The sequence below is a fragment of the Arthrobacter sp. MDT1-48-3 genome, assembly GCF_054511015.1.
This window is the reverse complement of sequence record NZ_JBTNDL010000002.1, coordinates 457194-514607: the sequence shown is the minus strand read 5'-3', so window position 1 is coordinate 514607 and position 57414 is coordinate 457194. Positions and strand designations below refer to the sequence as shown.

The window sequence follows — 57414 nt, the reverse complement described above, 5'->3', positions numbered from 1 at the left end:
CTGGCTGGTGGCGCGCCGGCTGCTCGACCGGCCGTCGGGGCCGAACGGCGGACGGCTCATCAGTGTCGGATCTCGAGGCGCCTACCGGGGTGAGCCCGCCACGCCGGCCTACGGTGCGAGCAAGGCGGCCCTGCACTCGATGACGCAGTCCCTCGCCGTCGCGCTTGCGCCGCACGGCATCCTCGCTGCAGCGGTGGCGCCCGGCTTCGTCGAGACGGACATGGGACGGACTGTGCTCGACGGCCCCGGGGGAGATGCCGTGCGTGCCCAGAGTCCGTTCGATCGCGTGGCGACCCCGGAGGAGGTGGCGCAGGCCGTGGCCTGGCTCGCCACCGATGCGCCGCTGTGGGTCAGCGGCACCGTCGTGGATGCCAACGGGGCGTCCTACTTGCGCTGACATCGCGCCGCGTGAGATCGCGGGTTTCGAGCGTCGAGCCAGGGACCGCGATCCGGGACCGAGGACAGCTGTGCGAGGCCCACCCTGATGAAACGACGACGCACGGTTCCGGCGCCGGGTTCCACCGTGCGCCAGGGAAGGCATGCTGATCGTGACGCTCTGTGACAGGTGCGTCTGGACGGTGATGCAGGCGGGCCTCTACGCTCGTCAGCAGAATCAAGAGTTCCAACGCAAAACCCTGGTTTGTTGGACGGCAACCCTCTCGCTGTAGTGGGGTGCCCCAGGTGAGGATTCGGCCCGGGCTGCACCAGCCGGGCAAGTATGGCGCTTCCCCACGGCAGTGCCCCGACGTGAGGACCTCCCATGCCCGTATCACCGCGCCGTATCCGCTTCAACGCCTTCGACATGAACTGCGTGGGCCACCAGTCACCCGGTCTCTGGCGCCATCCGGAGGACCAGTCGTGGCGCTACAAGGACCTGCGCTACTGGGCCGATCTGGCGAAGACGCTGGAGAAGGGCCTGTTCGACGGCATCTTCATCGCCGACGTCCTCGGCACCTACGACGTCTACGGCGGATCCAACGAAGCGACCCTGCGGCAGGGTACGCAGACCCCGGTCAACGATCCGTTCCTGCTCGTGTCCGCCATGGCACTCGTCACCGAACACCTCGGGTTCGGCGTCACCGCCGGCACCGCCTACGAGCACCCGTATCCGTTCGCGCGCAGGCTCTCCACGCTGGACCACCTCACCAACGGCAGGGTCGGCTGGAACGTGGTGACCGGCTACCTGCCCTCCGCTGCGCGCAACATGGGCAACGAGGACCAGCTCGAGCACGACGAGCGCTACAACCACGCGGATGAATACCTCGAGGTCCTCTACAAGCTGCTCGAGGGATCCTGGGAGGACGACGCCGTCGTGCGTGACCGCGAAACCGGTGTCTTCACGGACCCGGCCAAGGTGCACGACATCAACCACGACGGCACCTACTTCACCGTCCCGGGCATCCACCTCAGCGAGCCCTCGCCGCAGCGCACCCCCGTCATCTTCCAGGCCGGAGCGTCCTCGCGAGGGATCGCCTTCGCGGCGGGCAACGCCGAGGCGGTCTTCGTGGGTGCACCGACCAAGGAGATCCTGAAGGACGTGGTGAAGAAGATCCGCGACGCCGTCGAGGCCGAGGGTCGCGACCGCTACTCGGTGCGGATCTACACGCTGCTCACCGTGATCACGGACGAGACGGAGGAGAAGGCCAAGGCGAAGCACGCCGAATACCAGAAGTACGTCAGCTACGAGGGAGCGCTCGTGCTCGTCTCCGGCTGGTTCGGTGTGGACCTGTCCGTCTACGGCCCCGACGAACCGCTCGGCGCCGTGAAGTCGAACGCCATCCACTCCGCTGTGGCCACCTTCCAGAAGGTGAACGACGACGGCGCGCCGTGGACCGTGCGGGACATCGCCGAGTGGGCGGGAATCGGTGGACTGGGTCCGCGGATCGTGGGGTCGGGCAAGCAGGTCGCGGACGAGCTCCAGGCGTGGGTGGAGGAGACCGACGTGGACGGATTCAACCTCGCATACGCGATCACACCCGGATCCTTCGAGGACGTCATCACGCATGTGGTCCCGGAGCTGCAGAAGCGCGGAGCGTATCCGACGGAATATGCCGAGGGGACGCTGCGCCAGAAGCTGTTCGGCAAGGGCGACCGGTTGCCTGAGGAGCACCGCGGCGCGAGCTTCCGCCTTCAGCCCGTCCGTCCCTGACGCACTGCGTAACCGCGCCGTCGGGGTTCGTTCTTTGACTGAGTACAAGCTGGGCCGGCATCTGCCCGGCATTTCGACCGGCATGCGGGAATAGGCGTGCGCTGGGGGCTGAACACTTTCGTATGGGTGGCCAGCCCCCACAACCGGGGACTAGCGTCGGAACCAAGACATCCGACGACCAGAAGGAGTTCCCATGTCACGCGTAGCCATCATCGGTGGGCACGGAAAAGTAGCGCTGCACCTCACGAAGATCCTCACGGGCCAGGGTCATCAGGTCAGTTCGATCTTCCGCACCCAGGACCATGCTTCCGACGTCGAGCAGGCGGGCGGCACGCCCGTGGTGGCCGACGTGTCCGAGCTGTCGGTGGCGCAGATGGCCGACGTCTTCCGCGGGCACGACGCCGTCGTGTGGTCTGCCGGTGCCGGTGGCAGCAGCCCCGAGGCCACGTACGCCGTGGACCGGGATGCAGCAATCCGTTCGATGGATGCAGCACAGGAAGCCTCGGTCGGACGGTACGTCATGGTGTCCTACCTCGGCGCGAGCAAGAATCACGGTGTGCCCGAGGACAACGGGTTCTTCCACTATGCGGAGGCGAAGGCTGCTGCGGACGAGCACCTGCGCAACTCCGAACTCGCCTGGACGATCCTGGGCCCCGGTGCCCTCACCACCGATCCTGGTACGGGGAAGATCGAGGTCTCGGACAAGCCGCAGCAGGATTCAGTGCCGCGTGAGGACGTTGCGCATGTTGCCGCAGTCGTCCTCGGCAACCTCGGCACGGTGGACAAGACCATCCAGTTCAACAGCGGCGAGACGCCGATCGCGGACGCCATCGAGGCTGCTCTCTAGGACTGTGCCGGCACTATGCGGACGGCCCGCGGGGTGAGCGCGCCGTCCGCAGGGTATTCCTGTGCTGTTCAATACCGCTGTTCAATACCGCTGCCCAGTACTGCTGGGTCAGTGCCGCCGTGTTGGGCCAGTGATTCAGCGCCGCGGGTCCGGGTCGGTGCGGGTGTAGCTGATTGCCTGGTCCGGTTGCTTGTCGTAAAGCATTCTTCCGGCTTGCCGGTAGGTGTTCTGTCGGGGCGTGCCCGCCCGGCCGGGGTTGCCGGGGGCGTGGAACCAGGGGATGCCGTTGCGCGGTTCGACGGTCCAGAGGCCCTGGTGGATGACGTGGTGGTGCCGGGTGCAGAGCAGGACGCCGTTGCTGATATTGGTCTCTCCGCCACGGGACCACGGGGTCATATGGTGTGCTTCGCACCAGCTGGCGGGGATGGTGCAGTCCGGGAAGGCGCAGCCCTTGTCCCGGGCGACCAGGGCCCGTCGAAGGTGGGGTGGAAAGAGCCGTTGAGCTCGTCCGATGTCGAGGACCTGACTACTGCTCCCCAGGACGAGAGGGATGAGGTCGGCATCGCACGCCAATGTCCTGATGGTCCTGGCGCTGATTTGTTCGCTGAACACTCCATAACCGGCATGACCCGTGTGACCGGCCTGACTGATCTGACCCGCACGACCTGCGTGCCCGCCCTGACTGATCTCACCCGGATGACCTGCGTGACCGGCCTGGCTTGAATCACCGGCCTGGCTTGAATCACCGGCATGGCCGGGGCGCTTCACGTGCTGGAGGTCGCCGATCAGGTCTTTGTAGTCGATGGTGACCATGACCTGAGCACGGTGTCCGCCGGTCGCGGGGAGTCCCGTGGTGGTGAGGGCGATCTTGCAGGCCGTGACGAGCCCATCGAGAAGTGCCTGGGCCCTCGTCGGTCCGCCGAGACGACCGTGCAAACCGGCACCAGGATCCGAGCCGTGATCCGAGCCGGAATCGGCACCAGGATCGGCACCAGGATCGGAGGCTGGACTGGCATTCGGGCCAGGTCTGCCTCCGGCACATGTGCCGTCCGCTGCACCGGTAGATCCGGTGACTCCTGCGTCACCGCTCTGGCTCTGGAGCACCCGCGGATCGGTGGTGGTGTTCATGACGGTGGAGAGGTGTTCGTATTGTTCGTCCGTGGCGCCGATCTCGAGCACGTGCAGTCCGTGGCGTCGGCCTTTGAGGAAGACGCCCTGGCGTGCGTGCAGTACTTTGTCCGAGGGTTCTGATCCGTCCTGGTCGAGCGTGTCCTCCCAGCGGCGTGCCAGGACGCGGAGGATGTCCTCGTCGGATTCGATGGCCTGCTGGGTGAGGTGGTGTTCCATCGCGTCGAGCTGGTGGGGTGCTGCGAACGATTCCACCCGCTGCAGCGCCTGGCACACGATCGTGGCGGCCCGGGCGCTGACAAGGCACGCACCTGTGGCGGCGCCCACGATCTCCCGACGGGGTGGCAGTGGCGCTCCGGTCGGCGAGATCCCGGGAAGCAGTACCTCGGCCAGCCAGAGCCGGCGTCGGGCTTCGGCGCGGCTGATCCCGAGGGTCGCGCGCAGGAAGTCCGCGCAATTGCGGAACCCACCGTCCATGATCGCAGCCCACCCGGCACCCCTCGAGCCGACCGGCGCTGCACCGGAAAGCGACGCTGCAGCGGAGGACGCGGTGGTGGGCAAAGCTTCACGGGCCGACTCGGCCACGGACGAAGCGTCACCCGGCGACGTCGTGTCGAAGGAGCGGGCATCCGAGGGGGGCGTATCGGCCCGCTGGGGAGAGCCGGTATCCATCCGGACGGCCTGTTCCGCACGCGCCAGCAGGGACGCCGTCCCGGACGAGGGATGGGACGAGGGGTGGGATTCGAACTCCGCGGCTGCGGCGTAGTGTTCACCTGCCAGGCGGGCGGCAAGGATCTGCAGATGGTCCACGACCCGTGAGGCGTGCTCGACGTCGATGATGACCTGCAGCGCTTCCGGCCCGGACAAGATCCGGTCGTGTAGGTCCAGGTCACGGGCCCAATCGGTGAGCGCTGCGCAGGCCGAGTCCGCCGGACGGGGGGTCCGCGCAAAGTGCTCGATCGGGGCGATGGCCATACCCCAATTTTATCGAACGTGCGTACTATTCATGGTGGCGGGGAGCGATTGTGGAGGAATAGTCGACCCGCGTTATCCACATAAATCTTGGTGCTCCGTCTCCCATGAGGAGATGCGGCACCCGACAAATCCGGCGGGGCCCGAGGAGCAATCGCCGGATTCGCGGAGCTTGGCCTCCCGTCCGAGCCCCCGCCGGAGCGAACACTCGTCGGATCCGGCGGAGCCTGAGCTCCTGTCCGGGCATTCGCCTGCCGCACCTGATGGAGCCTGAGCGCCCGCCCGAGCGAACAATCGCCGAATCCGGCGGAGCCTGAGCCCCGGCCGAGCCTGAGCTCCCGCCCGAGCGAACAATCGCCGGACCCGGCGGAGCCTGAGCTCCTGTCCGGGCATTCGCCTGCCGCACCTGATGGAGCCTGAGCGCCCGCCCGAGGGAACAATCGCCGAATCCAACGGAGCCCGAGCCCCGCCCGAGCCACGCCCAAGCACCCACCCTCTAAATCTGGAGAGCCCGTGCGCCACCGCCCCGTCCGGGAGGCCTAGCCGATGGGCTCGGGCATCGGCACGACGTCGTAGTCCACGCCGATGGTGAGGCCGGTGACCGGATCGGCCATCTCGACGCGCCAGGCCGCGGCGAACTGGTCGACCCCGTGGATCATGGGGACGGTGCCCGAGATGAGGACCGTCCCGGAGTCGCGCAAGCCCATGTCCGCCAGGACCTCGAGCCAGTAGTCGGGTGACAGCAGCGCACCCAGCGAGCTGTCCTGGATGAGCTCCTCGCCGGACTCGGTGCGTACCCAGGCACGCAGGGTGATGTCGTCGAGGTGGTCGCGGACGTCGTCGAGCCGCCACGCAGTACGTCCCAGCACGTCCGGGCTCGCGTTCTTGCTCCAGGCCACGCCGTGGACCTCGAGGGCTCGGTCGGTGTGGTCGCATGCGACGGTGAGGAGGACGCCGTCGTCGGTGATGACGAGGGCCCACTCCGCTTCACCGGAGGTCTTGCCGTGCTGCACGCTCACCTCCCGCGTCTGCTGCGCCAGGTAGGGGGAGACGGGGTAGAGCGCGGGCGTCGTCGTCGGACCCGGAACGCCGAGCTCGGCCAGTTCGGCGATGTGCGCCTGCACCTCGTCCTGCTCGCGTCCCGCATAGCCCGCATTGAGCAGCCGGGTCACCTCGACGTCCTGCAGGGTGCCGTCCGGCAGCTCGAAAGAGAGGGTGGTCATGGTGGTTCCTTCCGTCGGGGCGAACAAGCTTTTACATTCCGGAAACCGAAGTGGTCGCTAATCTACAACATGTATGCGTAATGTATACATCTATCGCCGGTGTGGCGGGCATCACCTCTAGTCTGGAGAATCTCGATGGCACACAGTCCTGGATCGGCAGGCGCAGGCGCGCCCGACGCCGGTACGTCCCCTCGTCCGCCCGGCCTCTACAAGGCCTTCGCCGCCAGCCTCACCGGCACCGCCCTGGAGTGGTACGACTTCGCCGTCTACTCGGCAGCGGCAGCAGTGGTCTTCCCGATCATCTTCTTCCCGGCCTCCGATCCGCTGACCGGAACCATCCTCGCTTTCTCGACCTACGCCGTCGGCTACATCTCGCGGCCGGTGGGCGGGATCGTCTTCGGACGGCTCGGCGACAGGATCGGACGCAAGAAAATCCTGGTCATCACCCTCATGATCATCGGCATAGCGACGGTCCTGATCGGCGTCCTGCCGGGATATGCCAGCATCGGCATCGCAGCTCCGATCATCCTGGTGCTCCTCCGCTTCGCGCAGGGCGTCGGCGTCGGCGGCGAATGGGGCGGTGCGGTTCTGCTGTCCAGTGAGTACGGGGATCCGAAGAAGCGCGGCTTCTGGGCCTCCGCCGCCCAGGTCGGTCCGCCGGCCGGCAACCTGCTCGCCAATGGCGCCCTCGCACTCCTGACGGTGCTGCTCTCGGAGGAGCAGTTCCTCGACTTCGGCTGGCGCATCGCCTTCCTCGCGTCCGCACTCCTCGTCGGGTTCGGCCTGTGGATCCGGTTGAGGCTGGAGGACACCCCGATCTTCAAGGCCATCGAGGCGCACGGGGAACGGCCTGCTGCGCCCATCAAGGAGGTCTTCGCCAACGAACTCCGCCCACTGATCGCAGCGATCCTCTCCCGGGTGGGGCCGGACGTGCTCTACGCGCTGTTCACCGTGTTCACCCTCACCTACGGCATCCAGGTGCTCGGGTTCGAACGCAACGAGGTGCTCACCGCGGTGCTCATCGGCTCGGGCTTCCAGCTCTTCCTGATCCCACTGGCCGGTGCGGTGTCCGACCGCGTCAACCGACGCCTGGTGTACGGGATCGCAGCCATCCTCGGGGCGCTGTGGACCTTCACGTTCTTCGCACTGCTGGACGGTGACAACCAGTTCCTGCTCATCATCGGCATCGTCCTGGGCCTCGCCTGCCATTCGTTCATGTACGGGCCGCAGGCGGCATTCATCGTCGAGCAGTTCTCGCCTCGCCTCCGCGCGACGGGCAGCTCACTCGCCTACACCTTCGCCGGCGTGATCGGCGGCGCCATCGCACCCCTGATGTTCACGGTGCTGCTGAGCAACTTCGACAGCTGGGTGCCGGTCGCCGTCTACGTCGCGGTCGCGGGGATCGTCACGCTGATCGGCCTGTCGCTCGGACGCAATCCGCACGCCACCGAGGACGACGAGTACCGCCTGCTGCTCGAGGGCTCGAAGGTCTGACGTGCGTGCCGCTCCGCGCCGGCGCGCGGAGCGGCGCACCCGGACAGTCCTAGGTGCGCAGCAGGATGTTGCGTGTCACGGCGAGGTGGTCGTGGATGGCGGCCTCGGCGTCGCCCTCCGCAAGGGCGTCGATGATGCGTTGGTGCTCGTCGCAGACCTGCCGGCGCCGGCCGTCCACCTTGATCAGCGCTTCGACGCCGACGAGGACCTGGCGGACCTGCAGCTTCCGGTAGGTCTGGGACATGAGCTCGTTCCCCGCTGCGTCCACGAGGTGCTGATGGAACAGGGCGTCGAGCCGGATGAACTCCTTCACCGATGCGCCGGTGAGCGGTTCGGGAAGGGCGGCCTGCTGGCCGAGGATGTCTTGCATCCCTGCGACGGGCGGGGCGCCCGTCGCGATCGTCACCCGCGCGGCGTGGCTCTCGAGGACGCCGCGGAGGTCCATCAGGTCCGAGATCTGTCGGGCCGTCACGATGGGGATGTAGGCTCCGCGCTGCGGGATGAGCTCGACGAGGCCATCGGCGACCAGGAGGAGGAATGCTTCCCGGACGGGCGTGCGCGAGACACCGATCCGCTCCGCCAGCTCCTGCTCGTTCAGGAACCGGCCCTGCATCGATCCGTCCGTCAGGACGTTCTCCCGCAGGTACGAGTACGCCCTGTCGCGACCCGAGACCGCTGCGCCGACTGTTCTTCCCATACATTAGGTATACAACGAAAAGGAGCTCCCCATGCGCGTAGCCGTCGCACAGCTGACTAGTGGATCCGATCCGGTGGCGAACCTCGCACTCGTCGAGCAACTCGCCGGCGAGGCAGCGGAGGGCGGAGCCGACCTCGTGGTCTTCCCCGAAGCGACAATGTGCGCCTTCGGCAACGACCTCTCCGCCGTCGTCGAGCCCCTGGACGGGCCGTGGGCGTCGCAGGTCCGGACGATCGCCGAGCGCCTGAAGATCGTGGTGGTCGCCGGGATGTTCACGCCCGGCAGCGAGGGACGTGTCCGCAACACGCTGCTCGCCGTCGGGCCCGGCGTCGACACCAGCTACGACAAGGTGCACCTGTTCGACGCGTTCGGGTACCGGGAATCGGAGAGCGTGGAGCCGGGCACCCGGCCGGTGGTCTTCACGCTCGACGACGTCACGGTGGGCCTCGCGACCTGCTACGACATCCGCTTCCCCGCTCTGTTCACCGCGACGGCGGCGGAAGGCGCCCGGGTGAACATCGTGTGCGCATCCTGGGGAGCCGGGGAGGGCAAGGTCGACCAGTGGTCGCTGCTGGCCCGGGCACGAGCCCTGGACAGCACCACCTTCGTGGTGGCGTGCGGCCAGGCCGACCCCGCCAGCATCGGTGTGCCGCTGACCGGGACGGCCCCGACGGGAGTGGGGCACAGCGCCGTGGTCTCCCCGCTCGGCCGCGTCCTCGTGGAGTTCGGCCCCGAGCCGGCACTCGAGTTCGTCGACATCGACCCGGCGGAGGTCGACGACGCCCGCGGCAAGCTGCCCGTCCTCGCCAACGCGCGTCGCTTCTAGGTCCAGACCGCGCGGGGCGTCGCGGCGCCTGCCGACGGGCAGGCGCCGTCGTGCGCCCTAGGCGCCCGCCGACGTCGTCCCCGGGGCGTCGCCCGCCCGCCACACGAACTCCGGCACCGTCCCGTTGATCTCCCAGTCGCCGACGATGCGCGACTTGTAGATCACGGGGTTGTGCGACGAGATGGTGCGGGCGTTGCGCCAGTGCCGGTCGAGCTGGAGGCCCCTGCGGGTCGATGATGCGCCGAGAGCATTGAAGATCGTCGACGCGGCATGCTGGACCTGCTCCGTCACCACGATCTGCGCCTGCGAGGACGCGAATTCCACCGCTACTGCGGCGGCGTCCGCCTCGTCCCGCGAAAGGTCGAGGTGGGCCTCGTAGGCCTCCTGCACCAGCTCGGCCACCCGGAGTGCAGCAGCCTCCGACGCGAAGGCGAGCGCCGACACCTCCCCGACCACCTGCTGCACCTGGATGTCCTCGCTGGGTCTCGTGCCGTTCCCGTGGCTGAAGGTGCGGGTCCTCCCGCGCACCTCCGCAGCGACGTCCCGGACGGCCGCACGGGCGATTCCCGCGAGCGTCGCGACATGGATGAGCTGGTAGACCCCCGTGTCGTACGGTGGGTGGTCCGCCTCGACGAGAACGTCCTCGGCCGGCACGTGGACGTTCCGGAACACGGATGTGCCGCTCGCGGTCAGGCGCTGGCCGAACCCGTCCCAGTCGTCGACGACCTCGACGCCGGTCGCATCCCGCCGCACGAGGGCGATCACGTCCACGCCGTCGTCCGTGCGCGCACCCGTCTGGATCCAGTCGGCGTAGAGGCTGCCTGTCGTGTAGTACTTCGTGCCGTCCACGCGGTAGTCGTCGCCGTCGCGCGTGATGGTGGTGCTGACGCCGCCGACGGCGACGGGCCCCGTCTCGGTCCACGCGTTGCCCAGCACTGCCCCTTCGGCGACGCGACGCAGCCAGACGGTGTCGTTCGCGTAGAGCCGGTCCTCGACGAACGCGATGTGGGACCGGAGGGCCTGCGCGAGATTGGACTCCGCGGCGGCGAGCTCGATGAGCAGCCGGAAGAACTGCGGGGCGCTGATGCCGCCACCGCCGAGCTCGACGGGTACGCGCAGCGCGGTGAAGCCGGCATCGGCGAGCTGGCGCACCTGGCGGTGCAGCAGGATCCGCTCGTCCTCGCGCTCGGCGGCGCCGGCGGCGATCTCCTCGAACAGCGGACGGAAACGTTGTGCGAGCCCTCCGTAGGTGACGGGTGCGGTGACGGTCTCGGCGGTCATCGGTCGGCTCCTGCCGGGTTGTGTGCGGACGGGGTGGCACCGGGGACGACGGCGGGCCGGCGCTCGGGCATGTCCGGCACGGCGTCGAGCAGCGCCCGCGTGTAGTCCGTGGTCGGAGCGGTGAAGATCGCCTCGGCACTGCCCGACTCGACCACGCGGCCGTCCTTGAGGACCAGGACGTCATCGCTGACGTGGTGGATGACGCCGAGGTCGTGGCTGATGAACAGATAGCTCAGCCCGAGCTGGTCCTGGAGGTCCGCGAGGAGGTCGACGACCTGCGCCTGGATCGAGACGTCGAGAGCTGAGACTGGCTCGTCGAGCAGCAGGACACGGGGCTGGAGCGCGAGGGCACGGGCGATCGCGACGCGCTGGCGCTGCCCGCCCGAGAGGGTGAGCGGCCGCCGCTCGAGAAGGTCGAGCGGCAGGCCCACCTGACCGAGGAGTTCCGCTGCACGGTCCCGCCGCTCGCCCGGCGCGCCGACGGAGCCGGCGTCCAGGGCGTCGGTGATGACCCGGCCGACGCTGAAACGGGGATCGAAGGAACTCAGCGGATCCTGGTTGACGAGCTGGATGTCGGGCCGGTGCGGACGGCGGAGATCCTCCGTGACGGCGGTCGGACCGCCGGTGCCGGTCGCGCCGCGTCGGCGGAAGCCGGAGCGGCCACGGTCGGAACCACCGTCCTCGGTGGAATCCGCCTCCGCGTGTCCGGCCCTCAAGGTGCCGGTCCCGGCCCCGTACCGCTCGCCCTCGGACCGCTCGCCCTCGGACCGCCCGGCGGCGGGCGCCGCACCTCCCACCCAGGGCAGCCCCCCGAGGGTGACCGTCCCGGCGTCGGGCTCGGTGAGGCCGAGTGCGATGCGCGCCGTCGTCGACTTCCCCGATCCCGATTCGCCGACGATGCCGAGCGTCTTTCCTGCCGCGAGCGTGAAGGAGACGTCGTCGACCACCGTACGGCGCGTGCCGTCCGGGGAGGCGTAGGTCTTCACGAGGTTGCGGGCCGCCAGCGCCGGCGCGTCCTCGGAGAAGGCCGAGAGCCGCGTGGGCCGCGAGGTCACGGAGACCCGCGGGACGGCCGAGAGCCGGGTGCCCTTGCCCGCCGCGGAGGGCACGGCGTCGATCAGCTGGCGCGTGTACTCGTGGCGCGGGTTGCCGAGGACCTCGTCGGCCCGCCCGGATTCGACGATGCGCCCGTGCTGCATGACGGCGATCTCGTCGGCGAGGTGGCTGACGACGGCGAGGTCGTGCGAGATGAAGATGAGCCCGCGGCCCTGCTCCTTCAGGCCGGCCAGCAGCTCGAGGATCTGCGCCTGCACCGTGGCGTCGAGGGCCGTGGTGGGCTCGTCGGCGATCACGAGCTGCGGATCGAGCACCGTCGCCTGGGCGATCAGCGCACGCTGGCGGAGGCCGCCGGACAGTTCGCCCGAGCGCTGCCGCGCACGGACCTCGGGATCGGGGATCCCGGCGTCGCGCAGGGCGGCGTACACCCGCTCCTGCCGCTCCGCCCGGCCGCGGATACCGTGGGCGCGGAGGGCCTCGTCGATCTCCTGGCCGACGGTGCGCAGGGGATCGAGGGACACGAGCGCGTCCTGCAGCACGTAGCCGATGTCCTTGCCGCGCAGTCTCCGCCACTGCCGCTCCGACAGGCGGGTCGCGTCGTTGCCGAGGACGTCGAGGCGGCCGGCGGACACCCGGGCGTTGGCGGCGTTGAGGCCCACGAGCGTGCGGGCCGTGACGGTCTTGCCGGAGCCGGATTCACCCACCAGGGCGAGCGCCTTGCCGGGAGCGAGGGCCAGCGAGACGTCGCGGACGACGTCGACGACGCCGCGCGGGGTGCTGAAGGAGACGTTGAGGTTGTCGATGGCGAGCAGGGGCTGCTGCACGGGGTTGGTTCCGGTGGTGTTCGTCATGGTCAGACCTCTGCTTCGAGTCGGCGCTGCAGGTGGTGGCCCACCACGGTGGTGGTCAGCGCGGCGAGGGTGATGAAGATGCCGGGGAAGGCCGCGATCCACCAGGCGACCTGGAGGTAGTTGCGACCGTCGGCGAGCATGGCGCCCCACTCGGCGGCGGGCGGCTGGGCGCCGAGGCCGAGGAAACTCAGCGACGAGGCCCAGACGATGGCCTGGCCGATCCCGAGCGTCACGAGGACGAAGAGGGGCCGTGCGACGTTGGGGACGATCGTGTGCCAGAGGATGTGCGACTTCGAGCGGCCGAGCGCGAGGGCTGTTTCCACATACGGGGCCGCGACCACCTGCAGGGTCTGGGTGCGGAGCATCCTTGCATAACCAGGGGCCGAACCGACCCCGACGGCGATGGCGGCGGTGACGACGCCGGTGCCGGACACCGCGATGACGATCAGGGCGAGGAGCAGGCCAGGGAAGGCGAACAGGATCTCCACGAAACGGCAGATCGCCGAGTCCAGCCACCTGCCGGACACACCGGCGGTGATGCCGAGGGCGCCGCCGAGGATCAGCCCGATGGCGGTGGCGGCGAGGCCGAGCAGCAGGGACTGGCCCGTGCCCGCGATCACGCGGGAGAAGACATCACGGCCGTTCTGGTCCGTGCCGAACAGATGGAGGCCATCGGGTGACTGGAAGGCGTTGGCGGGGTCGATCTCGAAGGGGTCCTGCCGCAGGAAGACCGACGGCGCGATGGCAGCGAGCACCAGGAAGGCGAGGAGCGCGGCGGCGATCCGGACGCCGATGGGCGTGTTGCGGACGAGGCGCCCGGCACGGGAGGGAGCAGGGGCCGGTGACGAGGGAGCTGCGCTGCCGCCCTCCGCCGTCGTGGTGGGGTCGAGGGTGAGGCTCATGCTGCGGATCCCTTCGGGTTCGTGCGGGGGTCGACCACGCGGTAGAGGACGTCCACCACGAGGTTCACGAGGATGTAGACCGCGGCGATGAGAAACACCACGGCGAGGGTGATGGGCAGGTCACGGTTCACGATGGCGTCGACGAGGGACCGGCCGAGGCCGGGTCGGGCGAAGATGATCTCGGCGACGACGGCCGAGCTGACGAGCGAGCCGACGGCCCAGGCGGAGAGCGTGAGGCCGGGGAGGATCGCGTGGCGCAGGGCGTGGGTGATTCGGACGGCGGTGTCGCTGAGGCCGCGGGCACGGGCGCTCAGGACGAAGGGCTGGGCGAGGGCGTCCTCGAAGGAGGACCGCGTGACCTGGGCGATGAACCCGGCGAGCGGGACCGCCAGCGAGAGCGCCGGCAGGACGAGCGACCGGAAGCCGTCATTGCCCGCGACCGGGAACCAGCCGAGGGTCACCGCGAAGACCACCGCCAGCATGATGCCCACCCAGAACTGGGGGAGGGAGGCGAAGAACACCTCGACAGCACGCCCGGCGCCGTCGAGCACACGCCCGCGGCCCACCGTCAGGAGGGTGAACGCCAGGGCGATCACCCAGGCGAACACGAGGGCGAGCCCGGCCAGCTGCAGGGTGGGCAGGATCTGTGGGCCGATGATCTCCAGGACGGGGACCTTGAAGATGTAGGACACCCCGAAGTCGCCGGTGAGGAGGTTGCCGAGGTAGGAGAGGTACTGGACGAGGACGGGCTGGTCGAGCCCGTACTCTGCCCGCACCGCGGCGACCGTCTCGGGTGACGGCGAGGATCCCGCCCCGCCGAGGATCGCGGTGATCGGGTCACCGGGCGTGAGGCGGAGGACGAAGAACGTGAGGGTCACGGCCGCCCAGAGGACGAAGAGGCTGCCGGCCGCACGCTTCGCGATGACCTTGCCGGCGGTACCGGCCGTCGCTGTCGTGCGGGGTGCTGCGCTGAGGGAATCGAGGGAAGAGGTGCTCATTCTGAATCCACCGCCGTGACGTCGTAGAGGTAGGGGAGGGACAGGCTCGGTTCGAGGGTGAGGTTGCCGTAGCGGTCGCTCCGCAGCGCCACCTGGCTGGCCTGGTTGTAGAGCGGCAGCTGCAGGGCGTTGTCGCTCACAATCTGCTGCGCCTCGTAGTAGAGGCGCTCACGCTCGGCGGGATCGTCCGTGGCCAGGGCGTCGTTGAGGATGCCGTCGAGCTCGGGGTTGCGGAAGCCGGAGCCGTTCGGAACGAAGCCCGCCGATTCGGTGTACTCCGAGGAGAAGACGATCCGCAGCACGTCCGCGGTGTTGGTGTTCCAGTAGTCGGCGCGGAGGTCGTACGCGAAGTTGTTGCCGAGCTCGCTGACGGTCGCGCCGTCGCCGTTCTCGATCAGCACCTCGAAGCCGGCCTTCTTCGCCGTCGCCTGGATCTGCGTGACGAGCGCCTGGTGCGCGGTGGGCCACGCGCCGGGCGTGTAGGGGAAGTGCACGGTCAGGCGCTCGCCGTCCTTCACGCGGTAGCCCTCGTCGTCGCGCTCGGTCCAGCCCGCCTCGTCGAGCAGGCGGTCCGCCTCGTCGGGGTCCGGGTCGTAGACGTGCTCGAAGTCGGGGGAGTAGAAGCCCGTGGTGGAACTGAGCGGGCCGCCGGCCCGGGTGACGGTGCCGAAGTACACGCTGTTGATGCCCGCATCGACGTAGGCGCTGTGCAGGAAGGCCTTGCGGACGTCCACGTCGTCGAACGGTGCCCGGGTGGTGTTGAGGATCAGGTTGGTCGGGTTGCCGGGCCGGTCCTGCAGGATCAGTTCGACGTTCGGGTCCGCCTCGGCCTCGCCGAAGTGCACCGACGGCATGAGGTCGAGGGCGTCCACCTGGCCCGCCCGCAGGAGGCCGTAGCGGGTGGAGTCCTCGGGGACGATGCGCCACTCGATCTTCTCGATGTGCGCCGGCCCCTCGTGCTGCGCATACGGCGGAGCGGAGTTGTAGTCCTCGTTGCGCACCAGGCTGACCTTGGACTGCGGAACGTAGTCGACGATCTTGTACGGCCCGGTACCCACGGGGGCGTTGCAGTTCTCGGCCTGCGGCCGTTTGAGCGCCTCGGGCGATTCGATGCCGAGGAACGGCTGGGCGAGCACCTCGAGAAACGCGGCGTAGGGGCGGTTGAGGGTGACGACGGCGGTGGTCTCGTCCACGACCTCGGTGCCCACGTAGGGCTTGAGGTAGCCGCCGGCCGTGCCGGACTGCGTGTCGGGGTCGATCATGTGGTCGAGGTTGGCCTTGACCGCCTCCGCGGTGAGCTTCGTCCCGTCGGTGAACCAGACGTCGTCGCGCACCGTGAAGGTGTAGCTGAGGCCGTCGTCGGACACGGACCAGTCCGTGGCGAGCCACGGGTGGATGGCCCCTTCGCTGTCCTGGGACACGAGGGAGTCGAGGTAGTTCGCCGCGATGGACGCCTGCGGCATGTCCCCGTTGACGTGGGGGTCGAGGCAGGAGATGTCCTTGCCGGTGGCGAAGACGAAGGTGTCGTCCTCGCTCGCGGCTGCTGATCCTCCGCAGCCGCTCGTGGTGAGCACTAGGCCCGCCGCGACGGCGAGCAGGGCGAGGGTGCGGGGTGGACGGGGAGTGCTGGGGCTTGCTGTTCTCACGCGTGGCTCCTGAATCATCGCCCGATGGAGGGTGATACAGGTCAGCCAGTAGTCGCCCCGGGCGTGCCGGAGCACGGAAGGGCAGACCAACGAAAGCGTGTAGCTTCTCCATCGGTCCTGGCAGTAGCACCGTTCCCCGTTGCTACACGGGGAGGGTTGCTGCGGCGTCGTCGATCCAGGTCTCTCGGCCGCTCGGGATGGTTATGGCTACAGCTAAGCGCACCGGAGGGCGGGGGCGCCAGTGGTGCCCGTCATATTCGGTCACGCGGCGCTCCGGGACGGTTTCCCCCGATGCCCGACAGCTGCACCAGGAGTTCCACCTTGCGGCCGAGCGCGAAGCCGCTGAGGTCCGGCAGCCGCACCAGGTACTCGTCCTCGACCAGCAGGTTCAGGAGCCGGTAGGTGGTGGCCTTCGGCAGCCCGAGGTTGCGGCTCACCTCCAGCCCGGTGACCCCGGGTCCGCACCGCGCAACCTCCTCGAGCACCGCGAGGGCGCTCCGCACCGCTTTGGGCTGGCGGGCCCGCAGGCCGACGTCGTCGGGCCGGTCCGTGGTCATGGGGCATCGCCCGCGGCAGTGTTCCGACCACCTCCGAGCACGGCGTCCTGCGTGGGCACGTCGTAGAGCCCGAGGACGGGGTCCGCCGACCGGTGACGGCGGTGCAACAGGAACCAGAGCAGCGCGGTGGCCAGCAGGATGCAGAAGATCCAGCCGCTCGCGCTACGGCCCGCACCCGCGAGGGTGATCCGATAGGCGACGAGGGCACCCGCGAGTGCCACCGAGGTGAGCCCGGCCGCGAGCGCCGGCCGGAGGGTCAGCTCGCCGATGCGCCGCAGGAAGACCGGCGCTGCACAGCACGCCAGCAGATAGGCGGTGACGTAGGCGGTGGCTGCGGTGCCGAGGAGCTTGTTCATCGCCTCGCCCGTTCCGAGGCCGAGCAGGATCAGCGTCGCCGGAACGACCGTCACCACGGGCATGGCAGCCAGGACGGCGTGGACGGGCGTCCGGAACCGGAGGTGGGCGTGCCCGAGCCAGGCGGGCAGGACATCCTCCCGGCCCATGGTCAGCAGCACCCGGGCCAGTGCGGTGGCGCACGCGAGCGTGCACGCGAAGAAGGACAGCGCGGCGCCGGCGTCGAGCAGGGGGACCAGCCACGGGAGGCCCGCAGCCCCCATCGCGGGACCGAAGACCTGCGACCCGTCGTCGTCCAGCGGGGGCACGGATTGCAGCAGGACCCGTTGGGCCAGGGCTGCCACGACGTACAGCACACCCCCGCCGGCGGCACTCCAGAGCAGCACTCGGGGAATGGTCCGCAGCGGCCTGCGCGTCTCGGCGCCCAGGACGGTGGCGCTCTCGAAGCCCACGAAGGCCATCAGGGCCAGGACGGCGCCCGTCGCCAGGCCGCTGAATCCCGGGTCCGGCACGGCGGCCCGGACGTCGACGTCGGGCAGGGCCTCGCGTGGGACCGCGAGGAACACGAGGACGATCGGCACCACGAGGACCAGGAGCGCCGCTCCTTCGGCCATGAGCATGGCGAGGGAGGACAGGCGGAGACCCCGGATCAGCAGCCACGTGCAGGTCCCGCCGACCGTGAGGATGACGCCCGCCATCACCGGATCGGCGAGTTGCGGCCGGCCAAACGACGCGATGAGGTCCGAGGCGTGCAGCGCGAAGCCGATCAGCGCGAACATCGCGATGCAGGCGTAACCGATGATCAGCGAGCAGCCCGTCGCGAGGGCGACCAGCGGTCGCCACGTGCCCGTGCTGCCCAGAGCCTGGGCCACGTAGCTGTACAGCGAGCCGGCAGCCCCCATGCGCCGCGCGTACTGGCCGAGCGTGTAGCCGATCAGCAGGACCAGGACCGTCGCGCAGAGGATCGACGTAACCGCGTGGCGGCCTGCGGCGGCGGTGACCATCGCGGGCATGGTCACGGCCGCGGCAACCGGTGCCATCGCGGAGACCGACTGCGCGAGGGCGTCGACGGGGCCGAGGCTCCGCCGGGCCAGGCCGTGGAGCGGAGAGATGTCCGCCAGCCCCGTCACTCGAGGAGGGCTGGCGACGGCGTCCTGCAGTGGCTTCATGATCTGCCTTTCCCCCGCGAACAGTAGGTGCGCCGTGTTGCCCTGATGTTTCACGACGCCTGTATGACGCAGCAGGCGCGACGACGTCGCAGGTGGGGCTCCGGGCACGCCGTGCGGGAGTCTCATTTGGAACGACGGCAGCTTTTACCGGGCGATGATCGGGCGGAAACGGTCCGTTGGAAGCATCGCTGCATTGCTATCTCCCCCACAGGCACGGCGTCCGCATCCGCCGTCGGCCCCCAGCGCCTCACCGGCACCCTGGGCGCCGGATCCATCGTGTTCATGGTCGTCGCGGCGGCATCGCCGCTGACCGTCATCGGCGGCGCCGCGCCGCTCGGAATCCTGCTGGGCAACGGGCCGGGGTATCCCAGCATGTACGCCGTCGCAGGGCTCATCCTCCTCCTGTTCTCCGTGGGCCTGAGCGCGATGAGCCGGGTGGTACCGAGGCCCGGGGCGTTCTTCACCTACGTGGGCTACGGGCTCGGCAGGAAGCAGGGTCTGGGAGCGGCGTTCCTCGCCCTCCTCACCTACACGACCATCCAGGTCGCGGTGTACGGCTACCTCGGCTTCAGCCTGAACCTCGCACTGACCAACCTCGGACTGCCGGAGCTGCCGTGGTGGCTCTACGCGCTCGCCATGATCGCGTTCGTCGGCGTCCTCGGCTACCGGCACATCGAACTGAGCTCGAAGGTGCTCGGTGTCCTGCTGGTCGCCGAGATCGGCATCGTCCTGGTGCTCGCAGCGGTCGTCATGGCCACCGGCGGCGCGGAGGGCCTCTCCGCGGCTCCCTTCACGCCGGTCAACATCTTCTCGGGCGCACCGGGCGTGGGCCTCATGATGGCGATCGCCGGATTCATCGGCTTCGAGGCCACCGCGATCTTCCGCGACGAGGCCAAGGACCCCGAGAAGACCATCCCGCGCGCCACCTATGCCGCCGTCCTCCTCATCGGCCTGTTCTACACGTTCGGTGGGTGGGCCCTCGTCATGGCCTGGGGTCCGTCCCAGGTGGTGCAGGCCGCAGCGGAGGATCCGGGAGCGATGATCGTGGTCACCGCCGCCAACTACCTCGGCAGCGCGGGCGCCATCGCCATCAACGTGCTGCTCCTGACGAGCCTGTTCGCCTGCGTGCTGTCCTTCCACAACGTCATCACCCGCTACCAGCACTCGATGGCCGCCGCCGGCACCATGCCCCAGCTCCTGGCCGACGTGCACCCCCGCCACCTCTCGCCCCACAAGTCGTCGCTCGCGCAGACGATCACCGCCACCGTCCTCATCGTGGCGTTCGCCCTGCTGCGCATGGATCCCGTGCTGCAGGTCTTCACCTGGCTCTCGGGCATCGCCACCCTCGCGATCGTGGTGCTCATGGCCCAGACATGCCTGGCGGTCGTGGCCTACTTCGGCCGCCACTCCGAGCTCACCGGGGGTCCCTGGCGGACACGGATCGCGCCGGTCCTGGCCCTGGTCGGCCTCCTCGCCGCAGGCGCCGTGATCGTCGCGTACTTCCCGATGCTCGTGGGCGGCGGTTGGGGCCTGAGCCTGGCCCTGATGGCCACCATCCCGCTCACCATGGCGGCCGGCCTGCTGCGCGGCCGCTACCTCGAACGCCAGGACGGCGCCGCCTACGCACGCATCACGGACGCCATCGCCGGCTAGGACCGGACGACGGCGAGACCCGCACGCCACGGCGCAGCCCGCACACCACCGACCCTCCTGTTATCCCACCGTAAGGACCCGAAGACATGACAGTTGTAGATGACACCACCGCACCGGCTCCCGTCGCCACGGAGGCCCTCGGGCGCGTCGACGTCCTGGCCGGACTCGACGGCGCCGAGATCACAAGGGTGCAGGCCCTCGTCCACGCGGCGGGCGGCACCGACGCGGACACCCGCTTCGTCTACGTGGGACTCGTCGAACCCGCGAAGTCCGAGGTGCTCGCCTACGAGGACGGCACCGGACCCCTGCCCGAGCGCATCGCCCGCGTGATGCTGCTCAATCTGGGCAGCGGAGAGGCACATGACCTGCGTGTCTCCCTGACGTCCGACGTCGTCCTCCGGACCACGATCGTGGACGGATCGACCGGCCAGCTGCCGATCCTGGAAGCCGAGTTCGAGATCATCGACCCGATCCTGCAGGCCGACACAGCATGGCGCGACGCCATCGAGGCCCGCGGACTCGACCCGATGAAGGTCATCTCGGCCCCGCTCTCACCCGGCTACTACGAGAACGAGGGGGAGAGCGGGCACCGGATCATCCGCTGCTTCGGCTTCTACCGCGAGAACGTGGAGGACAACATCTGGGCCCGCCCCATCGACGGCCTCTGCGCCTACGTCGACCCGATCGCCCGGACCGTGCTCGACGTCGTCGACTACAAGACCTTCGACCTGCCACCCGAGGTCGGGAACTTCCACCTGGCGGACTACCGTGGCCCCGAGTTCACCACCCTGAAGCCGATCGAGATCACGCAGCCCGAGGGCCCGTCCTTCAGCGTGGACGGCTCGAGGATCGAGTGGGCCAACTGGAAGCTCGGCGTGAGCTTCGATGCCCGCGAAGGGCTCATCCTGCGCCAGCTGAGCTTCCAGGACCAGGACGTGGACCGCCCGGTGATGTACCGCGGGTCGATCGCGGAGATGGTGGTCCCCTACGCCGATCCGTCGCCCACGCGCTACTGGCAGAACTACTTCGACACCGGGGAGTACCTGTTCGGCCGTTTCGCGAACGAACTGCAGCTGGGCTGCGACTGCCTCGGCGAGATCCACTACTTCGACGCGACCATCGCCGACGAGTCGGGGAGCCCCAAGACCATCAAGAACGCGATCTGCATGCACGAGGAGGACTACGGCACCCTCTGGAAGCACAACGACCTGTTCACCGGATCCTCCGACGTCCGCCGCCAGCGCCGGCTCGTCATCAGCTTTTTCACCACCGTGGGCAACTACGACTACGGCTTCTACTGGTACCTTTACCTCGACGGCACCATCGAGTGCGAGGCCAAGCTGACCGGGATCCTCTTCCCGTCCGCCTACCCCGGCGGCGACTATCCCTACGCCTCCGAGGTGGCCCCCGGGGTCGGTGCGCCGTACCACCAGCACCTGTTCTCCGCGCGCCTGGACATGACGGTCGACGGCGTGAACAACACCGTGGTGGAGGTCGACGCGCAGCGCCTCCCGATGGGACCCGGAAACCCGTACGGCAACGCCTTCACCAACAAGGCCACGCCCATCACGTCCGAGGCCGACGGCGGCCGCATCGCCGATGCGAGCGTCGGCAGGACCTGGCACATCACCAATCCCGGGAAGAAGAACCGGCTGGGGAAGCCCACCGCGTACGTGCTCTACCCGGAGCAGACGCCCACGCTCCTCGCCGATCCTGCCGCAGGCATCACGTCCCGTGCCACGTACACCACCAAGCACCTCTGGGTCTCCGCCTACGACCAGGAGGAGCACTACCCGGCGGGGGACCTCGTGAACCAGAACCCGGGCGGGGACGGCCTGCCCCGGTACATGGCTGCGGACCGGAACCTGGAGAACACCGACGTCGTGCTGTGGCACACCTTCGGGCTCACCCACTTCCCGCGACCGGAGGACTGGCCCGTCATGCCCGTGGACTACGCCAAATTCACCCTGAAGCCGCACGGCTTCTTCGGCGGCAACCCGGTGCTCAACGTCCCGGCCGGCACCAGTGGTCACTGCGCCATGGGCACGGATGACGGTGGCGCCACCGGGTCCTGCCACTGACGCGGCTCGCCTGACCCCGCTTGCCTGATCCGGCTTGCCTGATCCGGTTCGCCTGATCCGGCTTGCTTGATTCGGCTCGCCTGGGGCATTCCGTCCACCGCGCCGGGCCGGCCGCGATCCCCATCCGCCGTCGTCCCCGTCCGCCGTCCCCATCCGGCCGCCCCTTCGTCCGCCGTCCCCACAGGAGCAGTCCGATGAACACCTCGCTCAGCGCGATCATGCTGCTGTCAGCAGCAGCGGGATTCGCCGTCTGCGCGAGGGGACTGGTTCCCCGGGGGCGGCGTCGGCTGGTCGGATCCATGGCTGGGCCGGTCGGCACGACCCCGAGAATCCGCGACGGATGGTCGCCCGGGGAACCTGCCGATGTCGGGCGTACCCCCGGAAGCGCCGTCGTCGGCATGGCCGTCATGCTCCTCGCCATGGCGGATATGGCCTTCGACGCCGTGTACCTGCTGCCCGGTGTCGTCTGGGGTGTGGTGCTGCTGCTGGCCGGGCCCCTCCTGCTGGTGGGCGGCCGCAGCACGGCCGGGCCGGCGCACTGCGGTTTCGGCATGCACCGCTCGCTGTCCATGATCGCGATGGCTGCCCTCACGATCGCGGGAGGGCACGGGGATGACGCACGCCCCGGTGTCACCGCCGATCCCGGGCACGCACACGCTGGCCAGACCCTCCTGCCGGTCCTGCTGGCGGCGGGCGTCGCAGCCCTTCTCGCCTACACGGTGGTGCTGGTCGCGGCACACCGCCGTGCAGATCGGGACGATGCACGAGGGGGCTCAAGGTTCCTGCCGAGAGCAGGCGTGGAATCCTGCTTGGCAGCCGTCAGCGTTGCCGCGATGGCGGCGTCGATGGTCGCGTGAGCGGGTGAGCGGAGTTCGGCCTCGCCGACCGGCACTCGGACCGTCCTGGCTCGACAGCCGGATCGACGTGTGCGGTCGAGACTCGACCGGAGTGCTTCAAAAACCGGGCCATCGCGGTCCCGTCGGTACCCGACCGGCGTGGTTCGAGAACTGGGCCATCGCGGTTCGGCCGGTACCCGACTGGGCGGGGGATCGTGGAACCGCACGTGCCGGCCCCCGCAAAGGTCAGGAGCAGGTTGGAGCCGCGGCTACAGGCCGTCGGCTGCGTGGAAGGTGCGCAGCGCCTCGACCACGAGCTTGTGGTCCTCAAGCTGCGGCAGGCCGGACACCGTCACGGTGGCCACAGGACCCACACCCCTGATGTACAGCGGGAAGGAACCGCCGTGGGCGGCGTGGGTCGACGTGTCGAACATCGGGTTGTCCTCGGCGCGGCCGCCGTTGCGCCGGGCACGCAGGCCGACGAGCAGGGACGGTACGAGGTAACGGGCGGCCGTGCGGCTCTTCGCATCGAGCCAGTAGTCGTTGTCGGGGGTGGCGCCGTCGAGCGCGGCCCGGAACAGGATGTGGTTCGGCTTGCAGATACTGACCGCGATCGGCAGGTTGCGGCCCACGCCCAGCTGGACGAGCAGCTGCCCGAGCGCCACGGCGTCGTCGTTTGTGAAGCGCGTGAACTGGAGCTCGGCGACCTCGGTCTCGATCTTCGCGATGAGTGCCTCGAGGGCTTCGGCAGGCTGGTCGTTCCCGCCGTCGGGATCGAACGGGCGGAGGACTGTCGAGGCAGCATCATTGCTCATTGGATAAATCTACGGGGCGGTGATGGTCGCACGGAAACTACTTCGGCGATTTAGTCAGTTGCTCTTGACACACTCGAGCGGTCCTCCCGATCCGCCCTACAGTTCGGGCACGAACGGGCCGGTGCCGAGGAGTGCGAGGCCGGCGCGGTCACCCTCGCCGACCGGGAACGACGACGGCCCCGCCCGGTGCCGGGGAACGGCAGCAGGCGGGGCCGGAAGGAGGTCGAGGGCTACGAGGTCTCGATGTCCTTGGTGTCGTAGTCGAAGCGGAACGTCACGGTGGTGTCCGAGAGCAGGTGCAGCTCGTGGTTCTCGCCGTCGCGCACGCCGAACCTGCCGTAGTTCTCGTCCCAGGAGCCGTTGACGAGGATCTTGAACTGGTAGTTGCCGGCAGGGAGCTGCAGGGACAGCTTCCAGGTGTTCTCCGTCGGCTCCCAGGCGAACTGCAGTTCACGGAGGTCCGTGCTCCAGTGGCCGGCCTCACCGAACAGCGGGTCGAAGTCGCCGGAGAGGGCGACCGACTCCGGCTGGTCCTGCCACGCCTCGTCGGCGGGGGTGTCGGTCGGCGCGTGCTCGGGCGCGGTGTCGGTCACCTCGAGGGTCACCGGAACCTCTGGAGGAGTGGGATCCTCGGCGGCAGGGGACTCGACCAGCTTGGCCATCGACTCGTCCGGGTCGGAATCGTCGGCCGGCGCGGCCTGCGCCTCCTCGCCGAGCTGTTCGGGCGCCTGCGGCGCGTGGGCGGGTGCTTCGGAAGCCCGCTCGGGCACGGGCGCGCCGCTGAGCATGGCGTTCGCGAACTGGTCAGCGTCGCTGAACACCTCGACGGCGCGGACGCCCTCGTCGGTCGCGGTCCAGCCGCTGCGGCCCTTGACGAGCCAGCCGGCCTTCACGAGCTTGGAGGTCGCGGTCGTCAACGCCTTGTAGCCGCGGGGTACGCCGCCGGCGAGGAGCTCGGCTTCCTTCTCGTCGAAGGGGACCTCGGCCACGGCCTGGGACATCAGCTCGCTGGGCGCGACGATCGTCCCTGACTTCTGGTGGTCGGCCAGCAGGGCGAGGGTGGTGCGGAGTCGGACGTTGGTGCTGTTCCGGGGGGCGATGGCGGTCTCCTTCGTGGACGTCGGACGGCGTTCGCCGTCCATCATGATCGAGCTATCAGGGACTTGGGAAGTATTCTCCGGGACACGGATTCCTACCCAGGCGGGGCTTCACGGTGCTAGGGCTGCAGACGACAGCACCCTGATTTTATCGGAGGGCACGCCGTTCCGGTGCCAGGCTTCGCCGCATGACGAAGCCGGAACCGGGGCGGATCAGCGGGCGGATCGGCGGTCACGACCGGAAGGGTGCTCGCGGTAGCAGCAGGTGCCGCGGCGGCACGCGCGGTGCACACGCAGCCGCGATCACAAACTTCTTCATGGCTGTCTCCCCATTTCACCGACGGCTGCCCGTCGTGGCCACCGCGCGAAGACGGTTCCCTGCAACAGTAGGAGAGGTGGAGGGAATCCATTCTGGAGCCGGATACCCGTTTCTCCCCGCCCATTACCTGTTCATCGATGATCTGCGCGGGAACGACTGGGGTGACGTCTCTCGCCGGACTTCTTCGGAACCACCTGCCGCGGTCCGACCCGGATCCGTCACACGATCGGCGGGATGACGTTGTCGGCAGCCAGTTCGTCGAAGAGCTCGAGGAACCTGTCCTCGGTGTCGAGGCAGTCGGCGAACCCGTGCTGCCGGGCCTGAATGGTGGACGTGACGTTGTCGAACTCCGAGCGGAAGAGGAAGTCGCCGAAGGACCAGCCGGCCAGGTCCTCGTAGGGGGTCGGGACGAGGCCGTATTTCGTCACCATCCGCTGCCAGAGGTCCTGGTGCTGGGGCATCGCTTCGGCGAGCGGGACGGGCTGCGGCTCGGCATAGTCCATCCGGAAGTGGCGGGCGAACACCGGCCACAGGTGGCGCCACCGGATCTGGTCCCCGTTCGTGATGTTGTAGACCTCCCCGCCGGCGCGTGGTTCCGTGCCTGCCCAGACCGTGGCACGGGCAAGCAGGGACGCGTCGGTCACCTGGTAGAGCGCGTCGTAGGCGGCGTGCGTACCCGGGAAGCGCAACGGCTGGCCCAGCTCGCGGCAGATGCTCGCGTAGACGGCGATGACCATGAGGATGTTCATCGGATTGCCGACCGCGTAGCCCACCACACCTTCCGGGCGCAGCATGGTGGCCTGGAAGCCGTGCCTCGCCGCAGCCGTGCGGAGGATGTCTTCCTGGTCGTAGTAGAAGTTGGGCTGGATCAGCCGCGGATCGCGTTCCTTCGCGGGGGTGTTGAAGTAACCGAGGTGCGCTCCGTAGGCCTTCCCGCCCTGGTAGAGGGTGACATGGCGAAGAGGAGCACCCGCGTCCTCGAGGCCCTGCAGGGCATGGGTCAGCAGGGCGGAATTGACCTCGATCTGTTCCTCGGTCGTGGGCCGCTCGATGTAGGCGCCGAACACCAGGTGGGTGGTGTCTCGGGCGGGATCCAGTCCGGTGCGGGCCGCTTCCCGGTCGAGCAGGTCCACGGGCAGGTGATTCCACCGGGCTCCGGTGACAGGCCGGCGGCTCAGCCCGCGGACCGGCGTCCCGCGACGAAGGTATTCGTCCGCCACATGCCGGCCGATGACCCCGCCGGCGCCGGCAACCAGGACGACCTGCGGCTCCTCGCCTGCCCCTGGAGGCGCTGCAGGGGTCGGTTCTCTGCCGTCATCGGTCACACTGGGCTCCTGGCGCGTCGGGGATCGGTGCCGAGGTCAGCGACTGCCTGAGCCCGGCCTTTGTGGTCGACGTCAACGATAGCCAGAGGCGGTCGTTCAGTGGAGCGTACAGCGCCACCTGGAGGAGGAGTGTCATCCGCAGGAATGGTGGTGTATCGCACCCGTCGGGACGGGCCCTGCTCCCGACGGTTCATGCCTGCATGGCGAGGAAGGACAGAGTGCGACGGCGGCTACTGCGCTCCGGCGATCGGGTGGAGGTCCGTCGCGGCGAGCATCAGAGACTCGATGCTCGCCGTCAGGGCGCCATCCGCCTCGGAGGCCGCCTTCGCATCGATCCACCGCTGGTCTGCGCCGAACGCCGCCCAGTTCGCCTTCGGATCGCCCTCGTGGCGCAGCAGGTAGACCAGGACATCCGGGACCCCGACCGGCGTCCAGTAGCCGAGGCTCGTCATGTTGTGCTCGACGAAGAGGTCGATGGTGCTGTCCCGGAAACGTGCCATCAGGGCGTCCAGCTTGCCGGGGGTTGCGGTGTAGGTGCGCAGTTCGTAGGTCATGGTTCTCCTTGTGCTGGCGACGGCGGTTGTCGGTCCCAGCCTAGGCGTGCGGGCAGGGTCATCGTCCGCAGGTGTGCTGCTGTACCGGTCCGACGAAGCAGTCCCCGGGCGCCGACGCTCATCCTCTGTCGGGGAGCCAGGCGGAGAGCTACGCGAAGAGCTCCGGACGCCGGCAGGTCATGTAGGTGTTGAGCTCCCGGGCGCGGAGCACCTCCGCGTGGTCGACCTCGGCGACCAGCAGTTCCTCCCCGTCGCCCGCGAGCCCGAGGAACGTCCCGTACGGGCTCGCGATGCTGCTCAGCCCGGTGAAGTCGGGCGCGGTGTGGTTGGCATAGGCGATGTAGACGCCGTTCTCGAGGGCGCGGGCGGGCACCAGCAGGGTCGAGATGCGCTCCGCGTTGTAGGTGTGCTCCGGTGCGCGGTCCCCGACGTCGCCCGTCGCCGGCACCGCCGTCGGGATGAGGAGCAGGTCCGCGCCCCGCTGCGCCGCACTGCGCGCGAACTCGGGGAACTCGATGTCGTAGCAGATGCCGAGTGCCACGGTCAGGCCCAGGAGGGGAATCGGCTCCGGAAGGTCGTTCCCCGGCAGGAAGACCGATTGCTCCTCCGGTCCGAACAGGTGCGACTTCCGGTACCGGGTCAGCTCCGTGCCCCGGCTGTCGAACAGCGAGGCGCTGATGTGCCGCCCGGTGGGCGTGGCCTCGACGGTGGATGCGACGAGCACGATGCCGTGGCGCCGGGCAATGCCCGCGAGTTCGGCACGGATGCCCTGCCCGTCCGAGTCGGCCACGCGTGCGGGCGCGTAGCCCGTGGCGAACAGCTCCGGGCTCACCAGGATGTCGGCGCCCTGCTCGGCGACGCGAGCCGCATACGTGTCGAGCCGGCGGAGGTTCTCGTCGACAGCGCCGACCACCCCCGCCGCCTGGAGTACCGCCAATCCGGCCATGCCTATCCTTCCCCGAACGGCTCTGCCACCGTCTTCCCGTGCTGACAGGGCCACCGTAAACCCGTTGACAGAGCCCATGCTAGGCCCAATCATTGACCCGAACCGAATGACATTCGATTAGCGGAGGCGGAAACGATGGATGCAGCAGACAGCGCGACAGCAGAAGCGTTGCAACGGAGACTGACGGAGATCTCGGCGCACGAGCAGGGCGACTCCTCGCGTGCCGCCCTCTCGGGCCGGGACCTCGGCCTGTTCACCCTGGTGACCCTCGGGATCACCGTGCTGGGTTTCCTGGTGCTGGCGCTGTGAGCGGGAACAAGCAGGGCAACGCCACCCCCGCCGTCGGCGAGACCAGCGGATCGCTCGGTTCACTGCCGCTGCTCCGCACCGAACGGATCTGGAACGGCGCCGACTTCACCGGCGTCAACATCAGCCTCGCCATCGCCACCTGGGCGTTCCTCGTCGGGGGTTCGACGGCGCTGCTCGTCGGCTTCCAGCAGGGCATCGCCGCCATGGTGATCGGCAACGCCATCGGGCTCGGGTTCATGATCCTCGCCAGCGTCGTCGCCAGCCAGCACTACGGCGTCGAGCAGTACACCATCCTCCGGCCCGTCTTCGGACTGGTCGGCGTGGGCATCCTCGTCTTCACCGTCATCCTGATCACCGAGATGGGCTGGTCGTCGCTGCTGGCGATCATGGTCGGCAGGGCGGTCACGCAGGTGTCCAATTCGACGTTCGGCACCGACTTCGGGCCGGAAAGCCTCATGGTGACGTTCTTCGCGCTCGTCGCGATCGCCGTCTCCTGGTGGATCCTCTCCCGCGGACCCGTCACCATCGGGCGGTTCAACAAGTTCATCGCCCCGGGCCTGATCATCGTGACCGTCTTCCTGATGGTCTTCCTCGTAATCAACACCTCCTGGGACACGCTGCTCAGCGCCGCGCCGCTCGCCCCGTTCGAGGACGACCGCCTCAACTTCGCGCTCGCCGTCGAGTTCAATGCCGGTGTGGGCGTCTCCTGGTACCCGGTCATGGGGTCACTCGCCCGGCTGACGAAGACACCGCGGGCCGCCCTCTGGCCCTCGTACGGCGGGCTGCTCGGCGCCACCCTGATCGCGCAGATCGTCGGCATGGCCGCCGCCCTGACCCTCGGGGACTCGGACCCGACCGTCTGGATGCTGCCCTTCGGCGGCCCGATCCTCGGCGCCTTCATCCTGCTGTTCATCGCCTTCGCCAACATCACCAGCACGTCCTCCATCGTCTACTCGACGGTGCTGGCGATCCGGCAGGCCAGCGGCAACCTGCTCTCGCGGGTCCGGTGGGCCTGGCTCTGCGCGGGGTTCTTCGTGCTGCCGGCCATCCTCGCGTTCTTCCCGGGCTTCATGTACCTGCGGTTCATGACGTTCGTGACCCTCAGCGGCGCCTTCCTCGCTCCGATGTGCGGAGCGATCATCGCCGACTACTTCCTGCTGCGCCGCCAGCGCGTGGCACTCGAGGAGCTGTACCGGCACCGGGGGGAGAGCGCCTACCACTTCTCCGGTGGGATCAACTGGGCCGGACTCGGCGCCGTCGCTGCCGGGGCCGTCTTCTACCTCGTGATCTACAACCCGGTCACGCTCACCACCCAGCCCGTCTTCAGCTACATCACGGCATCCTTCCCCTCCGCCGTCGTCGGGGCGATCGTGTACTACGTGCTCGCCCGGGTGCTCTACGTCCGCCGCGGCGTCGGCGGCTATGCCCGGGTGGAGAAGGCCGGGAGGAACGCATGAGCCGCCCCGCACAGGCCGCCGTCCACCGCAGCGGTTCCCGGGACCTCGAACTGACCACGGTCGACGTCGCCGATCCCGGCCCGGGCACCGTCCTCGTCCGGATGGGCGCCTCTGGTGTCTGCGGATCCGACCGCCACGTGCTCGACGGCGACTGGACGCTGCCCTCACCCACGGTCATGGGCCATGAGGGCGCCGGTACCGTCGAGGCGATCGGCGACGGCGTCACCGACGTCGCGCTGGGGGACCACGTCATCCTGTCCTGGTTCTACCCCTGCCGGCGCTGCACCGCCTGCCTCTCCGGCAAGTCGTACGTGTGCACGGGCAGCCGGTCCGAGGAATGCCTGCTGCCCGACGGCAGCACCCCGCTCTCGCTCGACGGCGACCGCGTCTTCCCGTACCTGACCGTCGGGTCGATGAGCGAGTACGCCGTCGTGCCCGAGGCCGGAGCCATCCGCATCCCCCGTGAGGTCCCGTTCGACGTCGCGAGCCTCATCGGCTGCTCGGTCGCGACGGGGTTCGGAGCCGTGGTGAACGACGCCGGCGTCGAGGCGGGCACGTCCGCCGTCGTCGTCGGCACCGGCGGTGTGGGGCTCTCGATCATCATGGCCCTGCGACTTGTCGGCGCGAATCCGATCATCGCGGTGGACCTGAGCGAGGAGAAGCTCGCCGTGGCAAGGGACTTCGGCGCCACCCACACGCTGACGCCGTCCGCGGAGCTCGCTGAGGAGATCCAGGGCCTGACCGGGGGAGGCGCGGCCTATGCCTTCGAGGCGATCGGGCGGGTCCAGACCATCGAGTCCCTTCCCTCCCTCATCGCGCCCGGCGGCAAGGCCGTCATCGTGGGTCTGCCGCCCGAGGACAGCCCGGTCTCCATCGACGCGTTGCTGCTCGCCGAGAGCGGCAAGTCGCTCATCGGCTCCAACTACGGGTCCACCGTGCCGGGTCGGGACTTCCCGCGGCTCGCGGAGCTGTACCTCGCCGGTCGATTGCCCGTCGACCGGCTTATCTCGCACCGGATCGGCCTCCAGGAGGTCAACGAGGCCTTCGACGCGATGCGCAGGGGGGAGCGAGCCCGTAGCGTGATCGTGTTCTAGTCATCCGACGGCGACGGCGACGGCGACGACGACGACGGCGATGGCGACGACGACGACGGCGATGGCGACGGCGGGGGGCGGAGCCGTCGGCGGGCACAGTCGTCAGCGGGCCGGAGCCGTCTTCGGGCACAGTCGTCAGCGGATACAGCAGTGCGGCGATGCCGCCGAGTCAGGGGGAACATGGGGCGGCCACGCCAGGCGATCCTGTCGCCGGAGAAGATCTATCGGGCGGCTCTCGAGCTGGTCGACGAGTTCGGGGACTTCACGCTGCCGGGACTCGCGAAGCGGCTCTCCGTCAGTCCGTCGTCGATCTACCACCACGTGCAGGGACGGCCGGAGATCATCAACGGGATCCGGTCCGTCATCGGAGCCGACGCCCTGGCTGCCGGGGACTTCTTCACGGCCGGCCCCGCGTGGCAGGACCGGGCCGCGGCATGGGCCCGCAGTTACCGCAGCGCGCTGGGCCAGCACGCGAAGTGCATCCCGCTGCTCGTGGGTGAGGCGGTGACGGACCGGGCGACGCTCGAGATCTACGAGCACCTCGCCGCACTGTTCGTCGAGCAGGGCTTCGCGCCCGACGACGTGGTGGTGGCGGTGACCGTGCTCGACAGTTTCATGCTGGGCTCTGCCCTCGATGTGGCGGCGCCCGAGTCGGCCTGGCTCGCGGATGCCGAGGCCCAGCCCGCGCTCCACGGAGCGTTTGCGCGGGCATCCCTGGCAGGACCGCGCGCCGACATCAGCTTCGAGGTGGGGGTGACGGCGATCGTCGCGTACCTGCAGACGCTGGCCCGGAACTGAGGGCGACGGCGATGCTCGCGCCGGCAGCTCGGAGATCCTGCGCAGCTGACAAGAACTTCTAGCGGCTCAGTGCAGCCTGGAACGTCGTAGCGTCCGCCTACCCTCTGGGTATGACGACGATCTCGAAGGGGTCCAGCCGGACGACGCCGTGTCCTCGATGCGGCCACGAGGCCTGGCCGATCGCCTACGGCATGGTCCCGCCCTCCGTGCAGGAGGAGAACCCCCGCGTGGTGTACGCGGGCTGCGTGATGAGCGAGGAATGGCGTCCCGATCCTGCAACCGGTGAGCCCCGGTACGGGACGCCCGAGTGGGAGTGCCAGAAGTCCGGGTGCCGTCACCGCTGGTGGTGAGGGAGCCTGCGGCGTAGATCGAGCGACGCCGGAGCGACCCGGATCGCGTCACGCCGGATCGAGCGACGCCGGATTGAGCGACCCGGATTGCGTTAGGCCGGATCGAGCGACGCATCTCGAGCGTCACCGGATCAGCGACCCGGATCGCGTCACGCCGGATCAGCGACGCAGATCGAGCGACGCGGGTCGCGTTACGCCGGATCAGCGACCCGGGTCGCGTTACGGCGTGCCGTCCTCGCCGGCCCAGGCCCGGGCGTAGAACTCGGGGGACAGGGCGTCCAGCAGTTCACCGTAGGCGCCGGCCTCCATCGCCTGCGCCGAAGTCTCCGGGACCGACGGCGCGAAGGCGGACACACCCAGCCCGGCCTCGCGGCCCTGCAGTGTCAGGCCCGCCGCCTCCAGGATTGTGGGGTACAGGTTCAGCTGGTCCACGCGGGGGTGCAACGTGCTGTCGCCGTCCGCGCCCGGTATCCAGATCCGGTTGAAGATGGTGCGGTTGCTGTGGTTGTCGAGCTGCTCGTGGAAAGCGTCGCCGGCACTCATGTGCTTGAGGTGGTCGCCCATGATCACCACTGCGGTGTCGTCGAGGTAGCCCTTCTCCTCCATGTAGTCCACGAAGCCGGCCATGAGGGTCATGGAGCAGGAGAACACGGAGGTGACCTCACTGTTCGTGTCCACGTCGCAGTAGTCGTAGACGTGCACCGGCTCGTGGGTGTCCAGCGTCAGCAGGGAGAGGTTGAAGGGCTGACCGGTCCGCTCCGCGTCCGCGTGCAGTTGATCGATCTCGTCCTTCGCGTGCTCCAGGAGTCGTTCGTCGCTCAGGCCCCAGTCGCTGCGGAAGTTCTTCACCGGTTCACCCGCGGCCCGCCAGTCGGCAAGGCCCTTCACCTCGGAGTAGCCGTGGCTGCCCAGGAACGTGTCCTTCGCGGCGAACGAGGAGTTGGCGCCGCCCAGGAAGACGTTGGTGTAGCCGTGGTCGCCCAGGACATCGCCCAGGCAGGTGATGCCGCCCAGGTAGGTGTCGACGTCGTCACCGTCCGTCGAGGAGGAGCTGCTGTCTCCTGCGGTGCCCAGGCCCTTCAACGGGACTCCGCACTGCGTCGAGGTGATGCCCGCCATGGTCCAGCCCCCACCCCGATACTGCTGGAGGTCGTCCACGCTCTGCCAACCGTCGGACTCCCTGGTTGCATCCTTGAGGGAAGCGAAGGCGTCCTTCTCGAAGAGCTGGTCGTCCGCGAGGGTGGCTTCACCGGATTCGAGGTAGATCAGCACCAGGTTGCGCTTGTCCTCGTCGCCGGTGACGATCGGTTCCACGTAGTAGTCGCCGAGGTCGTACTCGGAGTTCGCAGCTGCGATGTAGTCCTTCACCCCGACCGAGCTCGCGAAGGCCGTGGTGCCTCCGACGACGACGGCTGCCACCAGGGCGGTGGAGAGGGAGCGCATGACCCACCGGCGGCGAGGGCGCACGATGTCGCCCAGGTTGCGGTGCTTGCGGCGACGGCGGGACTGCCAGAGTGCGATCCCGAGCGTGAGCAGCAGGGGTACGACGCCGATGCCGAAGACACCGATCCAGACGAGGCCGCCACCGCCGTCGGTCTCTAAGGAGACGAGGTTCAGGAGCATCTGACCCACCGAGATCTCGCCCCAGTAGTAACGGATACCTGCGGCGGCGATGAGCAGCGCGAGCCCAGCCCAGATCAGGACGTAGACCAGGACGCGTCCAAGGATGACGCCGACCCGTCGGGTCACGTGCAGAATCCGGCCGAGCATGGCAACACCTCGCGTTCGGGATGCCCGCGTGGTCGCCGCACACCCTTGACATTCGCCCCGTTCTCGGGCGGAAAGATTTTAGTACCGTCAGGCTACCTGTTCAACCTGAGTTCACCCCTACTTCACCCGCTGCATCGTGCGGCATGCGACCATTCCGGTGGTCGATCCGGTGCCGGAACCTTCTCAGCAGTGAGCGCTCCCACCGGCCGCTCGTGGGACCAGGAGGGCTGCGGGTTCTCGTGGTCGGCCCCAGCGCCATCGATGACTGCTCCGCGCCATGCCCGAGGAGCGGGCGGCCCTTGCGTCGCCCTACTGCCCGATGTCCTCACCGGCCCAGGCTCTCTCGTAGAACAGTGGGGACAGTGAGTCCAGCAGTTCACCATAGGCGACCGACTCCATCGTCTGCGCCGACGCCTCCGGGACGAATGGCGCGAAGGCGGACACCCCCACCCCCGCCTCGCCATCCTGCAGTGTCAGGCCGGCCGCCTCCAGGATCGTGGGGTACATGTTCATCTGGTCCACGCGGGGGCGCAACGTGGTGGTGCTGTAGTCGTCGCCCGGTATCCAGAACCGATTGAAGATGGTGCGGTCGGCATCGTCCAGCTGCTCGTGGAACGGGTCATCCGCGCCCATGCGCTTGAGGTGGTCACCCATGATCACCACAGCGGTGTCGTCGAGATAACCCTTCTCTGCCAGGTAGTCCACGAATTGCGCCACCAGGGTCATGGAGCAGGAGTACACGGAGGTGACCTCGTCCTCCGTGTCCACATCGCAGTAGTCGAAGAGGTGTGCGGGCTCGTGGGTGTCCAGCGTCAGCAGCGTGAGATTGAAGGGTCGACCGGTCCTCTCCGCCTCGGCATGCAGCTCGTCGACCTCGTCCCGGGCGTAGGCCAGAAGGCGTTGGTCGCTCAGGCCCCAGTCGCTGCGGAAGTTCTCCTCCGGCTCACCGGCGGCACGCCAGTCGAAAAGGCCCTTCTGCTCCGAGTAGCCGTGGGTGCGCAAAAAGGTGTCCTTTGCGCCGAAGGCGGCATTGGCGCCGCCCAGGAAGACGTTGGTGTACCCGTGCTCGTTCAGGACATCGCCCAGGCACGTCACCCCGCCCAGATAGGTATCCGCATCGCCACCGAGAGCATTGGTCTGAGGGCCTCCGCCAGGGGAGGCCATGCCCTTCAACGGGATGCCGCACTGCGTCGCGGTGAGGCCGCCCATGGTCCAGCCTCCGCTCTTGTACTGCTGGAGGTCGTCCACGCTCTGCCAACCGTCGACCGCCTTGGTGGCTCCCTTCAAGGCAGCGAAAGCGTCCTTCTCGAAGAGCTGGTCGTCCGCGAGGGTGGCTTCACCGGATTCGAGGTAGATCAGCACCAGGTTGCGTTTGTTCGCGTCGCTGGTGACGGTCGGCTCCACGTAGTAGTCGCCGAGGTCGTACTGGGAGTTGGCCGCCGCGATGTAGTCCCTCATACCGACGGTGGTGTCGAAGGCTGTGGTGCCGCCCAGGACCACCACGGCCACCAAGGTCGTTGAGATGGTGCGCGATTTCCACTGCGAGCGACGAGGGTGCTTACGGCGTTGGACGTACTGCCAGAGAGCGATCCCGACGGTGACGAGCAGGGGAGCGACGCCGATTCCCAGGATGGCGACCCAGACGATGGCTCCGCCCCCGCCGTCGGTCTCTACGGAGACCAGGTTCATGAGCATCTGGCTCACGGTGATCTTGCCCCAGTAGTAGCGGATGCCGGCGGCGGCGATGAGCAGCGCGAGCCCGGCCCAGATCAGGACGTAGACCAGGGTGCGTCCCGCGACGACGCCGACCCGTCGAGCCACCTGCAGTGCTTCGTCAGCCAAGGCAACACCTCGCGTTCGCAGATGCCCGCGTAGTCGCCGTAGACCCTTGACATCCGGCCCGTCCTCGGGCAGAAGAATTTTAATACCGTCAGGCTACCTGTTCAACCAAAGTTCACTCGTTGTTCACAATTGGTACCCTGCGGCACGTCGTGAGCTGTACCCTGCTGCGCTCGGCCAGCGGTGCCCCGCGAACCCTCAAGCAGAGTTGCTACGGGCAGTAGGTTGCGCGGCTTCGGCGTCGAGTAGTTGCTCGTGGACCGCCTCCTCCACCTGCCAGTACCTGTTTCTTCGCGGGGTCCGACCCGGATCGACGTACGTCGGCGGAGTGAACCAGGGGATGCCGTGCTTCGATTCGACCGTCCACTTCCCTTCGTGCACCACGTGATGATGACGTGAGCACAGGAGGACTCCCTGGCTGATACTTGTTGTTCCTCCTGTGGCCCAGGGCGCAATGTGGTGGGCTTCGCACCAGGTTGCCGGGATCGAGCAGTCGGGGAAGGCGCAACCCTTGTCCCTCGCAACGAGGCCGCGGCGCAGATGTGGAGGGAAGAGCCGCTGTGCCCGACCGATGTCGAGGATCTGGCCCTTGCCGCCGAGGACCAGCGGGATGATGTCGGCATCACTGGCCAGCTTCCGGATGCTTCGTACGCTGATCTGCTGCCCGAACACAGCGTGACCGGCCCGCTCCATCTCGCCTACGAGGTCCGAATAGCTGATGGTCACCATGACCTGGGGGCGGTGTCCGCCTGATGCAGACAGCCCGTCCGTCGACAGGGCGATCCTGCACGCAGACACCAGGCCGTCGAGGAGGCTCTGGGGGCGCGTCGGCCGGGCGTCGTCGCGGGCGTCACGTGAACCTGAGTCGTCCCCTCCTGTGGAGCTCCCTCCGGCGTCGCTTCCACCGGTACCGCTCCAGCCTGCGTCGCTCCCGCCGGCGCCACCCTCGCCTGTGCCGCCCCATCCACTCTCACCGGCAACCCCGACGGTTCTGATCCCAACCGCCGGGTCTCCGATGGCCTCAAGGGCGCTGGACTTTCCCCTCGGATTCGTCGCAGTGTTCATGGCGGTCACCAGATGCTCGAACTGCTCATCGGTTGCGCCGATCTCCAGAAAATGCAAGCCGTTCCGTCTGCCCTTGAGGAAGACACCCTGTCGTGCCCGCAGTACCTTCTCCGTAGGCTCCTGCCCGTCCTGGTCGAGTACACCTTCCCAGCGTCGCGCCAGAACGCGCAGGAGGTCCTCGTCCGACTCCATCGCCTGCAGCGTGAGGTGGCGCTCCATCGACTCGAGCTGCCGTGGAGTTGCGACGGTACGTACCCGCTGAACCGCGTCATGGACGATCGAGACCGCGCGTCCACTGACCTCGCCCGCGTTCGCTGCGGAGCCGAGGATGGGCATCGGAGCGGGAGTGGAACAGCCGCTCGCAGCGACGCCGGGCAGGACGCCTGCCGCAAGTCTCAACCGGCGGTTCGCCTCGAATCGGCTGATCCCGAGTCGGGCTCGCAGGAAGTCGGCACAGGTCCTGAATTCGGGATGTCGGGCCTTCTTGTCCCGCTGATCGGCATCTGCTGAAGGAGTTCCGGCGATGTCCCCGGAGCCTTCGCCGTCGACCTTCGACAGGCTGAGCTCCGCCCGCACAATGAGCGACCCGCAAGCGTCCTGCTCGCCGATGCTCACAACGTCGTGGTCCTGAGCGGCTCGAGCGGCAATGATTTGCAGATAATCGACGATCTTCGAGATCTCCTCGATGGTGACAAGCGCTTCCACGACGTCACTCTTGGGGAGGAGGAGGTGGTGCTCTGCCAGGTCCTGACCGAAAGCGAGCAGCTCGGACCGAATGGACTCCAGTGGAGTATCGGGATGCTCGAGCGGTGTAACGGCCATGACTCATTTTATCGAACGTACGTACTAATCCCGCTTCCTCCGACCCATTGTGGAGGAGAAGTCAGGCACCTCTCCTCCACAGTCTTCGAAGGAGCCCGGCCGCTGGCGCCGCAGCAACGCCGAGGTGGCGGGCAGCACCACAGCAACGTCGAGGTCGCGTCGAGTGCCGCAGCAACGCCGAGGTGGCGAGCAACGCCATCGCAGTGCCGAAGTCCTGCTCACTAACGCAGCCATACCGAGGCCGCGGGCATCGACACCAAAGCCGGGATGAACGGCACAGTCGAGGTTCGGTCCTTCACGCCTAGGGGCGGGCCCGTCGGCGGAAGGGGTCACCCCTTGAGCGCAGCTAGCCCGCCCGAACTGTCAGGCCGGGACGCTGAGCCCCTGCAGCCAGGCCTGCCACGCCGGCTCCTCGCGCTGCACGTAGTCCGCCGCGTCGGCCGAGAACAGATACGCCCGTACGCCCACGGTCGCTGCACTCTCGCCCTCGCCGTGAGCGAAGACGCTGAGCATCCCGGGTACCGGTGCGGTGATCCGGATCAGTACCTGTCGCTCACCGACACGCTCCACCGTGCCGGTGGTGCCGCGGACCTCGACCGCTGCGCCCTCATCGCCCAGGCCGAGCGCACCGTGCAGGGTGGCCCAGAGTGTCTGCGGGTCTCCGGGGTGGGACGCGGAAGCCTCGAGCTGAGTGACCTCCTGGCCGGGGAAGTGCGTCAGGTACAGGCGCAGGTTGTCGAAGAACGGCATCCAACTGGTGCTCATGTCATCCCAGAACTCCGACTCCCAGGCATCACCGGTCCCGAAGCCGCTGCTGGTGACGTGCACGATGCAGGTGCCGCCCGAGCGCGCCTCGACGAGGAATTCCGACGTCAGCGGGCTGAGCGCCTCCGGGTCCTTGCCCATGAGGGCGGCCCAGTCCTCCTCGTACTCGATGCGGCGCGGCGGGTCCCAGCGGGTGACCTGACCGTCCGAGCCCATCTCGGGACCCATGGCGAAATGAAGGGAACCGCCTTCGCGCTCCTCCATCTCGGTCGGCAGGAACCAGGCACTCATGCCCTTGGCGGTGGCGATGGCCTGCCAGACCTGCTCCGGGGTCCCCGGGACCTCGACGCTGAATTCCAGGCGGTACGGGACGTTCGGGGTCGTGCTCATGACTTCTCCTCGGGAAGGGGGTGGGCGGCGACGACGAGCCGGTGGGGGAGCCCGTCGTCGTGGTGGTAGCGAGCGGCCAGGTCGAGCACCGCGGCGGTCAGGTCGTCCGCGAAGGCGGCCCTGTCAGCCGCGGATCGAAAACCGATCTGCGTGTCGATGGTCAGCGTCGGCAGGCGCTGACCGGATGCGCCTGCCCGGCGCGCCAGGGCGCCGACCTCGCGCATCAGCCGGCCGGCCAGCGCGACGAGGTAACCCGCCGACAGGTGATCATTGTTGGCGTCCGGATCGGCCGCGGACCCGCTGACCGCCGCAGGTGACACGACGTAGGACGCAGCCGACGCCTGCAGCACCCGCTCGGTGATGCCCCCGTGCCGGCGCTCCTCGAACAGTTCCACGAGGCCGTGCGTCTCGAGCGTCCTGAGGTGGTAGTTGATCTTCTGGCGTGCGATACCGACCCGGGCGGCGAGCCCGGCGGCGGAGGCCGGAACGGCGAGCTCGCCGAGCAGCCTGGCTCGGACCGGATCCAGCACAGCGGCGGCTGCCTCAGCGCTCTCGATGACTTCGACGTCGTACATGCCATCATCGTGCGCTCGACAAGAAAAATTGTCAATGGGTCTACTCCGCCGTAAGGAAGAGAGAAGGTGCCGGAAAGCAGCTTCGAGACCAGTCGAGGAACAGGCGAAACCCCGATGACCGGCACCGCACCCGAGGAGAGCGCAAGGAGGCCTATGTGCTCACGCCGTATCGACCCGATCGGGTGAGATCAAGAATGGAACTGGCCACCGAGGGACGATGCCGGGGCCGCCGGGAGCGCGGAGCGGACGGCGGGTACCACCGTCATCAGGAACTGCTGCGCGACAGATCGTCGGCGAGGCGGAGCAGATCGGCTCCCAGCCGGCGGGCGCGATCGGCGACCGCGTCCGGAGTGTCACCAGCCGACGACGGCGAGAGGCCGCCTGTCACTGCCGGTGCCGGAGGCTCATTCTGGATGTCGATGTCGAACACAACATGGTCGGGGTGGTGCCAGGTCGAGAAGACCTCCACGGGCCGGCCGTCCTGGTCGAAGCTCGTTCCCTCCAGGAGGAGGACGGGCGACGACGCCTCCAGCTGCAGCAGTCGCAGCAGGTCTCCGTCGCCCGGTACCGCCCGGATCTGCCGCTTGCCGGACGTGATCCGCACGCCGAACTTCTCACCGAGTACCGCATGGAGTGATGCGTCCCGCAGGGACTCGGCGTCCAATGTGGAGAAGACGGGTGCCGGCAGCCACGTATGGATGACGGCGATGGGCACACCGTCAGCCGTCCGCAGCCGCTCGAGCGCGAGAACCTGCGGGGTCCCGAGGACCACCGTCGACGCATCGGCGTCCTGTACGGTCAGCGACAGCACCTCCGTTCCGACGCTCGCCCCGGTGCTGCCCAGCTGCGCCGAGAGTCCGGATGTGCGGTGCACCAGCCGGTGGTGCTCGCGGCGTGGAGCCACGGTACTGCCGCGCCCGCGCCCCCGCTCGATCAACCCTTCATCGGTGAGCGCGCCGAGGGCCTGACGCACCACGGATCGGGACACCCCGTACCGCACCTGCAGCTGTGCCTCGCTGGGCAGCGAGGTGCCCGGCGGCAGTGAGTGGTTCAGGATCTGCGCGCGCAGATGCCCGCGGAGCTGCAGGTGCAGCGGCTCGCTGCTCCCCGCATCCAGTGGACGCTCCTGTGGATCGTCTGGTCCGGTCATGAGAGGCTCCGGTTCACGATGGTGGTCAAAGACCTACGCGTCAGCACTGTCGGAGGACAACGAGGCGCTGTCGGAGGAAGGCGACGAGGCGTCGTCGTGCTTCTCGAGGATCTTGCCGTCGTGGACCCGCTTGAGCTCGATCCCCTCGAGGTAGCTGGGGACGGGTGGGTCGAGGTCTTCGTCGCTCGTCATGATTCCGATCCTAGGCGTCGGGAGAGGACAAGCGGCGACGGCGTCGGCAGCGTGCCCCCTCCCGGTCATCAGACTGTACGAACCCCTACTTCTTCTGCGCGGTCCGCCAGACGTGGTCCCAGCCCGGTGCCAGCGCAGCTGCGCGGCGCATCGACAGCACGAGGCTCGCCTCGCGGGCAATGCCCTGGCCGGCGATGTCGAACGCCGTTCCGTGGTCCACCGAGACGCGGACGACGGGCAGGCCGACGGTGATGTTCACGCCGTCGTCGCCGTAGACCGCCTTGAAGGGTGCGTGGCCCTGGTCGTGGTAGCAGGCGATGACCATGTTCCACTTGCCCTTGACCGCGGCGGGGATGAGCGCGTCCGCGGGGATGGGCCCGTGCACGTTGATGCCGTTCTCGCGGGCGGCAGCGACGGCGGGGGCGAGGATGTCGGCGTCCTCGTCGCCGAACAGGCGGTTCTCGCCGGCGTGCGGGTTGAGCCCGGCGAGGCCGATCGGCTCGTCCGGGTTGCCGAGCGCCTTCGTGAAGGCACTGACGAGTTCGATGACATTGCCGGTGCGCTCGGGTGTGACGTCCTCGATGGCCTGCCGCAGGGAGACGTGGGTGGTGAGGTGGAAGAAGTAGAGGTCGCCCGCGGAGAGGACGAGGCTGAAGTTCTCCACCCCGAACTCGTGCGCGAGCAGCTCCGTGTGGCCGGGCCACTTGTGCCCGCCGGCGTGCATCGCGGCCTTGTTGAGCGGCGCGGTGACGATGCCCTGGACCTTGCCTTCGCGGGCCAGGCGGCAGGCCTCGACGACGAAGCGGTAGGAGCCGTCGCCGGCGGCCGGGCTGAGCTCGCCGAGCTTCACGTCGGCCAGGGACGGTCCGGTCTGCAGGAGTTCGATGATGCCTGGCTCGTTGGTCGCGTCCTCGATCGAGGACAGCACGCGGACCGTGTCCGGGTCGCCGCCCACGTTGCTGACGCCCTGGCGCATGGCGGCCTCGTCACCGATGACGACGGGCCTGCATTCCTGCCGGACATCGTCGTGCCCGAGGAGGGATTTCGCAGTGATCTCCGGACCGATGCCGGCGACGTCGCCGAGGGTGACGGCGAGGGTGGGGATGCTCATGAGGATGCCTCCGTTGAGTGGGCGAGGGTGGTGGTCAGGGTCCGAGTGAGTTCGGTGACGGTGTCGAGCAGGGCGGTGACCGGCCCGAAGCCGCCGGCCTTCGTGACGACGATCTTTCCAGCCGCGGTGCCGCCTTCGACGACGCCGACCGGGATGCCCTCCTGGATGGCGCCGGTGATGCGCAGCGCCTGGGCCCGGGTGGCGTCGAGGACGGCGCGGGCTCCGTCGCCGCCGACGAGCACGAGGGCGCCGACGGATGTGCGGGCCAGGGTCTGCTGCACCACCGACGCGAGACTGTTCGCGATGGCGGTACCGCTGAGGGTCTCGGAGCCGCCGACCGCCTCGGGGGAGGTGATGACGACGACCCGCGGCAGGGATTCCGGGATCTCGAGCTCTGCGGCGGCCCACTGCGCGAGCCGGTTCGGCTGGTCGAGCAGGGACTCGTTGGGCTGCAGGATGCGGAGGTCGGCGGAGTCCAGCTGAGATTGCAGGTGGTCGGTCTGAGCGCGGGCGACGTCGTGCAGCGAACTGACGACGACGACGATCCTCTGCCCCTGCGCGGCGGGTGCAGGTTCTGCTGCTGCGTGTACTGCTCCGGCGTCGGCCCAGGCGGCTGCCATCGCTGCGGCGAGGCCGGCCGACCCGGCGGGGATCGCCGTCGGGCCGGCGACGACGAGCGCGGCCGCGAGGGTGCGCAGGTCGTCATCGGATGCGGCGTTGACGACCACGACGCCGCTACCCGCCGCGTTCCGCAGTGCCTGTGCATCCCGCTCGGCGGAACCGCTGAGGCTGATCGTCGCGGTGCCGGGCAGGAGCTGCGAGAACTCACTCGTCGGAACCGGCGTGACCGGGTCGCGGCCCGCGGGGGAGTCCTCGACCGGTCCGCCGTGGACGCGCAGCAGGCCGTCCTCGATGGTCCGACCCATGGCCGGGTAGGCCGGGCAGACGACGGCGAAACAGCCGGGATGCTGCTCCTGCCATGCGTCGAGCGCTCCGGCCACCTGCGCCGGGACGCTGCCGCGCATGGTGGAGTCGATCTTCAGGTACAGGCGGTCGGCCCCCGCGGTGGCGAGGTTCCTGATGGCGCTCGCCGTGGCCTGACGGGCGGTGGCGGAGTCCAGCGCGCGGGCGTCGGTGTTGACCGCCAGGGCGCTGCCCGGAAATACCGAGTCCGGGAGCAGTTCACCCAGCAGCAGCCGGGAGGACCAGCCGGTGCGGGAGAACTGGACCACGGAGTCCGTGGCGCCGGTGACGTCGTCGGCCGCGATGCCGACGATGGGTGCAGTGGATGCCACGGTCAGCTGTTCTCCTCGGTCCGACGGGGTCGGTCCGTCGGTGCCGACGGATCACCCGCGGGTGGGAGTTCGGAGGCGGACGTGGGGAGGACCTGCGCTGCGTCATCCGTGTCCAGGCCGCCCTGGCGCTTGAGCACCCAGGTGGCGAGGAGCGGCGCGAAGATCGCGGTGACCAGCACGGCCGAGGCGACCTGCGCGGTCGCGACCTCGACGAACGGGGAGAAGCTCGGATCCGCGGCGGCGACGATCGCCGGGGTCGCGATCGAGTTGCCGGCCGTGGTCGCCGAGGCGATGCCGATGCCGGACTTGGCGCCGCGGCGCAGGACGAAGCGGTAGCCGATGTAGACGAGGGCGCCGGTGATAAGGGTGGCGGCGATGCCGACGAAGATGCCGCCGATGCCGCCGGCGATGACGTTGCGGAGGTCGATGCCGGTGCCGAGGGCGAAGGCGAAGAACGGGATGACGATGTTCGGTACGGGCCGCATGACCTCGGTCCACTTGGCGTCGAGGTTGCCGACGATGAACCCGAGGATCAGGGGGATGGCGGCGGCGAGCAGGGTCAGGAACGGGATGTTGCCGAGGCCCGACATACCGAGGAAGAGCAGGGTGAAGAAGGGACCGTCGTTGATGGCCGAGGCCATGTAGGCGCCGCGGTCGCGGTAGTCGCCGTAGCGGCCGGTGAAGGCGAGCCATAGGCCGCCGTTGCTGTTGTCGAAGCTGGCCAGCAGGGCGAGGATCGAGATGCCGAGGATGCCCTCGACGCCGACGACGAGGCCGAGGCCTGCGACGAGGGCGGCGGGGATGATCGTCTTGAACAGCAGGATGACGCCGGTGGTCGCGAGGACGGGGCCGGAGGCCTTGGCGGTGATCTGCATGCCGGTGGCGAAGATCAGCACGGCGATGAGGGGCAGGGCCGACTCGGCGAACAGGGCGGTGGTGAAGCTGCCCAGTTCGAGGAAGCCGGGCGCGAACGTCCCGACGATCGAGCCGAGAATCAGGGGAATCAGCATGAGACCGCCGGGGATCCGGTTCATGCCGTCGAACAGGGGGATGCGGGATTTCGGAAGCGATTCGGCTGCCATGGCGAATCTTCTCTCTGTACGGGAGGTCTGTGTCGGACGGAGGGGTACGTACAACTAGTACGGACACGATGTACCTACTGTAGGCCGCGTGGGGCACATCACACAAGAAAGAGCCATCCTTTCGCCCGGCCTGGCAGAACTACTCCGTAGTCTTCACTGCCGTGGCACACGTCCACCTGACCCGACGGGAACCGATGTTGATCAGCACGCTGAACGGCCACCGCGGGGGCCACGCCGCCCGCGCCGAGCAGTGACCCCCTCGACGGCCGCCGCGTCGGCACTGGTGGTCATCCCCGCGTTCGGTTCGCCGGAGCTGACCGACGCGGTGGTGCATGACCTATGCCGCGACGGGAGCGACCTCGACCCGGCCCTGCGCATTGTGGTGGTCGACAACGCCGGTGACTATGTGCTCCCCGAGGGGAACATCGAGGTCCACCGCCCGGGGCGCAACCTGCGGTGGATCGGCGCCGCCAACTGGGCGCTGCAGACGGCGTCGCGCGACGGCCATGCGGTCTGCGTGGTGCTGAACAACGACATTCGGCTGTCGCCCGGGTTCCTCGACGGATTGCTCGCGCCCTTCTCCACAGCGGACGACATCGCGCTCGCGGCGTCCTGCTACGACGATTTCTGGCTCCACCAGCGGGCCTCTGCGATCCCGGGTACCGCCGCGGAGTACGTCCCGCGCGACGTGCTGCGCGACGTCGATTTCTGTGACGGCACCGCGATCGCGTTCGCTGTGCCCGCCGTCGTCGAGCTGGGGGGCCTGGACGAGGTCACCTTCCCCCGGCACGGCTACGGCGCGGACATCGACCTGGCGATCCGCGTGCGGGCGGCCGGCCTGCGGTGCGTGGTCACGGAGGGCGCCTACGTCTCGCACCTGCGGCGGCAGACGATGAACCGGACCGGTCAGAGCTCTGAGGGCAACCGGGCGGAGATCCTCCACGGTCTGGACGCCAAGTGGGGCGACGGGTGGCGGGCCGACGTCGGGCTCGGCCCGGACTCGTTCCCCGCCCACAACACCGGGAGCGGCGCGTCCTGGTACCTGGCGGCTCCGGCATGGTGAGCACTCCCGGACGATCCCCGGGGCGGATCGTCTACGCGGGGTTCGCCACACGTCACCACAGCGGCGGGGTGCACGTGATGACCCAGCACGTCCGGCTGCTGCGTGAGCGCGGCCACGAGGCCTGGTTGTGGCTGCCCGACCCGGACGACCACACCGACTGGATCCCCGACGACGTGCCGATGCTGTTCGGCGCCACCACTGCGATCGGCGCCGACGACCTCCTGGTGCTGCCGGAGACCCCGACCGTCCAGGGCCGAGATCCGGCACCCGGAGCGCGCAAGGTCATCTTCAACCAGAACCACTTCTACACCTTCGCCGCCGGCGTGCCCGGCGAGGACTTCCCCGGGTGGACGCCGGCGCCCGCGATCTGGGTGGTGTCCGAGGAGAGCCGCGACGTGCTGTCCGCCGCACTGCCCGGCCTGCCGGTGAGCGTGGTGCCCAACCCGGTCGACGGTGAGCTGTTCGCCCCCGATGCTGCCGACCAGCTCCGGGTGAGCTGGTTCCCCAAGAAGCGGCCGCGGGAGGCCTCCCTGCTGAAGCGGCTGCTGGCCGACGAGCCACGGCTCTCGGGCGTGGAGCTGGTGGAACTGGTCCAGGCCCCGCGGGCGGAGGTGGCCGCCACTCTGGCGGGCTCGGCGGTCTTCGTCGCCCTCGGGCACACCGAGAGCTACGGTCTGCCGGTCGCCGAGGCGCTGGCTTCGGGCTGTCTCGTGGTCGGGTACGACGGCGGCGGCGGGCACGAGCTGTTCGAGGCACCCGGCGCGTGGCGGGTCCCGGACCAGCGACCGCTGCTGATCCGCGACCAGGTGGCGTCCCTGATCCAGGACCTCGACGCCCTGGCGCCAGTCCGCGAGGCCAATCGCCGCTGGGTCCTCGACCGCTATCCGTTCGACCGGACCGGAGCGGCGCTGCAGGAGGCGGTCGCGGCAGCGTGGGCCCAACCCGGCGCCGACGCCGTGGCCGTGCATCCGGTCGCCTGGCTCGACACCCTCGGCCCGAACTTCACAGCGTATGCGTGAGGACTCAGTGGGCTCCCTTCACCACGTTGACGAGGTCCTCGCCGGCCACGTAGCGGCGCACCTGCGCGTTGACCAGCGCGAAGGCTCGCGGGCCGGACTGCGCAATCGAACCGGCGGCGTGCGGAGTGATGATCAGGTTCGGCGCGTTCCACAGCGGGTGGTCGGCAGGCAGGGGCTCCGGCTCCATCACGTCCAGGGCGGCGCGCAGCCGCCCGGACGTCAGTTCTGCGAGCAGTGCCGAGGTGTCCACGACCTTGCCGCGCGCCACGTTGACCAGCAGGGCGCCGTCGGGCATCCGGGACAGGAACTCCGCGTCCACGAGCCCGGTCGTATCCGCGGTGAGCGGAACGGTCAGCACCACCACGTCGGCCTCGGGCAGCAGGCCCGGCAGCTCCGAGGTGGCGTGGATGCCCTCCCGTGCCGTGTGCGCCACGAGCACGGGAACGGCATCGAAGCTCCGCAGCCGGCGCGCGGTCTGCTCTCCGAGGTCGCCGGCGCCGATGATCAGCACGCGCTTGTCACGCAGGTCGTCGGCCTCCATCGGGTCCCACCGGCCCTGTCGCTGTGCTTCACCGAAGTGGGGCAGCCGGCGCAGCGTGGACAGGACGACGGCCAGGACCAGTTCGGCGACAGCCGGGCCGTGCACGCCACGCGCGCTGCACAGGGTCACACCGTCCGGGACGTGCTCGAGGATGTCCTCCACGCCGGCACTCGTCAGCTGGGTGACCTCGAGCTTCGGCATGGCGGCGAACTTCTCGGCGAGGTTGGTGGAGTCCTCGACCTGCGGCACCCAGAAGACAGTCTCCGCCAGCCGCTCGGGCTTCTCGTCCTCACCGTTCCAGACGATCACCTCGATCCCGTCGGGAAGGGCTCCGAGGAGATCGCGAGCATTTGGATCGGGCACGCATACGACAGTCATTTTGTCAGTGTAAACATTCCCTTGACGAGGCAGGGCTATGGTGTCAGCAGGACTTCTACAGAACTGAGAAATTCATCCGCGGTGGCCGGGAATACCCGTGCCCGATGGATCAGCCGCGCCCGTCGGTGCGGCTTCGAAGGCAGAACCGAACTTCTACAGGAGACGCGTCATGGCCATCACACAGCTCACCTACCCCCACCAGGAGCCGGAGCTCACCGGCGAGGACATCCGGCTGCGCAACTGGGCCAGGAACTCCCGGCTGGGCCTGCCCGGCTCGGTCGTCGCGCCGGCCACCGAGGCGGAGCTGTGCGATTTCCTGTCCACCAGTGACGGCCGGGTCCGGATGATCGGGAGCCGGATGTCGCCCGGCAGGATGATCGAGGTCGCGGACGGGGCCGGCACGCTCCTGGACCTGAGCAGGCTGAGCGGCCTGATCTCCAGCACCGACGACACCGCGACCTTCGCCGGCTCGACCTCCCTGGCCGAGGTGTACGCATTCCTCACCGCGCGGGGGCAGATGCTGGACGCCTCACCCGGGGTGATCGCCGAGCAGACGCTGGCCGGCGCCCTGTCCACCGGAACCCACGGTCAAGGCCTGCAGCAGAGCTCGATCGCCGGCGCCGCGCTGGCCATCCGCATGGTGCTGGCCGACGGCACGGTCGCGGAGTTCGATCATGACCACCCGGACTTCCCCGCCGTCCAGCTCGGCCTCGGCTCACTGGGAGTGATCACCGCCGTGACGTTGCGCGCACGGGAGTCGATGATCTACACCTGCGTGAAGAAGGCCGTCGACGCGGGCACGCTCGAGACGGACCTGGAGACCTGGAACCGGGAGAACATCCTGGTCAAGGCGTGGTGGTTCCCGCAGGAGAACCAGGTCCAGGTGTGGACCGCCAACGAGGCGTCCGACGATGAGGTGTCCCGCTACCGGGCCGGCGGCAGCCAGCTCGTGGAGTACGCGACGACCGATACGTCCATGAACAGCACGATCGAGTCCACGCTGCAGCACCTCCGCGACGACAGCAAGGGCGTCGCCGATAACGGCAAGTCTCTCCGCACGGTGTCGCGCTTCCGGGACTTCACCGACGTCACGGGTGACATCTACCAGGTGTTCTGCAAGGGGATCGCGACCCCCCAGATCAACGTGGAGATCGGCATCCCGCTCGCGCGGGCCGGAGCGGTCATCAGGAAGATCAAGGACTGGCATGCGGAGACCCGCCCCCGCATGCACTACCCGGTGATCCTGCGCTGCACCGGCGCGTCCGAGGGATGGCTGAGCCCGTCCAACGGCCAGGACACCTGCTACTTCGGCTTCGTGGTCTACTACGCGGCGGACGGTTCGCTGTCCGAGGAGGGGAACAGCTTCCTCCGGGCCGTGGAGCGGGCCCTGGCCGAGGAGGGCGGCCGTCCCCACTGGGGCAAGTACTTCGACGAATCCCTTTATGACTGGCCGGCGCTCTACCCCCAGTGGGAAGCCTTCCGCCGGGTGCGCGAGACGCTGGACCCGGAGCACAGGTTCGCGAATGCATTCACCGATGCGCTCCTCGACTGACCCGACCCCGCTACTAGGACAGGAACACCACCGATGAATGCCTGGGTGACCTTGCTGACTCAACCCGACTACCTGATCGGGGTCCGGACGCTCCGGGCCTCGCTCGAGCGCTCCGGCAGCACCACCCCCCTCGTCGTCATGGTGACCGAGGGGATCGACGAGCAGGCCCGGCGCCTCCTGCAGGACGACGGGTGCCTCCTGCGGGACGTGGCACCGTTGCGCCCGGCCGGCGGGTCTGCCGACAGCTACGCCAACTCCCGGTTCGCGGAGGTGTGGACCAAGCTGGCCGTCTGGGGCCTGACGGAGTTCGAGCGCGTCGTCTTCCTGGACGCCGACATGCTGGTGACCCGGAACATGGACGAGCTGTTCGCCCTGGACCTGGCCGACGGGGCCATCGCCGCCTGCCACGCCTGCCGGTGCAACCCCAACCGGATCGCGAGCTATCCACCGAGCTGGACACCCCAGACCTGCTTCTACACGCACTGCCGGGGCGGGGACCACGTCACCGAACCGGGTGCGACGGACAACTACCTGAACGGCGGCTTCCTCGTGCTGTCGCCCGACGAGGCCGTCCTCGCCGACATGGTGGCCCGGCTGGCGGCCGTCGAGGACCTCTCGCACTACCCCTTTGCCGAACAGGACTTTCTCAACGAGTACTACCGCGACCGTTGGCAGCCGCTGCCCTACGTGTACAACGCGCTGAAGACCCTGCCGCACCAGCACCCGTCGGTCTGGGATCCGGCGTCGGTGAAGAACATCCACTACATCATCGACAAGCCGTGGGCGAAGCCGCTCGACCCCACCGACCGGTACGTCGAGGTGAACCGGCTGTGGTGGGAGATGGCCGACTCCCTGAGCGCACCCGTCGGCTCCTGACCCGCAGACGAAGGTGCTCGGTGCCGGACCCCCGCTGTGGGGTCTGGGATCGAGCAGCACGGCGTGCGGTTCGAATCCGGCTCGCACGTCGCACAGGCTGGCGACGTCGTCGGGGAGAAGCCGACGACCTGCGCGCCCTTGTTCCGGCTGCGCTCCACAAGTCTATCCGTGGCGAGCCGGTGCAGTGCCTCGCCGCGGATCCGTCCCATCGGATCCACCAGCTGCAATCTTTCATATCGTCTTGTGCAGCTGATTAAGCTATCCTTCTTTGGTTGTGGGACCCATGGCTCGTCTCCTGAATGTTGAACGGCAACTCGGTGGAGTTTCGTCACGGAATAACCTCTGCCAACCAAGGAAAGAAATAGCGCTCTCAACTCTAAGCGCTTGTCATAGCCAGCGAATACTGAAACTTGGCGAGCCCAGCGAGTGGCATTGCTTCAAGCTGACCACCAGGTCGCATGCTCTGGGAGTTCCAGACCACTGAGGCCGACGCCTAGATCCGCAGCAAGGGACACGATTTCAGACGCGGGCGATGGCAGCGGAAGACCCTGAGCAGAGTTGGCGGGCCGGGGAGCTTGCTTTCGGCTTGGATAATGTACCTAAACATAGAAAGAGTGAGCTGTGGCGCTGAAAAAATCTGATTTGTACTCCTCCCTGTGGAGCAGCGCCGACGAGCTGCGCGGGTCGATGGACGCCAGTCAGTACAAGGACTACGTCCTCACGCTGTTGTTCGTGAAGTACGTCTCCGACAAGGCGAAGGCGGATAAGTCGGCTCTCATCTACGTCCCTGACGACGGCTCCTTTGACTACCTGATCTCGCTCAAAGGGAAGCCCGACGTCGGGGAGAAGGTCAACATCGCGGTCAGGCGTCTTGCCGAAGAAAACGACCTGCTGGGCGTCATCAACAACGCCGACTTCGACGACCCCGCCAAGCTGGGCTCAGGGAAAGAGCTGCAAGACAAGGTCTCGAACCTGATCGGCATCTTCCAGGACATGGACTTCACCGGATCGAAAGCCGAAGGGGACGACCTCCTGGGCGACGCCTATGAGTACCTCATGCGGCACTTCGCCACCCAGTCGGGCAAGAGCAAGGGCCAGTTCTACACCCCAGCCGAGGTCTCCCGCGTAATGGCGCAACTGCTCCGGATCCCGACTGACACCCCGAAGTCCACCACCGTTTACGACCCGACCTGCGGCTCCGGATCGTTGCTCATCAAGGTTGCCGACGCCGCTCCGAACGGGCTCACAATTTACGGCCAGGAGAACGACAACGCAACCTGGGCGCTCGCGCGGATGAACATGATCCTCCACGCCAACGAAACCCATGACCTGCGCCAAGGCAATACTTTGGCCGACCCGAAGTTCACCTACAACGGCAACCTCCAGACATTTGATTACCTAGTGGCCAACCCTCCGTTCTCGGTCAAGACTTGGCGCAACGGTTTCAACTTCTCCTTCGGCCGTTTCGATGGCTTTGACACACCGCCTGACAAGAACGGCGACTACGCGTTCCTCCTGCACATGGTCAAGTCGATGCGGCCACGAGGCAAAGGCGTCGTCGTCCTCCCGCACGGAGTGCTGTTCCGCGGAAACTCCGAGGCGAGGATCCGCACCGAACTCATCAAGCGGGGTCACATCAAGGCGATCATTGGTTTGCCGCCGAACCTTTTCTACGGCACTAGCATCCCCGCCTGCTTGATAGTGCTTGATAAAGAAGACGCCCCGACGCGCACCGGCATCTTCATGATCGACGCAAGCAAGGGCTTCGCCAAGGACGGCCCCAAGAACCGACTGCGCGCGCGCGACATGCACAAGATCGTCGACGCCTACACCAGCGGCAAAGAGATCGCCCGCTACTCCCGCATGGTGCCGATCAGCGAAATTGCGGATCCGAAAAACGAATGCAACCTCAACATCCCGCGCTTCATCGACTCCTCGGAGCCCGAGGACATCCAGGACCTCCACGGGCACATGCAAGGCGGCATTCCGAACAGTGATCTCGATGCGCTCCAGCCTTACTGGGATGCGTTTCCGAACCTCCGCAGCGAGCTCTTCAGGCCTCGGCGCGACGGCTACTCGGAGTTGAAGGTCGAGCCGGGCCAGATCGGGCCGATAGTGACCGGCTCCGCTGAATACGAAGCTTTCGATCACGACACCGTGAGCACGGTGCGGCAGTGGTGGGCGAGCAAGCGCGGTCCGCTAGGAACGATCGAACCAGACACCAAACCCGCTGACCTCATCCACGACATTTCCGAGGCACTCCTTGATGCGTTCCGACCACGACCACTTATCGACGAGTACGGTGTCTATGAGAAGCTCATGAGTTACTGGAACGACGTCATGCACGATGACGTGTCGCTGATCGTCAGCGGAGGCTGGACCCAGGCGGTGCAACCGCGCGCCGCGCGCACCTGGAAGGACAAGAACAACAAGCCTAAGTACGAAGACGCCCACATCGTCTTCGGCGCCGGTACGAATGCACAGCGCTGGGTCATGGACCTCCTGCCGCCCGAGCACGTGATCGCCCACTACTTCGCTGCCGAGCAGGTCGAGCTCGACCGCCTTACCGAGGCCCGCGACGCATCCACCCTCGCTATCGCCGAGTACATTGAGGAGCACGCGGTCGAAGGCGGGCTGCTCTTCTACGCGGCAGACGACGAAGGCAAACTTACCAATGCTGTCGCGAAGGCCGCGCTCAAGGAACTGAAGGCAACCAAGGGAGACCTCGACGAGATTGCCGCGCTCACGAAGGTCATTGCGCTGTACACAGCTGAGAGCACGGCCAAAACGCTATTAAAGGACGCCGCCATCGCTCTGAATGAGAAGGCCGTCGCGAAGTACGAGACGCTCACCGAGACCGAGGTGCAAGCGCTCGTCATCAGCGACAAGTGGGGCGGCAACCTCCAAACTCAGATTAATAATGAAGCGAAAGAGTTGGGTCGGGCTCTTGTGGCACGATTGACGGTTCTAGCCGCACGCTATGAGTCGACAGTCGCGGAGATCACATGTGAGGTGGAGTCTTTGGCCGTCAAGGTTGCGGCGAGCCTCGCTGCAATGGGGGTCAAAGCGTGAGCATAGTGCCAGAGGGGTGGCATCGGACGCGCATCGGCGATGTAGCATCGTTTCTCACGGGCTACCCCTTCCCAAGTGCGAAGTTCGTGAAATTTGGAACACGCCTGGCCCGCGGTTCGAATATTAAGCGCGGAGAATTGGACTGGTCTCCTAGTATCACTCGTTTCTGGCCCCAACCGGATACCAGAATCCGAGACTATGAACTATCTGACGGCGACATCTTGATTGCAATGGACGGCGCGCTGGTAGGGCGAAGTTTCGCGCGGATTTCGCGCGCCGATCTTCCGGCGTATTTGGTGCAGCGAGTTGCGAGATTGCGCGGATATTCTGTTGATCAAGACTTGCTTTACCAATGGATCAAGGCGCCCGAGTTTGCACGCTGGGTTGATGATCGCAAGACGCAGACTGCTATCCCCCACATCAGTCCCGACGATATTCGCGGATTTGAGATCGTTGTTCCGAGGGCCCGTAAGGAACAGGCTCTAATTGGTGAGGTGCTCGGTGACATTGATAACCTCATCAACGCCTTGAAACACCTGATCGCGAAGAAGCGTGATGTTCAGCAGGGCATGATGCAAGAACTCCTTACCGGCCGCACCCGCCTCCCCGGCTTCACCGGCGACTGGCGTATGATCACTCTTGGTGACCACGTGACCTACGTTCGTACTGTTGCGCTGTCTCGTGATGAACTTGATCGAGAATCTCCTCTGCGATACCTACACTATGGAGACGTCCACACGCGCAGTTCGGTTTTTCTCGATGCGGCGACCGAGAGGATGCCGCGGGCGGCATCACACTTAGCGTCGCGTGCGGGTCGTTTGATGCCTGGTGACCTGGTATTTGCTGATGCGTCGGAAGATCTGGATGGAGTAGGTAAGTCGGTAGAAATCTCGGACGTGCCGCCCGAGGGAGTTGTTCCGGGGCTCCATACCATTGCCGCACGGTTCGACAAGTCCGTGCTTGCAGATGGCTTCAAGGCGTACATCCAGTTCATGCCCGCGTTTCGTGCCGCCTTGCTCCGGTTGGCCGCGGGAACGAAGGTGCTTGCCACGACTCGTAGCTATCTCTCGAGTATCGCGCTGACCCTGCCCGGAACGGCGGAGCAGTTTGCTATTGCGGAGGTCTTGCAGAATGCTGACGCTGAGACCGAAGCATTGGAGCGCCGGCTTGAATCTGCGCGTGCTGTGAAGGTTGGGATGATGCAGGAGTTGTTGGCGGGCCGGACCCGCCTGCCAATGATGGAGGAAACATGAGCGCGGTCGGTCAGAAGGAGCGCGAGACTCAGCGCCGCGTCGTGGAGCTCTTTCAGGACAAGCTCCAGTACACCTATGGCGGTAACCTGAAGGATCGGGACAACCGTAATGTAGACGAGGCGAAGCTCCGCACGCACCTGCTCGGTCGCGGGTACGACGAGACTCTGGTCTCTCGAGCGGTACAGCAGCTCCTGACCACTGCAGCGCTCGGCGGCGGCTCTTCGTTGTACGACCAGAACCGCAAGGTTCATGAGCTGCTCAGGTACGGTGCGAAGGTCAAGACCGACGTCGGCGAGACCACCCAATCGGTCCACCTCATCGACTGGACTAACCCAGACAAGAATGACTTCGTCGTGGCCGAAGAGGTCACGGTCAAGGGTGAGCACACGAAGCGACCCGACCTCGTGCTCTACGTGAACGGGATCGCGCTCGGTGTGGTCGAGTTGAAGCGCTCGACGGTGAGCGTCGCCAGCGGCATCCGTCAGAACATCGGCAATCAACGTCATGACTTTGTCCGCCCGTTTTTCACAACCATCCAACTGCTGTTCGCCGGTAACGATGTCGAGGGGCTGCACTACGGGGTGATCGAGACCCCGGAGAAGTACTGGTTGCGTTGGAAGGAAGAGGGTCAGAACGCTGACCTCGACCTCGCGATCACCCAGATGTGCTCGAAGGAGCGGTTCCTTGAGATCATCCACGACTTCATCGTCTACGATGCGGGCGTCAAAAAATCTCCGCGCCACAACCAGTACTTCGGGGTCCGGGCCGCGCAGGATCGGATCCCGAAGCGCGAGGGCGGTATCGTTTGGCACACCCAGGGGTCGGGCAAAAGCTTGACGATGGTGTGGTTGGCCAAGTGGATTTTGGAGACTCAGAATGATGCCCGCGTCCTTGTAATCACGGACCGCTCTGAGCTGGACGAGCAGATCGAGAGCGGCTTCTCCGGGGTCGGCGAGAAGATCGTCCGTACCCAGTCGGGCGCGGACATGCTTACGATGCTCAACACATCCAACCCGCCGCTCATGTGCTCGCTGGTGCACAAGTTCCGTGGCACCGACGACGAGGCCCGCGATAAGGATGCCGAGGAATTCGCGAAGGAACTTAGGACCAAGATTCCCGGCGGGTTCAGCGCTAAGGGTAATATCTTCGTGTTCGTCGATGAGGCCCACCGCACGCAGAGCGGCAAGATGCACCGCCTTATGAAGGACCTGATGCCCGGGGCGATGTTCATCGGTTTCACCGGGACGCCGCTGCTGAAGAGCGACAAGAAAACCAGCATCGAGGCCTTCGGGTCGTTCATCCACACCTATAAGTTCGACGAGGCCGTCCGCGATGGCGTCGTGCTCGACCTAAAATACGAGGCCCGCAAGGTCGAGCAGGAGCTCCAGGGCTCTGCCGCGGTGGACAAATGGTTCAACGCGAAGACCCGGAGCCTCACCGACCTTTCGAAGGCCCGGCTGAAGCAGAAGTGGGGCACTATGCAGAAAGTCTTCTCCTCTGCACCCCGTTCAGCGCAGATCGTTCAGGACATCCTCATGGATATGGAGACCCAGCCGAGGCTGATTAGCGGCCGAGGCAACGCCATGTTGGTGAGTGACTCGGTTTACCAAGCCTGCACGTTCTACGAAGCATTCGTAAAGAGCGGATTCAAGGGCAAGGTTGCGATTGTCACCAGCTACAAGCCCAACCCAACCGCGATCTCAAAGGAAGATGCGGGCGAGGGCGACACTGAAGAGATCCGCAAGTACGAGATCTACCGGCAGATGCTTGCCGATCACTTCGGCGAACACCCTGATAAGGCAATCGGCCGGGTTGAAGAGTTCGAGACCGACGTCAAGAAGAAGTTTATCAAAGAGCCTGGCCAGATGAAGCTGCTCATCGTGGTCGACAAACTCCTCACCGGCTTCGACGCGCCGAGCGCGACGTACCTTTACATTGACAAGACAATGCGCGACCACGGCCTGTTTCAGGCAATCTGCCGAGTCAACCGACTCGACGGTGACGACAAGGCGTACGGGTACATCGTCGACTACCGTGACCTGTTCAAGTCACTTGACAAGACCGTCACCGACTACACCTCCGAGGCCTTCGGCGAGTACGAAGACGACGACGTAGCGGGCCTAATCTCTGACCGCAGCGAGCGGGACCGCAAGGACCTCGACGATGCTCTCGAAGCCGTCCGTGCTCTTTGTGAGCCGGTCGCACCGCCCAAGGGTACGCTCGAATATCAGCACTACTTTGTCGCGTCTACTCCCGGTGATGTCGACCAAATTAAGGACAACGAGCCCAAACGCGTCCTGCTCTACAAGTCCGTTGCCACCCTCGTGCGCGCCTTCGGAGCCGTTGCCAGTGACATGGACGCGGCCGGTTGCACGGCGGCTGAGATCGCGTCGATCAAGGACGAGGTCGCGCACTATGCTGCCATCAAGAGCGAGGTTGAGGCCGGGGCCGGCGAGAACATCGACATGAAGCAGTACGAGGCCGGGATGCGCCAACTGCTCGACACCTACATCAACGCCAGGCCCGTCGAACAGGTGGCCGACCTGGAGAAGTCTCTGGTCGAACTGATCGTTGAGCGTGGACCGGGCGCGGTAGACACACTGCCACCCGGAATCAAGGGCAGCAGCGCGGCCACGGCGGAGACGATCATTAATAACGTCCGCAAAACCATCGTGGACGAGCATGCGATGAACCCGCGGTACTACGACCACATGTCCGAGCTCCTTGATGCACTCCTCGAGAAACAGAAGGAAGACGCCGAGGACTACGCGGAGTATCTCCGCAAGCTCATCGAGCTGACGAAGAAGGTGGGCACCCGCGAGGCAGCAGACGGCAAGACCTACCCGGAGTGGGCGAGCACGCCCGCGCGTCGGGCGATCGTGGACTTTGTATGGGAGCCGGCCGATCTGGTCGTTGACCATGAGGCACTGCATCACCGGATCCAGTCAAGCAAGGAACACGGATGGGCCAGCGCCGGTGCCGGCAGGATGAAGGAACGCGCGCTAGCCCGTGAGCTACGCAAGGAACTCTCCGGCATCGAAGAACACTGCCTGGCGGAGTTCATCGAATTGTTGAAGAACAACGATGAGTACCGCTAGCAGCTACCTGACGGTCTCCGGACTTGATGTTGATGTCGTCTACAAGGACATCAAGAACATGCACATTTCCGTTTACCCACCGGTGGGCCGGGTGCGGGTCGCTGCTCCGCTTCGGACGACTGAGGACGCGATCCGGCTCGCAGTCGTACAGCGTCTCTCGTGGATAAAGCGTCAGCAGGAGCAGTTTCAGAACGCTGACAGGCAGACTGAGCGCAGGATGGTCTCAGGGGAGACCCACTATGTGTGGGGGCAGCGGTATCTCCTCGACGTCTCCAGGTCGAGCGGTGCATACGGTGTCGAGGCCAAAGGAAATACGCTCTGGGTGATCACTCCGCCCGAAACCGATGCCGTCCGGCGGTTCGGGGCACTCGATCGTTGGTACCGGCGTGAGCTGAAGGCCGCCGTGCCGGCGCTGCTGGAGAAGTGGCAGTCGACCCTCGGGGTCGAGGCTGAAAGGATCGTCGTGCGCCGGATGAAGACGAAGTGGGGCACCTGCATCACCACGTCTCGGACGATCTGGCTCAACCCCGAGTTGGCGAAGAAGGACCCGCGATGCCTGGAGTACATTGTCGTCCACGAGCTGATCCACCTGCTGGAACGCGGGCACGGTGAGAAGTTCGTGGCCTTGATGGACCAGTTCCTTCCCGACTGGCGAGCACGCCGAGACGCGCTGAATGAAGCTCCGCTCGGGCACGAGGACTGGGGCTAAGGCGAGCGGGCGG

The 57414-nt window shown here is 67.5% G+C and carries 47 protein-coding genes and 2 riboswitches (1 of these 49 cut by a window edge); of the genes, 21 read left to right on the top strand and 26 right to left on the bottom strand.

Translation table 11 applies throughout. The annotated features are described in order from the left end of the window. The 3 genes from ACX80L_RS07230 to ACX80L_RS07220 form a co-directional block, all read left to right on the top strand. Positions 1 to 397 carry the 3' portion of an SDR family oxidoreductase gene (locus ACX80L_RS07230; RefSeq protein ID WP_133082835.1) on the top strand. Its footprint begins 362 nt before the window's first position, so only the last 397 of its 759 coding nucleotides appear in the window; its start codon lies off the left edge, out of view; the stop codon is at positions 395 to 397. 214 nt (positions 398 to 611) lie between these two features. After that, positions 612 to 725: riboswitch (SAM riboswitch) on the top strand. Between the two features lie 35 nt (positions 726 to 760). Continuing rightward, complete coding sequence (locus ACX80L_RS07225; protein WP_459288678.1) at positions 761 to 2149, top strand: LLM class flavin-dependent oxidoreductase; 1389 nt, start codon at positions 761 to 763, stop codon at positions 2147 to 2149. A gap of 193 nt (positions 2150 to 2342) precedes the next feature. After that, entirely contained in the window at positions 2343 to 2996 is a 654-nt protein-coding gene (locus ACX80L_RS07220; protein ID WP_133082833.1) for an NAD(P)H-binding protein, read from the top strand. A 135-nt stretch (positions 2997 to 3131) separates the two neighbouring features. Here the strand turns inward: ACX80L_RS07220 and ACX80L_RS07215 are convergent, their stop codons facing one another. Together ACX80L_RS07215 and ACX80L_RS07210 are read right to left on the bottom strand one after the other, a co-directional pair. Further along, positions 3132 to 5099 carry an HNH endonuclease gene (locus tag ACX80L_RS07215; RefSeq protein WP_459288676.1) on the bottom strand — a complete coding sequence of 656 codons (1968 nt, stop codon included), beginning with the start codon at positions 5097 to 5099 and terminating at the stop codon, positions 3132 to 3134. Between the two features lie 536 nt (positions 5100 to 5635). After that, positions 5636 to 6319, bottom strand: coding sequence for a DUF2848 domain-containing protein (locus tag ACX80L_RS07210; protein WP_208739225.1), 684 nt, complete (start codon positions 6317 to 6319; stop codon positions 5636 to 5638). Positions 6320 to 6454: 135 nt separating this feature from the next. On the opposite strand from ACX80L_RS07210, the gene ACX80L_RS07205 reads away from it, so the two are divergent. Then, entirely contained in the window at positions 6455 to 7813 is a 1359-nt protein-coding gene (locus ACX80L_RS07205; RefSeq protein WP_459288674.1) for an MFS transporter, read from the top strand. Between the two features lie 49 nt (positions 7814 to 7862). Here the strand turns inward: ACX80L_RS07205 and ACX80L_RS07200 are convergent, their stop codons facing one another. Next, the gene (locus ACX80L_RS07200) at positions 7863 to 8510 is read right to left on the bottom strand and encodes a GntR family transcriptional regulator (protein WP_459288672.1); all 648 of its coding nucleotides are present in this window, start codon (positions 8508 to 8510) and stop codon (positions 7863 to 7865) included. A 31-nt stretch (positions 8511 to 8541) separates the two neighbouring features. On the opposite strand from ACX80L_RS07200, the gene ACX80L_RS07195 reads away from it, so the two are divergent. Beyond that, a complete protein-coding gene (locus tag ACX80L_RS07195) occupies positions 8542 to 9336 on the top strand; it encodes a carbon-nitrogen hydrolase family protein (protein ID WP_459288670.1) in 795 nt (264 codons plus the stop codon). 57 nt (positions 9337 to 9393) lie between these two features. Here the strand turns inward: ACX80L_RS07195 and ACX80L_RS07190 are convergent, their stop codons facing one another. The 7 genes from ACX80L_RS07190 to ACX80L_RS07160 all read right to left on the bottom strand — a co-directional run bounded on the left by ACX80L_RS07190 (position 9394) and on the right by ACX80L_RS07160 (position 18150). Beyond that, entirely contained in the window at positions 9394 to 10617 is a 1224-nt protein-coding gene (locus ACX80L_RS07190; RefSeq protein ID WP_459288668.1) for an acyl-CoA dehydrogenase family protein, read from the bottom strand. After that, the gene (locus ACX80L_RS07185; RefSeq protein ID WP_459288666.1) at positions 10614 to 12524 is read right to left on the bottom strand and encodes a dipeptide ABC transporter ATP-binding protein; all 1911 of its coding nucleotides are present in this window, start codon (positions 12522 to 12524) and stop codon (positions 10614 to 10616) included. Before ACX80L_RS07185 ends, ACX80L_RS07190 begins: the two co-directional genes overlap by 4 nt. A 2-nt stretch (positions 12525 to 12526) precedes the next feature. Beyond that, complete coding sequence (locus ACX80L_RS07180) at positions 12527 to 13426, bottom strand: ABC transporter permease (protein ID WP_459288664.1); 900 nt, start codon at positions 13424 to 13426, stop codon at positions 12527 to 12529. Then, positions 13423 to 14424: an ABC transporter permease subunit gene (locus ACX80L_RS07175; RefSeq protein ID WP_133082819.1), complete on the bottom strand. Its 1002-nt coding sequence runs from the start codon at positions 14422 to 14424 to the stop codon at positions 13423 to 13425. The genes ACX80L_RS07180 and ACX80L_RS07175 overlap by 4 nt, the downstream gene beginning before the upstream one ends. Then, positions 14421 to 16070 carry an ABC transporter substrate-binding protein gene (locus ACX80L_RS07170; RefSeq protein ID WP_459288662.1) on the bottom strand — a complete coding sequence of 550 codons (1650 nt, stop codon included), beginning with the start codon at positions 16068 to 16070 and terminating at the stop codon, positions 14421 to 14423. The genes ACX80L_RS07175 and ACX80L_RS07170 overlap by 4 nt, the downstream gene beginning before the upstream one ends. A 105-nt stretch (positions 16071 to 16175) precedes the next feature. Continuing rightward, positions 16176 to 16274: riboswitch (SAM riboswitch) on the bottom strand. Positions 16275 to 16321: 47 nt separating this feature from the next. Then, a complete protein-coding gene (locus ACX80L_RS07165) occupies positions 16322 to 16627 on the bottom strand; it encodes a helix-turn-helix domain-containing protein (protein ID WP_459288660.1) in 306 nt (101 codons plus the stop codon). Continuing rightward, positions 16624 to 18150, bottom strand: coding sequence for an APC family permease (locus ACX80L_RS07160; RefSeq protein ID WP_459288658.1), 1527 nt, complete (start codon positions 18148 to 18150; stop codon positions 16624 to 16626). The genes ACX80L_RS07165 and ACX80L_RS07160 overlap by 4 nt, the downstream gene beginning before the upstream one ends. Before the next feature lie 282 nt (positions 18151 to 18432). Between ACX80L_RS07160 and ACX80L_RS07155 the strand changes: the two genes are divergently transcribed. The 3 genes from ACX80L_RS07155 (at position 18433) to ACX80L_RS07145 (ending at position 22741) form a co-directional block, all read left to right on the top strand. Continuing rightward, positions 18433 to 19803, top strand: a complete 1371-nt coding sequence (locus ACX80L_RS07155) for an APC family permease (RefSeq protein ID WP_459288814.1) — start codon at positions 18433 to 18435, stop codon at positions 19801 to 19803. An 86-nt stretch (positions 19804 to 19889) separates the two neighbouring features. Continuing rightward, positions 19890 to 21884, top strand: coding sequence for a primary-amine oxidase (locus ACX80L_RS07150; protein ID WP_459288656.1), 1995 nt, complete (start codon positions 19890 to 19892; stop codon positions 21882 to 21884). Positions 21885 to 22078: 194 nt separating this feature from the next. Further along, entirely contained in the window at positions 22079 to 22741 is a 663-nt protein-coding gene (locus ACX80L_RS07145) for a hypothetical protein (protein ID WP_459288654.1), read from the top strand. Positions 22742 to 22989: 248 nt separating this feature from the next. Here ACX80L_RS07145 and ACX80L_RS07140 read toward each other — a convergent pair whose 3' ends face one another. The 5 genes from ACX80L_RS07140 to ACX80L_RS07120 all read right to left on the bottom strand — a co-directional run bounded on the left by ACX80L_RS07140 (position 22990) and on the right by ACX80L_RS07120 (position 27776). Next, positions 22990 to 23535, bottom strand: a complete 546-nt coding sequence (locus tag ACX80L_RS07140; RefSeq protein ID WP_133082811.1) for a heme-degrading domain-containing protein — start codon at positions 23533 to 23535, stop codon at positions 22990 to 22992. Between the two features lie 230 nt (positions 23536 to 23765). After that, the gene (locus ACX80L_RS07135) at positions 23766 to 24680 is read right to left on the bottom strand and encodes a pullulanase X25 domain-containing protein (RefSeq protein ID WP_459288652.1); all 915 of its coding nucleotides are present in this window, start codon (positions 24678 to 24680) and stop codon (positions 23766 to 23768) included. Positions 24681 to 25169: 489 nt separating this feature from the next. Continuing rightward, positions 25170 to 26276: an SDR family oxidoreductase gene (locus ACX80L_RS07130; RefSeq protein WP_459288650.1), complete on the bottom strand. Its 1107-nt coding sequence runs from the start codon at positions 26274 to 26276 to the stop codon at positions 25170 to 25172. A gap of 230 nt (positions 26277 to 26506) precedes the next feature. Next, positions 26507 to 26830 carry an NIPSNAP family protein gene (locus ACX80L_RS07125; protein WP_459288648.1) on the bottom strand — a complete coding sequence of 108 codons (324 nt, stop codon included), beginning with the start codon at positions 26828 to 26830 and terminating at the stop codon, positions 26507 to 26509. 148 nt (positions 26831 to 26978) lie between these two features. Next, positions 26979 to 27776, bottom strand: a complete 798-nt coding sequence (locus ACX80L_RS07120; protein ID WP_459288646.1) for a nitrilase-related carbon-nitrogen hydrolase — start codon at positions 27774 to 27776, stop codon at positions 26979 to 26981. A gap of 135 nt (positions 27777 to 27911) precedes the next feature. Between ACX80L_RS07120 and ACX80L_RS07115 the strand changes: the two genes are divergently transcribed. From ACX80L_RS07115 to ACX80L_RS07095, 5 genes are all read left to right on the top strand, one after another. Then, complete coding sequence (locus tag ACX80L_RS07115; protein ID WP_208740031.1) at positions 27912 to 28085, top strand: hypothetical protein; 174 nt, start codon at positions 27912 to 27914, stop codon at positions 28083 to 28085. Then, positions 28082 to 29542, top strand: coding sequence for a purine-cytosine permease family protein (locus ACX80L_RS07110; protein ID WP_459288644.1), 1461 nt, complete (start codon positions 28082 to 28084; stop codon positions 29540 to 29542). Before ACX80L_RS07115 ends, ACX80L_RS07110 begins: the two co-directional genes overlap by 4 nt. After that, positions 29539 to 30636 (top strand): alcohol dehydrogenase catalytic domain-containing protein, encoded by a 1098-nt coding sequence (locus ACX80L_RS07105; protein ID WP_459288642.1) that lies wholly within the window; start codon positions 29539 to 29541, stop codon positions 30634 to 30636. The genes ACX80L_RS07110 and ACX80L_RS07105 overlap by 4 nt, the downstream gene beginning before the upstream one ends. A gap of 180 nt (positions 30637 to 30816) precedes the next feature. Further along, positions 30817 to 31434: a TetR/AcrR family transcriptional regulator gene (locus ACX80L_RS07100; RefSeq protein WP_459288640.1), complete on the top strand. Its 618-nt coding sequence runs from the start codon at positions 30817 to 30819 to the stop codon at positions 31432 to 31434. 110 nt (positions 31435 to 31544) lie between these two features. After that, positions 31545 to 31784: a hypothetical protein gene (locus ACX80L_RS07095; protein WP_208739562.1), complete on the top strand. Its 240-nt coding sequence runs from the start codon at positions 31545 to 31547 to the stop codon at positions 31782 to 31784. Between the two features lie 219 nt (positions 31785 to 32003). On the opposite strand, the gene ACX80L_RS07090 is transcribed toward ACX80L_RS07095, so the two are convergent. The 10 genes from ACX80L_RS07090 to ACX80L_RS07045 all read right to left on the bottom strand — a co-directional run bounded on the left by ACX80L_RS07090 (position 32004) and on the right by ACX80L_RS07045 (position 43840). Continuing rightward, entirely contained in the window at positions 32004 to 33554 is a 1551-nt protein-coding gene (locus ACX80L_RS07090) for a sulfatase-like hydrolase/transferase (RefSeq protein ID WP_459288638.1), read from the bottom strand. 309 nt (positions 33555 to 33863) lie between these two features. Continuing rightward, positions 33864 to 35396, bottom strand: coding sequence for a sulfatase-like hydrolase/transferase (locus ACX80L_RS07085; protein ID WP_459288636.1), 1533 nt, complete (start codon positions 35394 to 35396; stop codon positions 33864 to 33866). Between the two features lie 195 nt (positions 35397 to 35591). Beyond that, positions 35592 to 37280: an HNH endonuclease signature motif containing protein gene (locus ACX80L_RS07080; protein WP_459288634.1), complete on the bottom strand. Its 1689-nt coding sequence runs from the start codon at positions 37278 to 37280 to the stop codon at positions 35592 to 35594. Between the two features lie 363 nt (positions 37281 to 37643). Next, positions 37644 to 38435: an SRPBCC family protein gene (locus ACX80L_RS07075; protein ID WP_459288632.1), complete on the bottom strand. Its 792-nt coding sequence runs from the start codon at positions 38433 to 38435 to the stop codon at positions 37644 to 37646. After that, positions 38432 to 39010 (bottom strand): ArsR/SmtB family transcription factor, encoded by a 579-nt coding sequence (locus ACX80L_RS07070; protein WP_459288630.1) that lies wholly within the window; start codon positions 39008 to 39010, stop codon positions 38432 to 38434. Before ACX80L_RS07070 ends, ACX80L_RS07075 begins: the two co-directional genes overlap by 4 nt. A gap of 265 nt (positions 39011 to 39275) precedes the next feature. Then, a complete protein-coding gene (locus tag ACX80L_RS07065; RefSeq protein WP_459288629.1) occupies positions 39276 to 40160 on the bottom strand; it encodes a GntR family transcriptional regulator in 885 nt (294 codons plus the stop codon). 33 nt (positions 40161 to 40193) lie between these two features. Continuing rightward, positions 40194 to 40352, bottom strand: coding sequence for a hypothetical protein (locus ACX80L_RS07060; protein WP_459288627.1), 159 nt, complete (start codon positions 40350 to 40352; stop codon positions 40194 to 40196). 85 nt (positions 40353 to 40437) lie between these two features. Beyond that, positions 40438 to 41463 carry a 4-hydroxythreonine-4-phosphate dehydrogenase PdxA gene (pdxA, locus tag ACX80L_RS07055; protein ID WP_459288625.1) on the bottom strand — a complete coding sequence of 342 codons (1026 nt, stop codon included), beginning with the start codon at positions 41461 to 41463 and terminating at the stop codon, positions 40438 to 40440. Beyond that, positions 41460 to 42758, bottom strand: coding sequence for a four-carbon acid sugar kinase family protein (locus ACX80L_RS07050; protein ID WP_459288623.1), 1299 nt, complete (start codon positions 42756 to 42758; stop codon positions 41460 to 41462). Before ACX80L_RS07050 ends, pdxA begins: the two co-directional genes overlap by 4 nt. Positions 42759 to 42760: 2 nt before the next feature. Beyond that, positions 42761 to 43840 carry a 2-keto-3-deoxygluconate permease gene (locus ACX80L_RS07045; RefSeq protein WP_459288621.1) on the bottom strand — a complete coding sequence of 360 codons (1080 nt, stop codon included), beginning with the start codon at positions 43838 to 43840 and terminating at the stop codon, positions 42761 to 42763. A gap of 250 nt (positions 43841 to 44090) precedes the next feature. On the opposite strand from ACX80L_RS07045, the gene ACX80L_RS07040 reads away from it, so the two are divergent. Together ACX80L_RS07040 and ACX80L_RS07035 are read left to right on the top strand one after the other, a co-directional pair. Continuing rightward, on the top strand, positions 44091 to 44903 hold the full coding sequence (locus ACX80L_RS07040; RefSeq protein WP_459288619.1) for a glycosyltransferase: 813 nt from the start codon (positions 44091 to 44093) through the stop codon (positions 44901 to 44903). A gap of 77 nt (positions 44904 to 44980) precedes the next feature. Next, positions 44981 to 45922, top strand: a complete 942-nt coding sequence (locus ACX80L_RS07035) for a glycosyltransferase (RefSeq protein WP_459288617.1) — start codon at positions 44981 to 44983, stop codon at positions 45920 to 45922. A gap of 4 nt (positions 45923 to 45926) precedes the next feature. On the opposite strand, the gene ACX80L_RS07030 is transcribed toward ACX80L_RS07035, so the two are convergent. Continuing rightward, positions 45927 to 46841 (bottom strand): 2-hydroxyacid dehydrogenase, encoded by a 915-nt coding sequence (locus ACX80L_RS07030; RefSeq protein WP_459288615.1) that lies wholly within the window; start codon positions 46839 to 46841, stop codon positions 45927 to 45929. Positions 46842 to 47010: 169 nt separating this feature from the next. On the opposite strand from ACX80L_RS07030, the gene ACX80L_RS07025 reads away from it, so the two are divergent. The 6 genes from ACX80L_RS07025 to ACX80L_RS07000 all read left to right on the top strand — a co-directional run bounded on the left by ACX80L_RS07025 (position 47011) and on the right by ACX80L_RS07000 (position 57401). Then, positions 47011 to 48393 carry a D-arabinono-1,4-lactone oxidase gene (locus ACX80L_RS07025; protein ID WP_459288613.1) on the top strand — a complete coding sequence of 461 codons (1383 nt, stop codon included), beginning with the start codon at positions 47011 to 47013 and terminating at the stop codon, positions 48391 to 48393. Between the two features lie 45 nt (positions 48394 to 48438). Continuing rightward, positions 48439 to 49269: a glycosyltransferase family 8 protein gene (locus tag ACX80L_RS07020; protein WP_459288611.1), complete on the top strand. Its 831-nt coding sequence runs from the start codon at positions 48439 to 48441 to the stop codon at positions 49267 to 49269. Positions 49270 to 49890: 621 nt separating this feature from the next. Then, positions 49891 to 52341 carry a type I restriction-modification system subunit M gene (locus ACX80L_RS07015; protein WP_459288609.1) on the top strand — a complete coding sequence of 817 codons (2451 nt, stop codon included), beginning with the start codon at positions 49891 to 49893 and terminating at the stop codon, positions 52339 to 52341. Beyond that, entirely contained in the window at positions 52338 to 53594 is a 1257-nt protein-coding gene (locus ACX80L_RS07010; RefSeq protein WP_459288607.1) for a restriction endonuclease subunit S, read from the top strand. The genes ACX80L_RS07015 and ACX80L_RS07010 overlap by 4 nt, the downstream gene beginning before the upstream one ends. After that, positions 53591 to 56692, top strand: a complete 3102-nt coding sequence (locus ACX80L_RS07005; RefSeq protein WP_459288605.1) for a type I restriction endonuclease subunit R — start codon at positions 53591 to 53593, stop codon at positions 56690 to 56692. Before ACX80L_RS07010 ends, ACX80L_RS07005 begins: the two co-directional genes overlap by 4 nt. Further along, positions 56679 to 57401 carry a M48 family metallopeptidase gene (locus ACX80L_RS07000; protein WP_459288603.1) on the top strand — a complete coding sequence of 241 codons (723 nt, stop codon included), beginning with the start codon at positions 56679 to 56681 and terminating at the stop codon, positions 57399 to 57401. The genes ACX80L_RS07005 and ACX80L_RS07000 overlap by 14 nt, the downstream gene beginning before the upstream one ends. The last annotated feature ends 13 nt before the right edge of the window (positions 57402 to 57414 follow it).

What these genes read in the sequence shown, in the direction of transcription:
- ACX80L_RS07185 (WP_459288666.1), bottom strand. Translation starts at nt 12,524, where the DNA reads ATGACGAACACCACCGGAACCAACCCCGTGCAGCAGCCCCTGCTCGCC.
- ACX80L_RS07115 (WP_208740031.1), top strand. Translation starts at nt 27,912, where the DNA reads ATGGATGCAGCAGACAGCGCGACAGCAGAAGCGTTGCAACGGAGACTG.
- ACX80L_RS07065 (WP_459288629.1), bottom strand. Translation starts at nt 40,160, where the DNA reads ATGACCGGACCAGACGATCCACAGGAGCGTCCACTGGATGCGGGGAGC.
- ACX80L_RS07200 (WP_459288672.1), bottom strand. Translation starts at nt 8,510, where the DNA reads ATGGGAAGAACAGTCGGCGCAGCGGTCTCGGGTCGCGACAGGGCGTAC.
- ACX80L_RS07195 (WP_459288670.1), top strand. Translation starts at nt 8,542, where the DNA reads ATGCGCGTAGCCGTCGCACAGCTGACTAGTGGATCCGATCCGGTGGCG.
- pdxA (WP_459288625.1), bottom strand. Translation starts at nt 41,463, where the DNA reads ATGAGCATCCCCACCCTCGCCGTCACCCTCGGCGACGTCGCCGGCATC.
- ACX80L_RS07125 (WP_459288648.1), bottom strand. Translation starts at nt 26,830, where the DNA reads ATGACCTACGAACTGCGCACCTACACCGCAACCCCCGGCAAGCTGGAC.
- ACX80L_RS07095 (WP_208739562.1), top strand. Translation starts at nt 31,545, where the DNA reads ATGACGACGATCTCGAAGGGGTCCAGCCGGACGACGCCGTGTCCTCGA.
- ACX80L_RS07105 (WP_459288642.1), top strand. Translation starts at nt 29,539, where the DNA reads ATGAGCCGCCCCGCACAGGCCGCCGTCCACCGCAGCGGTTCCCGGGAC.
- ACX80L_RS07035 (WP_459288617.1), top strand. Translation starts at nt 44,981, where the DNA reads ATGACCCAGCACGTCCGGCTGCTGCGTGAGCGCGGCCACGAGGCCTGG.
- ACX80L_RS07150 (WP_459288656.1), top strand. Translation starts at nt 19,890, where the DNA reads ATGACAGTTGTAGATGACACCACCGCACCGGCTCCCGTCGCCACGGAG.
- ACX80L_RS07075 (WP_459288632.1), bottom strand. Translation starts at nt 38,435, where the DNA reads ATGAGCACGACCCCGAACGTCCCGTACCGCCTGGAATTCAGCGTCGAG.
- ACX80L_RS07030 (WP_459288615.1), bottom strand. Translation starts at nt 46,841, where the DNA reads ATGACTGTCGTATGCGTGCCCGATCCAAATGCTCGCGATCTCCTCGGA.
- ACX80L_RS07100 (WP_459288640.1), top strand. Translation starts at nt 30,817, where the DNA reads ATGGGGCGGCCACGCCAGGCGATCCTGTCGCCGGAGAAGATCTATCGG.
- ACX80L_RS07205 (WP_459288674.1), top strand. Translation starts at nt 6,455, where the DNA reads ATGGCACACAGTCCTGGATCGGCAGGCGCAGGCGCGCCCGACGCCGGT.
- ACX80L_RS07165 (WP_459288660.1), bottom strand. Translation starts at nt 16,627, where the DNA reads ATGACCACGGACCGGCCCGACGACGTCGGCCTGCGGGCCCGCCAGCCC.
- ACX80L_RS07005 (WP_459288605.1), top strand. Translation starts at nt 53,591, where the DNA reads ATGAGCGCGGTCGGTCAGAAGGAGCGCGAGACTCAGCGCCGCGTCGTG.
- ACX80L_RS07135 (WP_459288652.1), bottom strand. Translation starts at nt 24,680, where the DNA reads ATGATGGACGGCGAACGCCGTCCGACGTCCACGAAGGAGACCGCCATC.
- ACX80L_RS07070 (WP_459288630.1), bottom strand. Translation starts at nt 39,010, where the DNA reads ATGTACGACGTCGAAGTCATCGAGAGCGCTGAGGCAGCCGCCGCTGTG.
- ACX80L_RS07215 (WP_459288676.1), bottom strand. Translation starts at nt 5,099, where the DNA reads ATGGCCATCGCCCCGATCGAGCACTTTGCGCGGACCCCCCGTCCGGCG.
- ACX80L_RS07060 (WP_459288627.1), bottom strand. Translation starts at nt 40,352, where the DNA reads ATGACGAGCGACGAAGACCTCGACCCACCCGTCCCCAGCTACCTCGAG.
- ACX80L_RS07175 (WP_133082819.1), bottom strand. Translation starts at nt 14,424, where the DNA reads ATGAGCACCTCTTCCCTCGATTCCCTCAGCGCAGCACCCCGCACGACA.
- ACX80L_RS07145 (WP_459288654.1), top strand. Translation starts at nt 22,079, where the DNA reads ATGAACACCTCGCTCAGCGCGATCATGCTGCTGTCAGCAGCAGCGGGA.
- ACX80L_RS07000 (WP_459288603.1), top strand. Translation starts at nt 56,679, where the DNA reads ATGAGTACCGCTAGCAGCTACCTGACGGTCTCCGGACTTGATGTTGAT.
- ACX80L_RS07120 (WP_459288646.1), bottom strand. Translation starts at nt 27,776, where the DNA reads ATGGCCGGATTGGCGGTACTCCAGGCGGCGGGGGTGGTCGGCGCTGTC.
- ACX80L_RS07155 (WP_459288814.1), top strand. Translation starts at nt 18,433, where the DNA reads ATGGTCGTCGCGGCGGCATCGCCGCTGACCGTCATCGGCGGCGCCGCG.
- ACX80L_RS07210 (WP_208739225.1), bottom strand. Translation starts at nt 6,319, where the DNA reads ATGACCACCCTCTCTTTCGAGCTGCCGGACGGCACCCTGCAGGACGTC.
- ACX80L_RS07160 (WP_459288658.1), bottom strand. Translation starts at nt 18,150, where the DNA reads ATGAAGCCACTGCAGGACGCCGTCGCCAGCCCTCCTCGAGTGACGGGG.
- ACX80L_RS07080 (WP_459288634.1), bottom strand. Translation starts at nt 37,280, where the DNA reads ATGGCCGTTACACCGCTCGAGCATCCCGATACTCCACTGGAGTCCATT.
- ACX80L_RS07225 (WP_459288678.1), top strand. Translation starts at nt 761, where the DNA reads ATGCCCGTATCACCGCGCCGTATCCGCTTCAACGCCTTCGACATGAAC.
- ACX80L_RS07045 (WP_459288621.1), bottom strand. Translation starts at nt 43,840, where the DNA reads ATGGCAGCCGAATCGCTTCCGAAATCCCGCATCCCCCTGTTCGACGGC.
- ACX80L_RS07090 (WP_459288638.1), bottom strand. Translation starts at nt 33,554, where the DNA reads ATGCTCGGCCGGATTCTGCACGTGACCCGACGGGTCGGCGTCATCCTT.
- ACX80L_RS07140 (WP_133082811.1), bottom strand. Translation starts at nt 23,535, where the DNA reads ATGAGCAATGATGCTGCCTCGACAGTCCTCCGCCCGTTCGATCCCGAC.
- ACX80L_RS07190 (WP_459288668.1), bottom strand. Translation starts at nt 10,617, where the DNA reads ATGACCGCCGAGACCGTCACCGCACCCGTCACCTACGGAGGGCTCGCA.
- ACX80L_RS07180 (WP_459288664.1), bottom strand. Translation starts at nt 13,426, where the DNA reads ATGAGCCTCACCCTCGACCCCACCACGACGGCGGAGGGCGGCAGCGCA.
- ACX80L_RS07025 (WP_459288613.1), top strand. Translation starts at nt 47,011, where the DNA reads ATGGCCATCACACAGCTCACCTACCCCCACCAGGAGCCGGAGCTCACC.
- ACX80L_RS07220 (WP_133082833.1), top strand. Translation starts at nt 2,343, where the DNA reads ATGTCACGCGTAGCCATCATCGGTGGGCACGGAAAAGTAGCGCTGCAC.